The sequence below is a fragment of the Burkholderia mayonis genome (assembly GCF_001523745.2).
Lineage (GTDB): Bacteria > Pseudomonadota > Gammaproteobacteria > Burkholderiales > Burkholderiaceae > Burkholderia > Burkholderia mayonis.
Genome location: NZ_CP013386.1, coordinates 1,372,258 through 1,429,118, shown reverse-complemented (window position 1 = coordinate 1,429,118; position 56,861 = coordinate 1,372,258). Strand labels below are relative to the sequence as shown.

Here is a 56,861-nt window from a genome sequence, read left to right as displayed (position 1 = left end):
GCGCGATCGACCACTGCACACCGTTCAGCGCATCGGCGAGCGTCGGTACCACGTGTGCGGACGCGAGCACGTCGTCGGCGCCGCTCGCCATCGCGAGCGCTTCCGGATCGCTCTGCACGTGGGGCACGCGCGGCGCGACGAGCACGAGACGTGAAAAGCCCATCGTTTTCAGCGCGCGCGCCGCTGCGCCGACGTTGCCGGGGTGACTCGGCTCGACGAGCACGAAGCGCGTCGACGTAAACCCGCCGCGCGTGGTCCGCGCCGGACGGGACGGGGCCGCGCCGGCGGACGGCGCGAACGGTTTCTGCTGAGATTCCAAGACGTTCATTCGACTAATCGGGATGCCGGTATGGTATCGCCAACTCGCGGACAAACCCACTCGTCCGAATGGCCAATCGAACAGTACACGCTACCGTTTCGCAAAAAAGCGCCGCGAGTCGGGTAAAATTGCACTCTCGATGCGGCGCCCACGCTGCCTGTTCGGCCCGCACCCCGCTCTTTGCCAATTCGTCTTCCGTCGGCGAAACGCCCGCCGGCCGCCTCATACGCGCCCGGTGTCGTTTCGCTGGTTCGATCACCATTCGTGGCGGCCTAGCGTCGCCAGCTTCAGGATTCAGGCCCATGCATCCCATGCTCAACATCGCTGTCAAGGCCGCTCGCCGCGCCGGACAGATCATCAATCGCGCATCGCTCGATCTCGATCTGATCGAGATCCGCAAGAAGCAGCAGAACGATTTCGTGACGGAAGTCGACAAGGCAGCGGAAGATGCGATCATCGAAACGCTGAAAACCGCCTACTCGGACCACGCAATCCTCGCCGAGGAATCCGGCGAGTCGGGCAACGAATCCGAATTCCAGTGGATCATCGATCCGCTCGACGGCACGACGAACTTCATCCACGGCTTTCCGTATTACTGCGTGTCGATTGCGCTCGCGCACAAGGGCGTCGTCACGCAAGCGGTGGTCTACGATCCGAACCACAACGACCTTTTCACCGCGACGCGTGGCCGCGGCGCGTACCTGAACGACCGCCGCATCCGCGTGGGACGGCGCGACCGCCTCGCCGACGCGCTGGTCGGCACGGGCTTTCCGTTCCGCGAGAAGGACGGCCTCGACGCATACGCGCGCCTCTTCGCCGACATGACGCAAGCATGCACCGGGCTGCGCCGCCCGGGCGCGGCCGCACTCGACCTCGCCAACGTCGCGGCGGGCCGTCTCGACGGCTTCTTCGAGCAAGGCATCAACGTGTGGGACGTGGCAGCGGGCAGCCTGCTCATCACCGAGGCGGGTGGCCTCGTCGGCAATTACACGGGCGATTCCGACTTCCTGCATCAGCGCGAGATCGTCGCCGCGAACCCGAAGATCTACGCGCAGATGATCCCGATCCTGAACCGCTACACGCACACGCGGCCGGCGAAGGAATGAGCGGCGTGGTCGCCGCCGCGTAACGCAGGTCGCGGCGGTGACGAGATCCGGCGGCCCGCGGCGCTTCGAGCGCCGCGGGCCATTTCATTTCCAGGCATTCGCGAGTTAGCCGGCTTGCGCCGCCGACGCCCTCCATCTACTCTGCCTCGCCGGGAACGCTCACGAGCGCGCCGCATCGCCACAAAGTGACCGACCGGCCAGTGCCCACCGGCCGGCATGCGACATCGCGACGCGAACTGCATCGCGCTCGAGCGATCTGCTTCATCGGCCTGCGTTACCGAACGGCAAAACCTCCCATCGACGTGCCCGGCTGGCAAGTGCTCGCGTAAATGTAGAACTGCTTACCCATCAGGAATGCCGAATTGATGAGCGGATACGCATCCTTGTTTCCGTTCAAGTAAGACAGGTTGCCGACGGTGACCTCCATGACCCCGTTCTTGTCGATGAAGAGCTTGTTAATCGTGCCCGACGTGCACAACGTATCCGCGTGCGCATAGGACGAAGCCAGAAGCAAGGTTGAAGCGATAACAGCGATAATCTTTTTCATTTCAATATCCTTAATTAAAAGATGACATTGCGATTGAAATGCTGACTACATGCACACTTGCACCACTCAATCAACTCCACCAACACCTAGACACTTGAATATTCGTCGCCGGTCGATCGGCGGCCGGATTCGACCTCCACGGATCGCGTGCGTCCGGCTGCGGCACGGCGCCGCCGTTGCCGACGTCGAAAGCACACTCGCATTCCGGCTCACACGCGTAGCGCTCGAAGTTTGCGGACGAGACAAAACGGCCCACCCGACTCCATGGACGTGCGGTGCATTGCGATGGATTCCGAATGCCGCGACTCATGGCAACGCCGCATTCACGATCGGCGCAACCTGTATCGGCAATAGAAAAATTACGATTCCGTCATCGTCGTGAGATCGATTGCAAAGCGAACCACCCGGCGCATTCGCATCGACCGCGACCGCGACAAACAGAAACGATTCGATGAGACATCATGAATCCCCTTTTTCACGGGAGACTACTCATATGCGCGACAACGTCACATCGTTCGATTAATCTATTTTCCCGCTACTTCCCCGACTGCATCCGAACTCATGTCATCTCGACATGATCACCCATGTCGAATGGTGAATATCGGCACCTGAACAATTTCGTTTCTGAATAAATACCCGACAACACCGCATTCCAATTTTTCATCGGCCAACGCCGCACGAACATCATTCAATCAATACACCGACCAGACAATTTCACCATTTCGCCTCATATTTTTGGCGGCCACGCATCTCGCGGCGCACCCGATTTCGGCGCTCGATGGAGACTATTATCTCCACACCAGCAAGACCAATAATATTATCTTATTCATCATATATATCGATAGCATTCGACATCAATCGATCAGAAAACAGACAATATAAACATGATCATGCAAATATTCATCGCGCATGAAAAATAAAACAATGAATAATGCGATCCCGAATTAATGCGAGATGCATCAATCGCGCATTTGAATTCGCACCCGGAAATTGGCGGGCAGTCGCACCCGAACACATGCATCGCACGTTCATGAGAGCAATGCACGGTTGGAAAGCGTTCGCACGTACATAGTCGGCCCTGAACAATTCGATCAGGGCGTAAAAAAGCCGCAGGTTGCGCAGGATCATCCGCAGGTTGTGGCCAGCGCCGCACAGCACCGCATGAATCGCATCGCCCAACGAACCCTTGAGCCAATTTCGATCGAGCTTGCCGTCGGCCTTCATGTGCCCGATGGCCGGTTCGATTGCGCTGCGACGCCGGATCATTGCTCGCAGGCCGCGTGTGATACCGCGTCGCAAACCTGGGTGATAGACCTTCACACCATCGACGGCGACGCCCTTGTAGCCGCGGTCGACGACGGCGATCTCCGGCTGCACATCGCTCAGGATCGCCGCTTGTTCTAACGCTTCGGCCAACGTGTGCCCGTCGTATGGATTGCCCGGCATTGAACGAGCTCCGACTACCAGACCTTCCTTGTGCGTCGTGGTGATCGACACCTTCACGCCAAATTCGTACGGCTTGCGCGCTTTGCCTTTCGCCAGGCACTCCACTTCCGGCGCGTGCAGCGCATACAGCTTGTTTTTGTCCTTCTGCTTCTGCGTGAGAATCCGCTTCGTGCGGCTGATCAAGTCTTCCAACTCCGCGCGACTTTGCTGAACAACGCCTTCCAGTTGCCGCTCCACGTCACGCATCACGCGCCCCACTCGTGAACGCAAAGTGCGCAGCGCCTTCTTCATCCGCTTGTACTGCTTCGCATGCGCATAGCGCCCGATCTGGCCCGCCAGACGCGGCGCTTCGCGGTTGTAGTTCTGCCGCAGCTTCAGCCCGTGCTGGGCGGCGGCCTTCACCAGATGTTCCCGGCAACGTTCGAGCAGGCGCGAATCGGTGGGATGCGCAATCGCCTTTTCCATCACCGTCGTATCGACAATCACCCGCTTCAGGCTCGTCGTCTTGATGACCTTTGCGCGTTTGGCCGCTTCGATCGTCTCAGCCAACAGTTCTTCAACGCCGGCTTCGCCCAGGCGCTTACGCCAGCGCGTCAGGCTCGACGGATCGATCGGCGGTTTCGTCTGCAAGTACGTCTCGCCGGTGAACACTTGCCAGTACGGGTTCTCCAGCCATTGCCAGACGACCTCTTCATCCGACAGGTCGAACGCGTGCTGCAAGTACAGCAGCCCTGCGATCAAACGCGGCGACGTTGCCGGTCGGCCACGAGACGATGCGAAACTCGCACTCATCGTCGTGCTCAACCGAGCCCAGTCGATCAGATCGGCCAGGCGAATCAACGGATGCTTCAGATTGATCTGCTCGCGCAGCGGTTGGCGGAAGAAATCTCCCTCTGTCACCGGCAACTTCGGACCCATCCACACCTCGTCAGGATTTGCAGGATTCACGCGTCAATATGCCTGCTTCCTGCAAATCCAACAACACCGTTTCGGCCTCACCGCCTTTCCGTATAAGCCGTCCAGGATTGTTCAGGTTCGACTAAAAAAGGGGCGCTGAGCGCCCCTTTGATTAAAAATTTGATTGATTTTCTGCAAAATGAAAACCACCTACCTGGCTCGCTTCCGTCGTTCAAGCCAGCTCGATCTGGGCACCAACCTTTAGCGAGCGCATAGGTCACTCATTCTTAGACAGAGATCGATAAATGCGGGACACGACCCCATTGACACAAATGAAGACGTTGCAGCGCCCCATCGATGCTTGGAAATAAAATTCCATCAGGTTTTTCCCTAACCTCCGGTTATAAATTCTTTATTTTCTTCAATAAATTCCATCGCCGGGCAAGACATATTCCATAAATGATCAAATAAATCCATAGTAGGTTTCACGTTTTTTGATTTTTGAAATGCCTCCAGACTGAGCTTTGTAATATCCGTTGGCGACGCACGAAATACAACCGCCCCACCTTGCCGATGAACGAATATACCAAAATAAAGATTTTTAACCGCATCAGCATTTGGAAGATTACAACCATTCGTAATTTCACGATCTACCAAGGCTGCCTCTTTGACCCTCAAAACTCGCGCTTGAAATTTACCAGAAGAAAACAAAGACATCTGATCTCCAATCATTTTACATACAGTAGTCCAGCTCAGCATTGGCGAACTATCCACCTCAAGTTCGCACAAATTAAAAAGCCGCCTTACAGAAACACCGTTTTGGAGCGCATCCTTGATCGCATCAATAAACATTTTCGCATCGCCCCCCTCATAGAGACACAAATTTGTAAGAGAGTGATATTCATCCCCACACTTCATACTTTTCATCTGCGCCGCGAATATACGTTGCGCGAGCGATTTCCGATCAGGCGGCGCATAGCTCGCATGAAAATCCATTTCCTCCGGATTCAACGCCCTCATAAGGTGCGCCAAATCCTTCGCACCAGATAGCACATACTCATCCAGCATCCAATCCACGAGTGCAACATACTCCACCCCCTCTAATCCAGGACAGGATTCTTTGTCATGCGACCGTATTTCTGCCATCACCTTTATCGTCTCATTAATGTTCTCTTTTATTTCTCGATATTTGGCATCCGAGAGAATTGCATCTAAGTGATTAGATACGGCCACCAGTGGATTGGCGAAGTGCTTCATCTTCTCCGCAACATCTATGAGAGCGTCTATCTTCTGTTGAACCTCAAGCTCCTTTGCCGCCCCCCTACTGATTGGTGTAAACCCTCAAAGCCGATTCCAGCAGCAGCGGCGACGAAGAACCCCACCCCCAAATCCCTCAAAATATCCAAAAGGATCCGAGCTATAAAAGGGTAATTTTCCGTTGTCAGATTTTCGAAATTCAATTGAGCTAGAGTTATCCCTATGTTGTAAGCAAAAAGCAAACACACTCCAGCCAGAATTTCGTATAACGCGAAACGCCAAACCTCCTTCCTTATTCGGCGAAGCGCATCAAAGAATCTCCCTACTTGACTTTTTGCACAAAGACTTTGACTCCTTCCCCGATTATTGAGCATGTCATCAGACGGCCTCATGGTATCCCCCGTTCATATATCACCATCCATCAGGACAGTTGTAATGATGCGACCAACAACGGTTAAATATAGGATAGAACGATCGGCATCACTAACAAGGGCATGTCAAAAACCATCTTTGGATTGCCGTGCTAGAGAGTTAGATTCAAAGTGCTCCATACTAATGCCCCACTTAATTAAATGTAAATTAGACATTGGGAGGGGGCACGAATACCAATCACTTCGCGGTCCTGGCGTGCGTGATCCTGTAATGACTCTCGCGAGAGAATTTAGACGATCTGTAAGGTGATTCGCAACCTTCCCCAATAGTCCTCAATGAACATTAAAAAGTAGCTTTGACCCGCGCTGCATCACATGCCGAGATCGCGCCGCACCTGCGCGAGCTGATCGACGCCGTCGATCATGCGCACGAAGCCGAACACGTCGATCTCGTGGATCGCCGATCCGCGTCGCCGCGCTGACTTCCTTCGCGGTCTGGCTCTTGATCCATGCGCCCGTCTTGCGCAGCGTGCGCCGCCACGCGCCTTGCATCGCGGATGGCGACATGCCCTGCAAGACGGCCGTGACCGCGCCGATATCGATTTCGACTTTCAGTTGGTTCATGTCATTGCAGCACCAAGATCGTCCAGCCCGTGCCGTCCGGCTGCGCCTCGACGACGCGATAGCGTCCGCTGCGCGCGACGACGATGCTGCCGGGCCGGATGCCGACGGCATTTTCGTCGATCACGTGCAGCATGGGCGCAACGAGGTTCGTGCGTTGCGAGCCGAGATCGGGGCCGAGCCAAGGCGTGTTGAACATGCCGCGCACGGGACGGCCGTCGACGACCACGTCGTCGTCGCCCAGATCCCGCAGCACGGCGGCGTCGACGTCCGCTATCAGGTCGCGAAACGCCATGTCACGCCTTCAGGCGGATGCACGCACGCGGGCGCGTGCACAGGTGGATCGGGTTCGACTGCGCCTCGATCTCGACACCCTTGTTGAACGGCATGACTTCTTGCCGCGCGTAGTACGGCAGGCCGATCGTGTTCACCGCGTCGACATAGTCGCCGGGCGCGAAGCGCGAGATGAACAGATCCGGCACGCCTTCCGGCACCGCATACGCTTCGTCGTCGCCGACGAACGGGATGCCGCCGACCTTGCCCCGATAGCGCTCGAACACGATCCCGTCCAGCTCGATCGCCCCGCGCGGATCGCCGCGCAGCGCCGCAGCCGCCGCCGTGTTCAGGAACGTCTCTTTGACGGTCGGCAGCGTCAGGAACTTGCGCCAGAAGTTACGCCCGCAGAACGCGCGCACGCTCGAAAATGGCACATTGCCGAGCGCATCCTCGATCGCTTCGAGCGTATCCTCGTTCTTCGTCCGGATCTCGGTCTTCGCGTTCGACAGCTCGTATTCGATGACCTGCTGCTCGATGCCGAAGCTGTCGAGCAGGTTCGCGACGACCCGCTTGCCGTCCGCGTCGAGGATCACGCCGCGCACCGCGCCGAGGCGGTGATACTCGTGCGTCGCGTCGATCTGGCGACGCATCTTCGCGAGCCGCCGGTCGACGTAGCGCTGCACCGTCTCCAACTCCGAATCGTCGCCGAACGCGCGCAGGTTCTGGATCTCGTCCACCTTGATGACCGCACGCTGCGGAAGGTGGACGGTGGCCTCGCCGATCTCGTACGGACAGCCGAGCGCAGCCAACATCGTGCGAGCCGTTCGACGCAGATCGTGAGGGGCCCAATGCGTGACCGGAAGACGCGGCCGGGCTTGTTCCGGCCGCGTCTCGCTATAGGGCATATGGAAATGAACGGCCTGACCGAACACCTTCTGCTGCATGTGCCCGCCTCGCTCCGCCGGGAACACCCTCCCCTTGCCGTAACGTTCGAGGCGTCGGCGCACAACAGCATCCGCACGTCCGATTAACGGCACCCGAAGATCCGTCGCTTTCTCGTGCCTGGCGTTCTTCGTCTTGGCCTTGGGAATCGTCCACCACAGGCCGTCCTGTTCGTCGGTAATCTCTGCCCCTTCCATTGCGCCGATCTCGGCACCGCGCGTCCCGGTCCAAAGGTACAGCGTCAACGCATCCTCGACATTGCGACTGAAATTCGGCAACCAGTTGATCAATGCACCCGCCTCGACGTCGCTCAGGAACCGTTTTGCGGTACCGACCGGCTGCCCTGGATCCGTCTGCCGTTGCTGCGTAGTCGACCGCGCATGATTTGTCGCCACCAGTTCGACGCAGACTCGGGCAGCCGGCCAGTATCCAGAGCGTAGCCCCAAGCGGCCCCGAGTTCGAGTCGAAGCTTCGACGCCTGCACCGGAGTTTGCCGATACGAGTCGATCTTGCTGAACGCGCGCTCGCGCGTCAGCTCGGCGGCCGGCAGCGCTGCAATATCTCCCAACATCGTCCGGAACATCCGGGCCACTTCGGCCGCCCCTTCGGCTGGCGATTGCGCTCGACGTGCCCCTTCAGGTAGGCCATACAGATATCGCGCACTGTCGGCGAATCCCCTTGCTGTACCATAACGCCGACAGAATCGTTTGCTTGCCGCTTGGCGAGCGCCGGGTCGTTGCCTGAGTTGCGCTCTTGTTTCAGACGCTCCCACTCAACGGCGGCCGCCGCGATGGAAGGCGCTGGCCCCCCCGCCGATTTTGATTTGTCGCATACGCCCGTCGACGAGTAACTTGTAACGGTAATGCCGTCGCCTCGAGCCTGAGCCCCGGACAGCCATCGATTTTCAGGTGTGCACCGGGCAAAAGTTGCTTTGCCGATCGGGCGTCAAACCGCATTCAGACCTCAGCGTAGGTTTCCGCCACGCGCATAACATCAGCGGCGTAGGCGTAGATTCTGGAAGAGCCGAAAAGCTACGCTGACGATGGAAATTTAGCAAGATGTCGATAGGCGGGGAAATTCGACAGCGAACACCCCGAAATGGACGGAAAGCCTTGATGGATAAGGACGTGCAAGAAATTACGGATTCAAAACAGCAGCTTACAGAAGGGGCGTTCAGCAACCACACGCCGATGATGCAACAATACCTTCGCATCAAGGCCGAACATCCCGACACGCTCGTGTTCTACCGGATGGGCGACTTCTACGAGCTCTTCTTCGAAGATGCAGAAAAAGCCTCGCGCCTGCTCGACCTGACGCTCACGCAACGCGGCGCGTCCGCTGGCACCCCGATCAAGATGGCGGGCGTGCCGCATCACGCGATCGAGCAATACCTCGCGAAGCTCGTGAAATTCGGCGAATCCGCGGCGATCTGCGAACAGATCGGCGATCCGGCGACGTCGAAGGGCCCCGTCGAGCGCAAGGTCGTGCGCGTCGTCACGCCTGGCACGCTGACGGATGCCGCGCTGCTGTCCGACAAGAGCGACGTGTTCCTGCTCGCGCTTTGCCTCGGGCACAACAAGCGCGGCGTCGCATCGAACATCGGCCTCGCCTGGCTCAATCTCGCGAGCGGCGCACTGCGGCTCGCCGAGATCGCGCCGGACCAGCTCGGCGCGGCGCTCGAGCGCATCCGGCCCGCCGAGATCCTCGCAGCGGACGGCGCGATCGAATCGGTGCCCGCCGGCATGGGCGCGATCACGCGCGTGCCTGCGTGGCACTTCGACGTCGCGTCGGGTACGCAGCGCCTGTGCGACCAGCTCGAAGTCGCGAGCCTCGACGGCTTCGGCGCGCAGGCGCTCACGAGCGCTTGCGGCGCGACAGGCGCGCTGCTGATCTACGCGGCGGCCACGCAAGGCCAGCAGTTGCGCCACGTGCGCAGCCTCAAAGTGGAAAACGAATCCGAATACATCGGGCTCGATCCGTCGACGCGCCGCAATCTCGAACTCACCGAAACGCTGCGCGGCACCGAATCGCCGACGCTCTATTCGCTGCTCGACAGCTGCTGCACCGCGATGGGCAGCCGCCTGCTGCGCCATTGGCTGCATCATCCGCCGCGCGCGTCGGTCGCGGCGCAAGGACGTCACCAGGCGATCGGCGCGCTGCTCGACGCGCCCGCGAACGCGAGCCTCGACAGCCTGCGCTCAGCGCTGCGGCAGATCGCCGATGTCGAGCGGATCACCGGCCGTCTCGCGCTCCTGTCAGCGCGGCCACGCGATCTGTCGAGCCTGCGCGACACGTTCGCGGCCCTTCCCGCACTGCGCGAGCGCGTCGCCGAAATCGCATCGAACGCATCGGCGCTCGGCCGCCTCGAAGCCGCGCTCGAGCCGCCCGCCGGCTGTCTCGATCTGCTTGCGCGCGCGATCGCGGCCGAGCCGGCTGCGATGGTTCGCGACGGCGGCGTGATCGCCCGCGGCTACGACGCGGAACTCGACGAACTGCGCGACATCTCCGAGAACTGCGGCCAGTTCCTGATCGACCTCGAAACGCGCGAGCGTGCACGCACGGGCATCTCGAACCTGCGCGTCGAGTACAACAAGGTGCATGGCTTCTATATCGAAGTCACACGCGGCCAAACCGACAAGGTGCCCGACGACTATCGCCGTCGCCAGACCCTCAAGAACGCGGAGCGCTACATCACGCCCGAGCTGAAGACGTTCGAGGACAAGGCGCTGTCCGCACAGGAGCGCGCGCTCGCTCGCGAACGCGCGCTTTATGACGGCGTGCTGCAAGCGCTGTTGCCGCACATCGAAGGCTGCCAGCGCGTCGCAAGCGGCCTCGCGGAACTCGATTTGCTCTCGGCGTTCGCCGAACGGGCCCGCACGCTCGACTGGGTCGCACCGGAGTTCACCGACGAGATCGGCATCGAGATCGATCAGGGCCGCCATCCTGTCGTCGAAGCGCAGGTCGAGCAGTTCATCGCGAACGATTGCACGCTGAACACGGATCGCAAGCTGCTTCTCATCACCGGCCCGAACATGGGCGGTAAATCGACGTTCATGCGACAGACGGCGCTCATCGCGCTGATGGCGTACGTGGGCAGCTACGTACCGGCGAAAGCGGCCCGCTTCGGTCCGATCGACCGCATCTTCACGCGAATCGGCGCGGCGGATGATCTCGCGGGCGGCCGTTCGACGTTCATGGTCGAAATGACGGAGGCCGCGGCAATCCTGAACGACGCGACGCCGCAAAGCCTCGTGCTGATGGATGAAATCGGCCGCGGCACGTCGACGTTCGACGGCCTGGCGCTCGCGTGGGCGATCGCGCGCCATCTGCTGTCGCACAACCGCTGCTACACGTTGTTCGCAACGCACTACTTCGAGCTCACGCAGTTGCCGGCCGAATTTCCGCAAGCGGCAAACGTGCATCTGTCGGCGGTCGAGCACGGCCATGGCATCGTGTTCCTGCATGCGGTCGAAGAAGGTCCGGCGAACCAGAGCTACGGGCTACAGGTCGCTCAGCTCGCGGGCGTTCCGGCACCGGTGATTCGCGCCGCTCGCAAGCATCTCGCGCACCTCGAGCAGCAGTCCGCGGCACAAGCGACGCCGCAGCTCGACCTCTTCGCCGCACAACCGTCCGTCGACGAACCCGAATACGACGAGCCGCCGGCGGCCACGCCGCACCCGGCGCTCGAGCGCCTGCTCGAGCTCGATCCGGACGACTTGAAGCCGCGTGATGCACTCGAGCTGCTCTACGAGCTGCGTGCGCTCGCTCGCTCAGGCGCGACGGATGCGCAGCGCTGACGACACCGCGCGACGCGCGGCGCTTCGCGCGCGTCTCGCCGCGGCCGCGCTCGCCTGCACACTTGCCGGCGGCGCACCGGCGGCCGCGCCCGCGTCGCGGGCTGGCGGCGAGCCGTACACGTTCGCGGTACTATCCGGCGTAATCGCATCCGCAGACGACGAGCCGCATGCTCGGCGTCTGCTCGATGCGATCGCGCGCGACCGCTCGGTGTCGTTCATCGTCTACGAAGGCAATCTGAAGGGACCGAAGGAAGCCTGCCGCGATCAGCTGTACGAGCAGCGCAACGTGCTGCTCATGACGTCCCGCGTCCCGCTCGTGCTGCTGCCCGGCCAGTTCGACTGGGCTGCATGCGGCACGCGCGGCGCCGGCGCGTACGACCCTGTCGAGCGGCTCGACTTCCTGCGTCAGAACGTCTTCTCCGAGCCCGCATCTCCCGGCGCGAATCCGTTGCCGCTGTCGCGCGAAAGCGAAGTGGCGCGCTTTCATCCGTATCGGGAGAACGTCCGCTGGGTCCGCGACGACACGGTGTTCATCGGCCTGAACGCGCCGAGCCCGAACAATCGCTATCTGACGGCGGGCGGCCGCAACGGCGAGTTCGAAGATCGCGTCATCGCGAACGCGTTCTGGATCGATCATGCGGCCGAGTACGCGAAGCGCCGCAGCGCGCGCGCACTCGTGATCTTTCTCGAAGGCGATCCGCAGTTCGAACGCCACCAACGTTCGGAGCGCTTCGGATGGCTGCGCTTCAACCGCCCTCGCGTACGCGACGGCTTTCGTGAATTCAAACGTGCATTGGTGAAAGCCGCGGCGGTCTTTCGCGGCTCGATCGTCGTCGTGCACCCGAGCGGCGAGCCGCTCGCGAACGGCTTCAGGATCGACCGTCCGCTACGCGACGACAAAGGGGATCTTGTCGCCAATCTGACGCGCATCGCGATCGCGCCGCGCGCGCGTCTGAGTCAATGGGTGCGAATCGGCGTCGATCCGGCGAAGCAGCCGATGTTCAACGTGAGCGTGCAGACCGTGCCGAAGCATCTGCCTCAACCGCCCGCACTGCCCGTCGTGCCGCATGACGACACGCCGCTGCCCGAGATGCCGGAAATCCCGGCACCGCCGACGTTACCGGATTCGAGTGCGAGCGGCGTGGAGCCGCCCGGCTATGGCTATGACGAATGGCATGGCATGTACGACGATCATTTCGATCACCGTGCGTCAGGCGCGACACCCAGCCAGTCGCCGAGCGTCGCCCCGCCCGGCTCAATGCAAAGTGCGCACTGAACCGTTGCCGTCGTTGTCGCTTTCGTCGTCATCGTCCTCGTCGACGATTTCGAGTCCCTCCGCGCCGTGCGCGTGCTCATGCTCGATTTCGTCTTCCGTCGCTTCGCGCACGTCCTTGACGGTCAACGAGAAACGCAGCGCCATCCCGGCGAGCGGGTGATTGCCGTCGAGGACGACCTTGTCTTCCGCGACATCGGTCACGGTGTAGATCAGCGAATCGATTTCCTCGTCACCGTCTTCCGGCGTGCCTTCGAACTGCATACCGACTTCGAGCGGCTCGGGGAAACGGTCGCGCGGCTCGATCTTCACGAGTTCAGGATCGTAATCGCCGAACGCATCCTGCGGCTCCAACTGGATTTGCGCTTGATAGCCAGGTTCCTGGCCATCGAGTTGTTCCTCGATCTTGGGGAACGTGCCATCATAGCCGCCGTGCAGATAGACCATCGGCTCATCGCTCTCCTCGATCAGATTGCCTTGCGCATCCGACAGCTTGTAAGCGACCGATACGACAGTGTTTTTTGCGATTTTCATCCAATTCTCCCAAGTACAACAGTCATTATACGATGCCCAAACGGCCATCACCCGAACCGTCCGGCCGTGTGCGCGAACGCACCCGCGCGCCGCTGCCCGGGGTGCCGACTCAGCTTCTCGGCAACCTCACGCCTGCGCAATTCATGCGCCGACATTGGCAGAAAAAGCCGCTTCTCATTCGCCAGGCCATTCCCGACATCGCACCGCCGCTGTCGCGCGACGCGCTGTTCGAGCTCGCGAGCGACTTTGACGTCGAGTCGCGGCTCATCACCCATTTTCGTAACAGATGGCAACTAGAGCATGGCCCGTTCGAGCCGGAGAATCTGCCGTCCGTGAAGCGCCGCGAATGGACGCTGCTCGTGCAGGGGCTCGATCTGCACGACGACCGCGCACGCTCGCTGCTCGAGCGTTTTCGCTTCATTCCGGATGCACGCCTCGACGACCTGATGATCTCGTACGCGACGGACGGCGGCGGCGTCGGCCCGCATTTCGACTCGTACGACGTGTTCCTGCTTCAGGTGCACGGCAAGCGCCGCTGGCGGATCGGCGCGCAGCAGGATCTGTCGCTGAAGGAAGGATTGCCGCTCAAGGTCCTCGAACATTTCGAGCCGACTGACGAATGGGTGCTCGAACCCGGCGACATGCTGTATCTGCCGCCGCACGTCGCGCACGACGGCGTCGCGCTCGGCGAGTGCATGACGTGCTCGATCGGCTTCAGAGCCCCGTCCGCAGGCGAACTGCGCACACAGTTTCTCTATCACCTGGCCGAGCGCGGCGGTTTGCGCACGGGCGCGCGCGACGACGCGCCATACCGCGATCCGGCGCAGCCCGCGGTCGACGCCCCGGCGATGCTGCCCTCGGCAATGGTCGAGCGTGTCGCCGCAATGCTCGCCGGAATCAAATGGGACGAGCGCGATATTGGCGATTTTCTTGGCTGTTACTTGAGCGAGCCAAAATCGAACGTCGTTTTCGAGCCCCCTGCCCGGCAACTGGGCGAAGCCGCGTTCGCGGCCCAGGCCGCCCGCCGCGGCCTCCGACTCGACAGGAAAGCGGCGTTGTTGTATAACGCGCGCTCGTACTTCATCAACGGTGACGCGTATCCGCTCGCAACCGCGGCAAAATGGCTGCCGGAACTGGCCGATACGCGCCAGATGGAGGCGAAACGGTTTGTAACACTCTCCCGGGGCCCCTCCATGACAGCCTTGCTGCACGAATGGTATCGTGCGGGCTGGATACGGGTGGGCAACATGGAGTAAAGTTGCCCGGCCGTACGCCCATGCAGATGCGTGTTTTTGTATGGGAAAGACAACGTATTGACCCCGCATTTGTCGACGGTCGATAGGAAAGTGCATATAATTTCCGCCCAAGCCGTAGGGAAGATTCACGCTCTAGAAGTGCATCTCCACCAGCGGCCCAGGTCGGTGTTGGAGCACATTACCGGTATTGTTTCGCGCTGTTGCTTACCTTTAACCATAAAAGGACGTGATCATGAAGAAATCCCTCCTCGTAGCTTCCCTGTTGGCTGCCGTTGCACTGGCTGCGTGCAACAAGAGCTCCGAGCAAGCTGCTTCGTCGGCTGCTAGCGACGCTACCGCCGCCGCCGCTTCGGCTGCTTCGGGCGTTGCCGCTGCTGCTTCGGAAGCGGCTTCGGGCGTTGCTGCCGCTGCGAGCGATGCAGCTGCTGCTGTGGCGTCGGCTGCTTCGGCAGCGACGGCTGCTCCGGCTTCGGGCGCAAGCCAGTAAGTCGCGTCAGCATCAGCTGAAAAAAAAACCGGCCCGCGGGCCGGTTTTTTTACGTCTTCAGCACCGCACGACTTTCCTACGGCGTCACGGTCCCTTGTTCACGGCCGGTACGCCGCAGCGGGCGCGCGCGCCCGCCGGCGTCACATCAGCGCAGGCTGAGCCAACCGAAGCCGTCGTCCTGCGACGCGACGATCACGTCGCCCACTCCTCCCCCCAATGCCGCCGACAGCGCCGCTTGCGCGAGCGCCGGCGAATTGTTTTGCTGGCTCAGATGCGCGGCCACCAGATGGCGCAGCCGGCTACGATCGAGCTCGGCGAGGATGGCCGCCGCCGCATCGTTGCTCAGATGGCCGTGGGGGCCGCCGATACGCGCCTTCAGCGACGCCGGGTAGCGGCTTGCCGCGAGCATCGCGACATCGTGGTTCGCTTCGAGCACGAGGCCGTCACAGCCGCTCAGGACGGTGCCGATATGCGACGTCGACATGCCGACGTCGGTCAGCACGCCGAGGCGCGCCGCGCCGTCGCTGAAGACGAACTGGAGCGGCTCGCGCGCGTCGTGCGGAACCGTATAGGGCAGCACGCACAGATCACCGAGCGCCGCCTCGTCGCCGCTCCAGAGGACGTGGAGGTCGACATCGGCGTCGTCTGCGCCGACCGCGCGCGCAGTGCCCCAGCTCATGTACAGCGGCAGCGATGCGCGGCGGGCGAGCGTCAACGCGCAGCCGACGTGGTCGCCGTGTTCGTGGGTAACGAGAATCGCGTCGAGCTCGTCGACGCGCAAATCGAGGCGCGCGAGCCGGCGTTCGAGTTCTTTCGCCGAGAAGCCGCAGTCGAGCAGGACGCGCGTCGTCGTCGCGCCATTCGACGCTTCGACGACGAGCGCATTTCCTTCGCTGCCGCTTCCGAGGCTCGCGAATCGCACGCGCTTAGTTCAACTGCGCGTGCAGCAGCGAGATGAGCCGCTGAGCATCGGACGAGTTGTCGATCTGGCCGTTCGCGTCGACGACGGCCACTTGCGTCTTCGCGTCGCCTTGCGGGCGCACGTTGACGAGGAACTCCTTGCCCGGCTTCGCGGCCGTCGAACCGCCGTAGAACAGCTTGCCGAACAGGCCGTCGCGCTTCAGCTCTTCCATCGAATTCGCATAGCGCACGTAGTAGATGCCCTTCGTGCGATCGCGGTTGTCGACCGTGAAGTTCGTCCGGTCGAGCGCGATGCCGACGCGCAGCCACGCGCGGTCGAACGATTCGGCCAGATCGAGCGTCGACGCGCCGGCATTGGTGTCGACGACGGTCGCGGGCGCCGTCGCCGGGCGCGCATCGGCGAGCAATTGCTTCGCCTGCGCATCGGTCAGACCGAATTTCTCCATCAGCTTCGCGAGGAACACCGCTTCGAGCACCGGGTTGCGGGGACGCTCCTCCCAGCGCGACGACGTGCCGCCCTGCGCGCCCGTCAGCTTCTCTTCCATCGCGCTATGCGTGATCGAGATGTCGGTATTGCCGCCCGAGGTGCGCGTGACGAGCGTGCGGAAGCGATCGCGGGTGCCCGACGAATAGGCGAAATCGATCACACGGCCGATCGTGCGGCGAAACCAGTCATCCGGAATGTTCGCGCGGTTTTCCGCCCAGTCGGTCGCCATGATGCCGGTCGAGGGCGCGTCCGTCTTCAGCGCGAAGCCGTTGTCCTGCCAGAACTCCTTCAACTGCGGCCAGAGCTGCTCGGGCGTGCGGCCGTCGACGACGAGCCAGCGGCGGTCGCCGTCGCGCTCGACGTGCATCCCGAACGGATCCTGCGCGGTCGGCTGCCCTTCCGTCGTGTTGCCCGCGGCCGTCACGGCGCGCGTCGGCGCGGAGCCCAGGCCCGAGTTCGTCGGCGGCGCGATGAACGACGGGCTGAGCGGCACGGCCGTCAGATCCTGCGGCACCTGCAGCGGCGGCGCCGAGCCGGTCGCCTTGTAGTTGACCCGGTCGGGCGCGAGATAGTCGTTCAGCGTGTCGCAGCCGGCGAGTGCGCCCAGCGCGAGCGCCAGCACCGAAATCTGGATCGCGCGAGAGGAAAAGGCGGAATGTTTCATGAAGTCCTTCGTCTTGCTAGAACGCGTGTCACGCACGACGCCGGGGACGGCCGGGTCGGTGTCGGATCGATCGGGATGCGGCGCGGCCGCGCGGGCGGCCGCGTCCGGCCTCACAGGAGGCCGGCCTCGCGAAGCGCGCTGCGCACGGCTTCGTGGCAGCGCTCGTCGAGGGGCGTGAGCGGCAGGCGGATACCGCCCGCGATCTTGCCCATCTGTTGCAGCGCCCACTTCACGGGAATCGGGTTCGCTTCGATGAACAGATTCTTGTGCAGCGCCAGGAGCTTCATGTGAATCTCGCGCGCCGTCCTCGCGTCGGCGGCGAGCGCCGCGCGGCACAGTTCGCTCATCGCGCGCGGCGCGACGTTCGCCGTCACCGAGATGTTGCCGTGGCCGCCGAGGAGCATCAGCGCGATCGCGGTCGGATCGTCGCCGCTGTAGATCAAAAAGCGCTCGGGCGCCGCCTTGATCAGTTGCGCGGCGCGGTCGATGTTGCCCGTCGCGTCCTTCACGCCGACGATGCCCGGTACCTGCGCGAGGCGCAGGATCGTCTCGTTCGACATGTCGGCGACGGTGCGGCCGGGCACGTTGTACAGGATCACCGGCAGGTCGACCGCTTCGGCGATCGCCTTGAAGTGGCGGTACATCCCTTCCTGCGTCGGCTTGTTGTAATACGGCACCACTTGCAGCGTCGCGTCGGCGCCCACCGCCTTCGCGTGCTTCGACAGCTCGATTGCCTCGGCCGTCGAGTTGCCGCCCGCGCCGGCGACGATCGGAATCCGCTTCGCCGCGTGCTTGACCGCGGTTTCGATCATGAGGACGTGCTCGTCGACCGAAAGCGTCGCCGATTCGCCGCTCGTGCCGACCACGACGAGGGCATCCGTCCCCTCTTCGATGTGCCAGTCGATCAGCTTGCGGAAGGCCGCCAGATCGAGGCCGCCGTCCTCGAGCATCGGGGTGACGATCGCGGGGACGCTGCCGCGGATTTGAATGCCGTCTTGAGTGCCGTTAGCCATGAAACAAACACGATGAAAAATCGGTAAAGGTCGATTGTAACGGATTAGCCTGCCAGTCCGTAACGCGGAAATCCCGCCCCTGCTTCCGGCGCGGCGCGCTCACGCACCGCGCAGATTCGTTGGACGAATGCGTCGCGCGGCGCGGCCAGGAATCCGTCCTCGAACGCGACGACGCGCAACTGCCCGCGCACCGCATCGAGCAACTCGCCCGGCGCGAGCAGGAACGCGAGGTTGGACGGCTTGCCGACCGTTTGGTTGCCTTGCGCGAACGTCTCGTACAGCAGCACGCCGCCCGGCGCGACTGCGGCAACGAGACGCGGCAGCAGCGGACGATGCAGATAATGTGTCACGACGACCGCGGCGAAGCGCGCGTCGTCGGCGAGCGGCCACGGCGCGCCTTCGAGATCGGCCGCCTGCGCAGCGACGCCCGGCAGCGCGCCGAGCGACGCGAGCCCAGCCGGGTCGCGCTCGAGCGCGCGCACCGGATGGCCGCTCTCGGCGAACCAGCGCGCGTGCCGGCCGTGGCCCGCGGCGACGTCGAGCACCGCACCGCCCGCCGGCACCAGATGCGACCACTTGCGCACCCACGCCGACGGCTCGGTCGTCGCGCCGTGCGAGCCCGCGTGCGGCGGGCCGTCGACTGCAATCGTCAGCGTTTTCAACTGTACGACAGCCCCATCGCCTCGCGCACGTCGCGCATCGTCTCGGTCGCGTGCTTGCGCGCCTTGTCGCAACCGTCCGCGACGATCGCGCGCAGCAACGACGGATCGTCCATGTACTTCTGCGCGCGCTCGAGCATCGGCTGCTGCTCGCGCAGGATGCCCTCGATCACCGGCTGCTTGCAGTCGAGACAGCCGATGCCCGCCGAACGGCAGCCCTGCTGCACCCACTCGTGGGTCGCCTCGTCCGTGTAGACCTGGTGAAGCTGCCATACCGGGCACTTGTCCGGATCGCCCGGATCGCTGCGGCGCACGCGCGCGGGATCGGTCGGCATCGTGCGGACCTTCTTCGAGATCGTCTCGGCGTCCTCGCGCAGGCCGATCGTGTTGCCGTACGACTTCGACATTTTCTGGCCGTCGAGGCCGGGCATGCGCGACGCCTCGGTCAGAAGCGCCTGCGGCTCGACGAGGATGATCTTGCGCGCGCCTTCGAGATATCCGAACAGCCGCTCGCGGTCGCTCATCGACAGGCTCTGCGACTCCTGCAACATCGCGCGCGCCTGTTCGAGCGCCTCGTCGTCGCCCTCCTGCTGATACGCGTTGCGCAGCTCGCGATAGAGCTTCGCGCGCTTGCCGCCCAGCTTCTTCGCCGCTTCGAGCGCCTTCTCCTCGAAGCCCGGCTCGCGGCCGTACAGGTAGTTGAAACGGCGCGCGATCTCGCGCGTCATCTCGACGTGCGGCACCTGGTCCTCGCCGACCGGCACGAGCGAACCGCGGTACAGCAGGATGTCGGCCGCCATCAGCACCGGGTAGCCGAGGAAGCCGTACGTCGACAGATCCTTGTCCTTCAGCTTCTCGATCTGCTCCTTGTAGGTCGGCACGCGCTCGAGCCAGCCGAGCGGTGTGCTCATGCCGAGCAGCAACGCGAGCTCGGCGTGCTCGGGCACCTTGCTCTGGATGAAGAGCGTCGCCTGCGCCGGGTCGATGCCCGACGCGAGCCAGTCGATCAGCACGTCCCACACGTTCTTCTCGATTACCTCGGGCGTTTCGTAGTGCGTCGTCAGCGCGTGCCAGTCGACGACGCAGAAGAAGCACGGGTACTCGGACTGCAGCTTGACCCAGTTCTTCAGCACGCCGTGATAGTGGCCGAGGTGGAGCGACCCCGTGGGTCGCATGCCGGAAAAGATACGGTCTGGGAACATGATTATCGTTAGAAAAGCGAGGCGAAAGGAGTCAGGATGGCCGTCACGACGGCGTAGCCGGCGCCCACCAGCGGCCGCAGCCAGAATTTCGTCAAAAGCCCCGTTGCGACGAGCGCGAGCACGATGAAGAAGCCGTACGGCTCGATCCGCGACAGCGCGATCGATTGCTTCGGCGGCAGCAGCGCCGCGAGCACGCGCCCGCCGTCGAGCGGCGGCAGCGGAAAGAGGTTCAGCACCGCGAGCACGAGATTCACGCCGACGCCCGCGCCCGCCATCCGCGTGAAGAACGGCTCGTCGACCGCGAGCGCGGCGAGGCCGATGCTCACGAACCCCCACAGAAGTGCCTGGACGAAGTTGCAGCCCGGCCCCGCGAGCGCGACCCACAGGCTGCCCCAGCGCGGATCGCGCAGATTGCGGAACGTGACGGGCACGGGCTTCGCATAGCCGAACAGGAACGCGCCGCTCGTCAGGAAGTACAGCACGAGTGGAATCACGATCGTGCCGAATGGATCGATGTGGCGCATCGGGTTGAACGACACGCGGCCCATCATGTACGCGGTGTTGTCGCCGAGCAGGCGAGCGACGTAGCCGTGGGCAGCCTCGTGCAGCGTGATCGCGAAGACCACGGGAAGCGCATAGACGGCAATCGTCTGTATCAGGGAAGAAGCATTCATAGCGCGCTATTGTAACAAGCGGGAAACGCGCGAACGGCGCGCATGCATGCGGACCGAAACGGCGGCCGCTCCGAAGCGCCTGGACGGCGCGGCGCCGCTCACGCGGCGAGACCGAACGGATCGAGCCGACCGCGCCCCGCCCGCACGAGCTGCGGCTCGTCGCCCGTCAAGTCGATCACGGTCGACGGCTCGCGCGGGCACGCGCCGCCGTCGACCACGAGATCGACCTGCTTTTCGAGACGCGCACGGATTTCGTCCGGGTCGTTGAGCGGCTCGACGTCGGGCGGCAGGATCAGCGTCGTGCCAAGGAGCGGCTGGCCGAGCGCCTCGAGCAACGCGAGCGTGATCGCGTGCGCGGGCACGCGCAGCCCGATCGTCTTGCGCGACGGGTGCGACAGCCGCCGCGGCACCTCCTTCGTCGCCTGCAGGATGAACACGTACGGCCCCGGCGTCACCGATTTGATGAGCCGATATTGTCGATTGTCGACCATCGCGAACGTCGCGAGTTCGGACAGATCGCGCACGAGCAGCGACAGGTGCTGCTTCTCGTCGAGCCCGCGGATGCGACGCACGCGCTCGACCGCGTCCTTGTCGTCGAGATGGCATGCGAGCGCGTAGCTCGAATCGGTCGGCAGCGCGATCACGCCGCCGCTACGCACGATTTCGGCCGCCTGCTTGACGAGGCGCGGCTGCGGATTATCCGGATGAATCCTGAAGAATTGGGACATGAGGACAGAGGGAATGGATCGGCGCGCGCGCCAGCCTGCGGCCGGACGCGCTGCCGGCAAACGCCGCTACAGCCAGCGTTCCCAGACGGGTTTGAGATCGGACGGCAGCGGCGGCAGGCTGCCGAGTTCGGTGCGCCCTTCGCCCGGCGCGTGGAAATCGGAGCCGCACGACGCCTCGAAGCCGAAGCGCCGCGCGACGTCCGCGTATTCGCGGTACTGGTCGGGCGTGTGGCTGCCCGTCACGACTTCGATCGCGACGCCGCCCAGATCGATGAACTCGCCGAAGAACGCGTCGAATTCGACGGGCGTGTACGCATAGCGGCCCGGATGCGCGACGACCGCCTCGCCGCCCGACTGCCGGATCCACGCGACCGCGTCGGACAGCTTGGCCCAGCGGTGCGCGACGTAGCCCGGCTTGCCGTCGCCGAGGTAGCGGTCGAACACGTCGGCCGTCGACGCCGCATAACCCTTGTCGACGAGAAAGCGCGCGAAGTGCGTGCGCGAGATCAGGTCGGGATTCGACACGTATTCGAGCGCGCCTTCGTAAGCCCCTTCGATGCCGACCGAGGCGAGCGCGTCGCCGATCGCGACCGCGCGCGCAGTGCGGCCGTTGCGCGTCCGGTAGAGGCCATCGGCGAGCACGCGGTTCTCCGGGTCGATGTGCAGACCGACGATGTGTACGGTGCGCGACGCCCATGTCACCGAAATCTCGACGCCGTGCAGATAGCGCATGCCGAGCGCCTCGGCAGCTTCACGCGCGGCGCGCTGACCGCTGACCTCGTCGTGATCGGTCAGCGCCCACAGCATGACGCCGCCCGCGTGCGCGCGACGCGCGACGTCGGCAGGAGAAAGCTGACCGTCGGAGACGTTCGAATGGCAGTGGAGATCGGCGTTCATGGGGGCATCGGGGGCTAAGCGTTCATTCTACTGCAATGCGCAAATTCGCCGCAGCCGCCCCGGTGGTGAGGGAACGGCCGGGGCGGCAATTTTCGACGCGTCGCCTCTTGCCTCTTGCCTCTTGCCTCTTGCCTCTTGCCTCTTGCCTCTTTTGCCGCCTGCCACCTTGCCGATTTGCCGCCTTGCCGCCTTGCCGATTTGCCGATCCGCCCGATCGCGCCGAACCCGCAGTCAGTTCACGCGCAGAACGCTTCGATCAGCGCGGCGATCTGCTCCGGCTGGTCGTGATGGACCATGTGCCCCGCATCCTCGACGAGCTTCTCGCGCCAATCCGCGAACGCCGCAAAGCGCGCCTTGAATTCGGGAATCGGGATCTCGCCCGCGAGGAACGCGAGCGTCGGCGAATCGACGGCCTCCACGTGCAGCACCTTCGCGCACACCTTCGACCAGATCGCCGTCACCTCGTCGAGCCGGTACAACAGCGGGCCGCGCAGCTTGTGCGCGGGATCGGCGAGGAGCCGGTACTGGCCGTCCGCATCGCGCGTCGACCAGTGCGCGGCGAGAAATGCCGCGCGGCGGGCGTCGAGGCGCGGATTCGTCTTGCTGAGGCGCGCGGCGACGTCTTCGAGCGATGCGTAGCGCTTGAGCGTCGGCGGCGTGCGCAGCTCGTCGAGCCACTGCGCGAGGCGCCGCGGCGCCTGCTCGGCGCGCGCGGGCGCAAGCCCGAAGCCCTCCAGGTCGACGACCCGCCGCACCCGCTGCGGCCGCGCGCCCGCGTACAGGCACACGACGTTCGCGCCCATGCTGTGGCCGATCAGGTTCACTTCGCCGTCGGGCGTGTAGTGGTCGATCAGCGCGTCGAGATCCGCGAGGTACTCGTGGAACCAGTAATGGCCGCCGCCGTGCGCGGCGACCGGCCAGTCGGACAGCCCGAATCCGCGCGCGTCGGGTGCGATCACCTGCCAGTCGCCCGCGAGCGCGTCGACAACGAACTGGAACGACGCCGCGACGTCCATCCAGCCGTGCAGCATATAGAGCGTCGGCGCGTCGGGCCGCCCCCAGCGGCGCACGTGCAGCTTCACGCCGCGGATCGTGAGGAAATCGGAGACAGATTGAGTGGAGTGCATCGCAACCGCCAAAAAAGAATGACCGTTCGATTATATCGATCCGGCCCGTCTGGCGTGGGCAGCGCATCGAGCCTGTGTGCGTGTCGAGGCACTTCTCTAGTGTAGGGTTTCGCTCTCGATGGAACTTAAAATCGCCATGAAAACCTTGTGCGCATTGGGCTTCGTACGTTTCAAATAGCGTAGGACGCTACACTGATATGTATGGACCGTGTCAAGTGCCAAAGTGCGCGATTCCCCGAAGTTTGGCGGGTCAAGGGCGGAAGCGGCAAATGCTTGATGGGGTCGAATCCGATGCCACGGATCAGGCCCACTGAAATCGCCGAACGCGTCGCGAACGGTTCGGACGTCCGCCATCTTTGATCGCACTCCGATGCCGATCAAATCAAACGCGAATCCGGCAATCGACGCGCCCCGCTTGCGGGCGTCTTCGATTAGTCAACCAGTCATCCACGGCCTCGCGCGGCCGACTTCATCGCCCCGCGCGCCCGTCGGCCCCGACGATCCGCTCTCGCCCTCGATTTACACCGCAGCCAAGCCGCCCCCGCACACGCGATGCGCCCCGCCCTGTCAAGCCTTCGGCTCGACGTCCTGCGCGACGAGCGCGTTCAATTCGTCGTCGTTGAAACCCGCCGCGCGGCGCGCATCGAAATTGAACGGACCGCGCAGCCGCGGCGCGTGATACTGCGCGGCGAGCCGTTCGTAGGTCGCGTGCGGCTCGAGCCCCGCCTCGTCGCACAGATGGCGAAACCAGCAATTGCCGATCCGCACATGACCGATCTCGTCGCGCAGGATCACGTCGAGAATCGCCGCCGACGCGTGATCACCGGCCTGCTGAAGCCGCGCGCGGATCGGTGGCGACGCATCGAGCCCGCGCGCCTCGAGCGTGCGCGGCACGAGCGCCATCCGCGCGAGCACATCGGCCGCCGTCCGCTCGCACATCTCCCAGAGGCCGTCGTGCGCGGGAAAATCGCCGTACGCGTGCCCGAACTCCGCGAGGCGCGCGGCAAGCAGCGAATAATGGTGCGCCTCCTCCGCCGCGACTGTCAGCCAGTCGGCATAGAACGCAGCCGGCATCCGCGCAAAGCGCCACACTGCGTCGAGCGCGAGATTGATCGCGTTGAACTCGATATGCGCGAGCGCGTGCAGCAGCACCGCGCGCCCTTCCGGCGAGCGCATGCTTCGCCGCTCGAGCCGGCGCGGCTCGACGAGCTCCGGCCGCGCGGGCCGCCCGGGCAAGCCGTGCTCGGGCGCGCACAGCTCGCGCTCCGGCAGCGCCGTCGCGCGTCCGTCGAGCAGTGCGGCGCGCAGCTCGCCGACGAGCACGGCCTTGCGCGCAGGATCAGGCTCGCAAAGCGCTGCGAGCGCGTCGCTGCGCGCGCAGCGCGGGGGTTCCAACGACGAAATCGGGACGAATGACATGAGAAGGCGACATGCCCGAGCGCGTCGAGCGCGCGCGAACGACCAGGACAACCGTTTACAATAAAGGATTCGATCGCGCCGCATCCAAGCGCGACGCAACCGCGCGCCATTGTACCGGCCGCCCAGACAAGCCCCAAGGGAGACACCGTGACCATCTACAAGCTCGGCGACAACGCCCCGTCCATCCACGAAAGCGTGTTCGTCGCGGACAGCGCGGCGATCGTCGGCAAAGTCGTGCTCGAAGAGAACGCGAGCGTCTGGTTCGGCGCGACGATCCGCGGCGACAACGAGCCGATCATGGTCGGCGCGGGCAGCAACGTGCAGGAAGGCGCGGTGCTGCACACCGATCCGGGCTGTCCGCTCTCGATCGCGCCGAACGTGACGGTCGGCCATCAGGCGATGCTGCACGGCTGCACGATCGGCGAAGGCTCGCTGATCGGCATCCAGGCAGTGATCTTGAATCGCGCGGTGATCGGCCGCAACTGTCTCGTCGGCGCAGGCGCGGTGATCACCGAAGGCAAGACGTTCCCCGACAATTCGCTGATTCTCGGGGCGCCGGCGAAGGTCGTGCGAACGCTGTCCGACGAGGACATCGCGCGGATGCACATGAACACGAAGAGCTACGCAATGCGGCGCGCGTATTTCAAGGAGCAGCTCGTGCGGATCGGCTGAAACGCCGCGCGCGAGCCGTTTGATTGTCGAGGGAAAAAAGTGAGCGACCAGTTACAGAAATTCATGTTCAACGCGGCTCCGGTGCGTGGCGAGATCGTCTCGCTGCGCAACACGTGGCAAGAGGTGCTCACGCGCCGCGACTATCCAACGCCCGTGCGCAACGTGCTCGGCGAGATGATGGCGGCCTGCGCGCTGCTGTCGGCGAACCTGAAGTTCGACGGCACGCTCATCATGCAGATCTTCGGCGACGGCCCGATGAAGATGCTCGTCGTCCAGTGCAGTTCGGACCTCGCGATGCGCGCGACCGCGAAGTTCTCGGGCGACGCCGCGCAAACGCTCGGCGAGGACGCTTCGTTCGCCGACCTGATCAACGCGAGCGGCCACGGCCGCTGCGTGATCACGCTCGATCCGACCGACAAGCGGCCCGGCCAGCAACCGTATCAGGGAATCGTGCCGCTGAACGGCGAGAACGGCCCGCTCGCGTCGATTGCCGACGTGCTCGAGCATTACATGCGGCACTCCGAGCAGCTCGACACGCGCCTCTGGCTCGCGGCCGATCACAATCGCGCGGTCGGCGTGCTGCTGCAGAAACTGCCGGGCGACGGCGGCATCGTCCCGCGCGTCGAGGAAACCGACACGGACACGTGGGAGCGCGTCTGCACGCTCGGCGGCACGCTCTCGTCGAAAGAACTGCTCGAAGTGGAACCCGAGACCGTGTTCCGGCGTCTGTTCTGGCAGGAGAATGTGCAGCACTTCGAACCAACGAGCACGCGCTTCCATTGCACGTGCTCGCGCGAGAAAGTCGGCGGGATGCTGCGCATGCTCGGACAGGTCGAGATCGACGGCGTGATCGAGGAGCGCGGCCACGTCGAGATCCACTGCGAATTCTGCAATCAGCGCTACGAATTCGATCCGGTCGATGTCGCCCAGTTGTTCTCGACGCCGGAACTCGGCGCGAGCGTAGCGCCCGCCGCCGAGCGACGGCACTGATTCGCGCGCGTGCGCGCGTGCGCGCGGGCGACGCGCCCGCACGCGCCGTCCGGCGTGCAAGTCGCCGGCACAAGCCAGGAGGCAGCAGCATGAAACCGATTCTTGTTCGCGCCGCACCGATCGCGGCGCTCGTTGCGGCCGCGTCGCTGAGCGGATGCGTCGCGCCGCCGCCGACGACGGTCCTGAGCCGCCTGCCCGAGCAGGCAGGCACGACGCCGCGCACGCTCACGCCCGACGAACGCAAGCGCTACGACGAGATCGACCGGCAGGTGCTGCGTGAGCAGAACGCGGCGATCGCGGCCGACGAAGCCGCGCGCGCGTGGTCGTACTACTATCCGCCGCCCGTCACCTATTACGGCGGCTATTACGGCGGAGGCTGGGGGCGTGGCTGGGGCACGGGCTTCAGCTACGGCTACCCGGGCTGGTGGTGGTGAAAAACACCGGATTCCGAACGATTGAAAATCGGCAGGAAACAAAAAAGCGCGGCCGAAAGACCGCGCTTTTTTGTTAGGCGCTCCGAAGCTTCATCACCGCGCGAAGCTTGCGATGCTCGGCCGGTCGAAGCCGGCAACACGAGCGATGCGCGTCCGGCCAAGCACCTGCGCCACGCACCGCGCTCGACGACGCGTCAGCCGTGCGCCGGCTTGTGCGCCTTGTCGCCGCCGTGCCGCTTTTCTGGCTTCGCGCGCGACACCGGATTCGGCACGACGCGCACCGGCGCGGCCGACACCTCGCCGCGCGTCGACATCGCCGGCTGCGCATTGCTCTGCGCCGCAGGCGCCGGCGAATTCGGCGACACGAACTGCACGAACACTTCGCCGTCCTTCACCATGCCCATCTCGTAGCGCGCACGCTCCTCGATCGCCGAGGTGCCGCTCTGCAGATCCTGCACTTCGCCCGCGATCCGCTCGTTGCGCAGCTTCGCGTCGGCGTTCTTCTGCAATTGGTCGTTCAACTGCTGCCGAAGCTCGTGCACTCGCAGCCAGCCGCCATGCCCCCACCACAATGGGTACTGAATCACGACCAGCAAAGCGATCAGGACGACGGTAACGAGCCGCATGAATAAGCCGCAGATATAAGAAGCGCCGCTTCACGAGATCGCGAAGCGGCGTCATCGATGAACAAGACCGATATTAACGCGTTAGCGCGTGTCAGCGCAGGTTATAGAACGCCGACTTGCCCGGGTAGCTCGCGATGTCGCCGAGATCTTCCTCGATGCGCAGCAGCTGGTTGTACTTCGAGATGCGGTCGCTGCGCGACAGCGAGCCCGTCTTGATCTGGCCGGCGTTCAGGCCGACGGCGATGTCGGCAATCGTCGAGTCTTCCGTTTCGCCCGAGCGGTGCGAAATCACGGCCGTGTAGCCGGCACGCTTCGCCATCTCGATCGCCGCGAACGTTTCGGTCAACGTACCGATCTGGTTGATCTTGATGAGGATCGAGTTCGCGACGCCCTTCTCGATGCCTTCCTTCAGGATGCGCGTGTTCGTGACGAACAGGTCGTCGCCGACGAGCTGAACCTTCTTGCCGAGGCGCTCGGTCAGCAGTTTCCAGCCTTCCCAGTCGCTTTCGTGCATGCCGTCCTCGATCGACACGATCGGGAACTTGTCCGCAAGCGTCGCGAGATAGTCAGTGAACTCGGCCGACGACAGCTGCAGGCCTTCGCCCGCGAGCTGGTACTTGCCGTCGTGGTAGAACTCCGACGCCGCGCAGTCGAGCGCGAGCAGCACGTCTTCACCCGCGCGGTAGCCGGCCTTCTCGATCGCCTGCAGGATCGTCGACAGGCATTCGTCGTTGCTGCCGAAGTTCGGCGCGAAGCCGCCTTCGTCGCCGACCGCCGTGCTCATGCCGCGGTCCGACAGGATCTTCTTCAGCGCGTGGAACACTTCCGCGCCGCAGCGCAGCGCTTCGCGGAACGTCGGCTGGCTCACCGGCACGATCATGAATTCCTGGATGTCCAGGCTGTTGTTCGCGTGCGCGCCGCCGTTCACGATGTTCATCATCGGCACCGGCAGTTGCATCGCGCCCGAGCCGCCGAAGTAGCGGTACAGCGGCAGGCCGGCTTCTTCAGCCGCGGCCTTCGCGACCGCCATCGACACGGCGAGCATCGCGTTCGCGCCGAGGCGCGACTTGTTGTCGGTGCCGTCGAGTTCGAGCAGCGTCTTGTCGAGAAACGCCTGCTCGGACGCGTCGAGGCCCATGATCGCTTCGGAGATCTCGGTGTTGATGTGCTCGACCGCCTTCAGCACGCCCTTGCCGTTGTAGCGGCCGGCTTCGCCGTCACGCAGCTCGATCGCCTCGCGCGAGCCGGTCGACGCGCCCGACGGCACCGCCGCGCGGCCCATCGTGCCCGACTCGAGCAGCACGTCGCACTCGACGGTGGGGTTGCCGCGCGAATCCAGAATTTCGCGGCCGATGATATCTACGATTGCACTCATGGTTTCCTCTGAAAATGACGATGGATTCTGTCTTCAGCGATGGCGGCCGGCGCGCACGCGAAAGCCGCTTTCGCTACTGACGCGCGCGAGGGCCGCCGAGTTCATCTCAATTGAAATCGTTTTCCAGGAACGGCGCGCACTTCACCGCCCGATCGAGCGTGGCGAGCGTCTCCAGCAACGCGGCCATCTTGCCGAGCGGCACCGCGTTCGGTCCGTCCGACCGGGCCTCGGCCGGGTTCGGGTGGGTCTCCATGAAGAGCCCCGCGACGCCCGTCGCCACCGCCGCGCGTGCGAGCACCGGCACGAATTCGCGCTGGCCGCCCGAGCTCGTGCCCTGCCCGCCCGGCAACTGCACCGAATGGGTTGCGTCGAACACGACGGGCGCGCCCGTCTCGCGCATGATCGCGAGCGAGCGCATGTCCGACACGAGGTTGTTGTAGCCGAACGACACGCCGCGCTCGCATGCGAGGAAGCGGTCTTCCGACAGCCCCGCGTCGCGCGCGGCGTCGCGCGCCTTGTCGATCACGTTCTTCATGTCGTGCGGCGCGAGGAACTGGCCCTTCTTGATGTTGACGGGCTTGCCCGACTGCGCGCACGCGCGGATGAAGTCGGTCTGACGGCACAGAAACGCGGGCGTCTGCAGCACGTCGACGACGGCCGCGACAGGCGCGATCTCGTCGATCTCGTGCACGTCGGTCAGCACCGGCACGTTCAGCTGGCGCTTCACCTCGGCGAGGATCCGCAGGCCCTCGTCCATCCCGAGCCCGCGAAACGACTTGCCCGAGCTGCGATTGGCCTTGTCGTACGACGACTTGTAGATGAACGGCACGCCGAGCTTCGCGCAGATCTCCTTCAGCCGGCCCGCCGTGTCGATCGTCATCTGCTCCGATTCGACGACGCAGGTGCCCGCGATCAGGAAGAACGGCTGGTCGAGCCCGACTTCGAATCCGGCGAGATTCATGCTTTCACTCCGGCGCGCGACTGCTGATACGCGAGCGCGGCCTGGACGAACGACTTGAAGAGCGGATGGCCGTCGCGCGGCGTCGACGTGAATTCCGGGTGGAACTGGACGCCGACGAACCACGGGTGCATCGCGCGCGGCAGCTCCATCATTTCCGGCAGATCCTCGCTCGGCGTGCGCGCGCTGATCACGAGGCCGCCTGCTTCGAGCTGCGGCACCAAGCGGTTGTTGACTTCGTAGCGGTGACGGTGACGCTCGTTCACGTCCTTGCCGTAGATCTCTTCGGCGAGCGTGCCCGCCTTGATCGGGCAGCGCTGCGAACCGAGCCGCATCGTGCCGCCGAGGTCCGATTCCTCGGTCCGCTTCTCGACCTTGCCGTCGCGGTCGAACCACTCGGTGATCAGCGCGACGACGCGCTCCGGCGTGTTCGGATCGAACTCGGTGCTGTTCGCCTGCGCCAGGCCGACGACGTCGCGCGCGAATTCGATGACGGCGAGCTGCATCCCGAGGCAGATGCCGAGATACGGGACCTTCGACTCGCGCGCATGGCGGATCGCCGCGATCTTGCCTTCGGTGCCGCGCCGGCCGAAGCCGCCCGGCACGAGAACCGCGTCGAGATGCGCGAGACTCGCGGTGCCGTTCGCCTCGAGCTCTTCCGAATCGATGTACTCGATGTTGACCTTCGTCGACGTGTGGATCGACGCATGGCGCAGCGCTTCGATCAGCGACTTGTACGATTCCGTCAGGTCGACGTACTTGCCGACCATCCCGATCGTCACCTCGTGCTTCGGATGCTGAAGCTTCTCGACGAGATCCGACCACATGCGGAGATCGGCCGGCTTCGGATCGAGCTTGAGCTCCTCGCAGATGATCTTGTCGAGGCCCTGGTCGTGCAGCATCTGCGGGATCTTGTAGATGCTGTCGACATCCCACACCGAGATCACCGCGTCTTCCGGCACGTTCGAGAAGAGCGAGATCTTCTTCGATTCGTCGTCGGGGATCGGGCGGTCGGCGCGGCAGAGCAGCACGTGCGGCGAAATGCCGATCTCGCGCAGCTTCTGCACGCTGTGCTGGGTCGGCTTCGTCTTCAGCTCGCCCGCCGTCGCGATGAACGGCACGAGCGTCAGGTGAACGAAGCATGCGCTGTTGCGGCCGAGGCGCAGGCTCATCTGGCGCGCCGCCTCGAGGAACGGCAGCGACTCGATGTCGCCCACCGTGCCGCCGATCTCGACGATCGCGACATCCGGCTCGCCGCAGGTGGCCGATGCCGCGCCGCGCTCGACGAATGCCTGGATCTCGTTCGTGATGTGCGGGATCACCTGGACGGTCTTGCCGAGGTAATCGCCGCGACGCTCCTTGCGGATCACCGATTCGTAGATCTGACCGGTCGTGAAATTGTTGGCCTTGCGCATCTTCGTGCTGATGAAGCGCTCATAGTGGCCGAGGTCGAGATCGGTTTCCGCGCCGTCTTCCGTCACGAACACTTCGCCGTGCTGAAACGGGCTCATCGTGCCGGGATCGACGTTGATGTACGGATCGAGTTTGAGGAGGGTGACTTTGAGACCGCGCGATTCGAGGATCGCGGCGAGAGAAGCGGCGGCAATGCCCTTGCCGAGGGAAGAAACTACGCCGCCGGTGACGAAAACATATTTGGTCATCGCTGGATGCTCGCGGGAAAAACGGATTATACCGTAAAGGCCGCGCGTCACTCAGCAATCGACGCTCGATCGCACCCTTTCCTTCTCCTTTCCGGGCTCATGTGCGCCCCCTCCCCGGCCGTCCCGCGCGGCCCCCCGCACGTCGCGCAAACCTGTCGAGCGGACCTTGCTTCGCGCGCGTTGCGTCCGCCCCTCTTGCGCACCGCGGCACGCTCGAAGCGGACGCCGACACGATCACGCGCGCCGAGCTTCGGCGCCGCCGCTCTCGGCGGCGCGCAGCGCGTTGATCATGCGCTGCAGCGCCCGCGCGGTCTCGAGCGGCCGCTCCATCGGGAAGAGATGACTGCCCTCAAGCCACTCGATCCGGCCGCGCGCCGCCCGGCGCGTCGCCGCGAGCCCGATCTGGCGGATCTCGCGCGAACGCGTGCCGGCGAGAAAGCCGATCGGCACGGGCGCGCCGTGCGCAAGCCGCGGACCGAGCGTATGCGGCAGCGTCCGGTAGATCATGTATTCGATCTGCCGGTCGAACGCGAGCGCGCGCTCGCCCGCCGCACTCGCCTGCGGAATGCCGTAGTCGATGTAATCGGACAGCATCCGTTCGTCCCAGCGCGCGAACGACTGCTTCGCGCGGAAGTGCCGCCAGACGTCATCGCGGCTCGCCCAATGGACGCGACGGTTGCGCGTCGCGGCGGCGGGCGACAGGCGCTCGTCGAGCCCCGTCCATTGGCTCACGCGCAGCGCGCTGCTGCGCCAGCCCGCGATCACGGGCGAATCGAGCATCACGACGCCGCGCACCCATTGCGGGCGCTTGAGCGCCGCCATCAGCGACAGGTAGCCGCCGAGCGAATGGCCGACGAGCCAGACGGGCCGCTCGTACGTGCGGCCGATGTCGTCGAGCAGCTGCTCAACGAGGTGCGGCCAGTCGCGCGTTACCGGAAAGCGGCGGTCATGTCCGATTCTCTCGATGAAGCGCAACTCGTAATCGTCCGCGAGCTCGGCGAAGATCGTCCGGTAGGTAGATGCCGGAAAGCCGTTCGCATGCGAAAAATGGATGATGTCCTTCAAATGCCGCTGTCTCCCTGTCGTAGCCTCCGCGTCGCATCACCAGCCCATCCAGTAGCGCCGGCGCGCGTCCCGGTATCGGATCGGCACTGGGGCCGCGCCGTTCGACGTCACGTCGATGCGCACTGCGCCGTCGCGGTCGGTGCGAGGCAGCTCGATACCGCGCCCGACATAGCGCGCCCAGACGGTCGGATGCGGATGCTGGAACCTATTCGCGTAGCCTACCTGAAATATGGCAATGCGCGGCTCGACCGAATCGAGGAAAGGTTCGGTCGACGACGTGCGGCTGCCGTGATGCGGGACGACGAGCACCTGCGCGGCGAGCGCCTCGCGCGATCCGGCGACGAGCGTGCGCTCGGAGCGTGCGTCGACGTCGCCCGTCAGGAGCGCCGCGCGCTCGCCCGCCGACACGCGCAGCACGCATGACTGCGCGTTCGTCGCACCGCCCGCCCGTGGGCCGCCGTCGGGCCAGAGCGTCGTGAATTCGACGCCGTCCCAGCGCCAGCGCTGCCCCGCGGCGCACGGCAGCGCGTCCGTCACGCCCGCCGCGCGCGCGACGCGCCAGAGGCGATTCGAAGGCGGCAGGCCGCCCGTCATCTGCGCGACCGTGACCGATTCGAGCACGGCGGGCGCGCCGCCCGCGTGGTCCGAGTCCGCGTGGCTCACAACGAGCGCGTCGAGCGCGCGCACGCCCTGCGCGCGCAGGAACGGCACGACGATCCGCTCGCCCGCGTTCGACGCCTCGGGCCCCGGGCCCGCATCGAACAGCAGCGCGTGCCGCGCGGTCTCGATCAGCACGGCGGAGCCCTGCCCGACGTCGAGCGCCGTCAGCCGGAACGCGCCTTCGGGCGGCGCATGCGACGCCGGCGCGAGGAGCGGCAGCCAGGCAAGCGGCGCCGCGTGGCGCAGCGGCCAGCCGCGCGGCGTCAGCGCCCAGACGACGCCCGCCGCCGCCGTCGCGAGCGCGAGGCTGCCAGGCACCGGCAACATCCAGACCGTGCGCCCCGCGCCGGCCGTCGCTTCGAGGAGCCGCATCATGGTCGCGACGAGCGCATGTGCGAACGCGAAGGCGAAAGCGTCGAGCGGCGCGGGCAGCACGACGCCGGCGAGCACCGTCGGCGTGACGAGCGAGCCGACCCAGGGGATCGCGAACGCGTTCGCGAGCGGCCCCGCGAGCGGAATCTGCGCGAACCACAGCACGGTGAGCGGTGCAAGCGCGATCGTCACCGCGTACTGCGCGCGCGCAGCATCGCGCACACGCCGGGCGAGCCGCCTCGTCGCCCGCGCGAAAACCGTGCGCAACCGCGCGGCGTGCGACGGCGGCACGCCGTCGCTGCCGTCGATTGCGCCGCGCCCCGCGCGTCCATCGTCCGCCTCACGCGCATCGCGCGCGGCACTTCGCCCCGACGACACGAACAGGATCGCCGCGACCGCGCCGAACGACAGCCAGAATCCCGGCGCCGTCACTGCCCACGGATCGACGAGCAGCACGCAGCCGAGCGCCGCCGCCAGCACCGACGATGGCGCGAGCGAACGCCCGCTCAGATACGCGACGCCCGCGGCGGCGAGCATCCACCACGCACGCTGCGCGGGCACGTTGAAGCCGGCGAGCGCCGCGTAGCCGGCGCTGCCAATGATCGCACCGATCGCCGCGATCTTCTGCGCGGGCAAGACGAGCGGCCAGTTCCGCCCGACGTAGCCCGAGCGCCGCCAGAATCTGCCCGCGAGCCACGCGCACAAGCCGCCGACCATCCCGACGTGCAGCCCGGAGATCGCGACCAGGTGGCTCGTGCCGGTGTCGCGCAGGATGCGCCAGTCGTCGTCGCCGATGTCGCCCTGCGCGCCGATCGCGAGCGCGACGACGATCCCGCGATGCGCAGCGTCGCCGAGCACGTCGACGATCCGGCCGCGCAGCCGCGCACGCAGCCGGTCGATCGCGGCGGCGATGCCGGGCGCCCCGCCCGTCAGCCGCTGCGCATCGTGCGGCGCGGACACGTAGCCGAGCGCCCGGATGCCGCGCGCGAGCCATGCCGCCTCCGCGTCGCGCACGCCGAAGTTCGCGTTGCCGTGCGGGCGTTTCAGACGCACGCGCAGCCGCCATCGGTCGCCCGGCACGAGCTCGGGCGGCGGCGCCGTGCGCCTGAATGCGTACCAGGCGAGCGACAGCGTCGCGGGAAACCGGACGATGCCCGCATCGTTGTCGTCGACGTCGAACAGGAAGCGCACGCCGTTCGCGTCGCGCGACGGCAGCCCGCGCACCGCGCCCGTCACGACGATGTCACGCCCTTGCCACGGCTCGGGCAGCGCATCGCTCAGGCGCCACTGCGCATGCGCCGCCGCGTAGCCGAAGCCCGCGAGCGCCGCGGCGCAACAGCACGCGCAGAAACCGGCCCGCTGCATGCGCGCACGCGCGTCGCCGCGCAGCGCGGCCGCAAGCCATACGCACAAGCCGAACGCGAGCCCGCCGCCCGCCCATGCCGCCGCACCCGGCAGCGCCGCCTGCTGCTGCAGCGCGACGACGCCGAGCGCGAACGCGCCGCACATCGCCCGCATCGCGCCTCCGTGTTTCGCGCCGCCTGGGCGCGCGCCTGGTCACGGGTCGATTATGCGGACGAAAGCGCGAGACGCGGCAGCGCGGCGAGCGCGTTAGCCGAAGTGGATAGCGAGAGTCGGGCGACGTCGATGCCGCGCAGCGCGGCGATCGCCGCGCCGATGAGCGGCACCTGGTCGGGCGTGTTGCGCTGCCTGTAGCGCCATTCGGGCGGAATGTCCGGGGCGTCGGTCTCGACCACGAGCGCGTCGAGCGGCAATTGCCCGGCGAGCCGCCTGATCTGCAGCGCGCGGCCGAACGTCACGTTGCCGCCGAAGCCGAGCTTGAGCCCTTGCGCGAGATACGCATCGGCCTGCTGGAAGCTGCCGTTGAACGCGTGCGCGATGCCGCGCCGCACGCCCGCGCGCCGCAGCCCGGCCAGCACGCGATCCTGCGACTTGCGCACGTGGCACACGACCGGCAGATCGAAATCGCGCGCGAGCCGCAGCTGCGCATCATAGAAGCCTTGCTGCCGGTTCTCGTCGAGCCCCGGCACGAAGTAGTCGAGGCCGATCTCGCCGATGCCGACGAAACGCGGATCGTCGAGGCTCGCCTCGACCTCCATCCGCAGCCGGTCGAGATCCTCGTCGCGCGCATGCGGCGTGTACATCGGATGAATGCCGAGCGCGTACACCGCACCCTCCGTCGCGTGCGCGAGCTCGCGCACCGTCGCGAAATTCACGCGCCCGACACTCGGGATCACGATCCGCGACACGCCCGCCGCCCGCGCCGCATCGGCAACGGCCCCGCGATCGGCGTCGAACTCGGCCGCGTCGAGATGGCAGTGCGTGTCGATCCACATCGCGTCACACCGGCACGGCCGGCTCCTCGTGCAGCACGCCGTCGCGCAGCCGCAGGATGCGGTCGCAGCGCGCGGCGAGATCGGGATCGTGCGTGACGATCACGAAGCTCGTGTCGAGCGTCCTCGACAATTCGAGCATCAGGTGGAACACGTGATCCGCAGTCGAGCCGTCGAGGTTGCCGGTCGGCTCGTCGGCGAGCACGCACGCCGGCTTCGTGACGAGCGCGCGCGCGATCGCGACGCGCTGCCGCTCGCCGCCCGACAGCTCGCCCGGCCGGTGCTTCGCGCGTGCGCCGAGCCCCACCTCCTCGAGCATCGCGCGCGCGCGATGGCGCGCGTCCTCGGTCGACATCCGGCGGATCCGCAGCGGCATCGCGACGTTGTCGAGCGCCGTGAACTCGGGCAGCAGATGGTGAAACTGATAGACGAAGCCGAGCGCGCGGTTGCGCAGGTCGTTGCGCTCGCGCTCGGCGAGTTGCGTAAACGGCTTGCCGAGCAGCGACACCTGTCCGGCGCTCGGCTCGTCGAGGCCGCCCAGCACGTGCAGGAGCGTGCTCTTGCCCGAGCCCGACGCGCCGACGATCGCAAGCTTCTCGCCGCGCCGCACCGACACCTCAGCGTTGTCGAGCACCTGCACGTTGAAGCCGCCCTGCACGAACGTCTTCGTGATTCCGTGCGCCTCGAGCACGCACTCGCGCGCGGCGCCATCCTGATAGTTCTGATTCATCGTCTGTTCGAAGACCCGGTCATTCATAGCGCAGCGCCTCCGCGGGGCGCACCTTCGCGCCGCGCCAACTCGGATAGAGCGTCGCGAGCGCGGACAGCGCGAACGCGATCACGCCAATCTTGATCACATCGCCCGGCACGAGCTCGGACGGCAGCTCGCTGATGAAGTACACCGACGGCGGCAGGAACTGCACGCCGAACGCATGCTCGATCATCGGGATGAGCCACGGGATGCTCCACGCGATCAGGCAGCCGAGCGCGACGCCCGTCGCGGTGCCGGCGAAGCCGATCGTCACGCCCTGCACGACGAAGATCTTCATGATCGAGCCCGGCTGCGCGCCGAGCGTGCGCAGGATCGCGATGTCCGCCTGCTTGTTCGTCACGGTCATCACGAGCGACGACACGAGATTGAACGCCGCGACCGCGATGATGAGCGTCAGGATGATGAACATCATCCGCTTCTCGATCTGCACCGCGGAGAACCACGTCTTGTTCTGCTGCGTCCAATCGCGGATGTACAAGTCGCCCGACAGCGTGTGCGCGAGCTCGCGCGCAACCTGCGGCGCCTTCTGCATGTCCGTGAGGCGCAGCCGCACGCCCGTCGGCGCGGGCAGCCGGAAGAGCGCCTGCGCGTCCTGGATGTCGATCATCGCGAGCGAGCTGTCGTATTCGTAATGGCCGGATTCGAAGAGGCCGACGACCGTGAACTGCTTGAGGCGCGGCATCATCCCGGCCGGCGTGATCGTGCCTTCCGGCGCGACGAGCGTGACCTTGTCGCCGACGCCCACGCCGAGATTGCCCGCGAGCGCGTCGCCGAGCACGATCCCGAACTGGCCGGGCGCGAGCGCCGTGAGCGCGCCCGCCTTCATGTCCTTGCCGATGTCGGACACCTGCGGCTCGAGCGACGGCTCGACGCCGCGCAGCATCACGCCGCTCACCGCGTCCTGGCGCGTGAGTAGCGCCTGCGCGTCGACGTAGGGCGCCGCGCCGATCACGGACGGATTCAGGCGCGCCTCCTTCGCGGTCAGTTGCCAGTCGGGCATCGAGCCCGTCGGCGAAAAGACCTCGACGTGCGCGAGCACCGACAGCATCCGGTCGCGCACTTCTTTCTGGAAGCCGTTCATCACGGACAGCACGACGATGAGCGCCGCGACGCCGAGCGCGATCCCGAGCATCGACACGAGCGCGATGAAGGAGATGAAGCCGTTGCCGGTCGTGCGTTTGCCGGCGCGCGTGTAGCGCCAGCCGATCTGCCATTCGTACGGAAGTTTCAAGCGTATCCTTTCTGCTGGTTGGGACGCCGCGCGCCGCGCGAATCCGCGCGCAGGAACCGGGCCTGCCCGGTCACGCGCGCAGTGTGCCACACAATGCTTAACCGACCCTGAAAACGCTCCGGATCAGGCCGGCCGGCGGCGACGTGGCGGATTCGATCGAATCCGCCACGTCAGGCGCGATCGATGCGGCGTCGACCGATACTCGCGGGTGCGCCTTCGCCGCGGGCAGCGTGCGCCGACAAGCGACGCGTGCGCTGCGCCGATCCGCAATTTTACCAACGGAGTTACGCGCGCCGCGCACGCGACGTACGGCGCGGCATCGGCGACCGGCCTTGCCGTTTGGCCTACAATGCGCACCATCATGCGTGCCCAACGTCTTCACTTCCTCGTGCCTTTCGCGCTGCCGTCGGTCGCCGACGCCGCGTCCTCCCTCCACACGCTCGACAGCCCCGCGCTCGACAAGCTTCTCGCTCGCGCGCGCCTCGTCGAACGCACGGTCGGCGAAGATTTCCAGCGCACGCTGCCAAACGAACGCTGGCTCGCGCGCCAGTTCGGCGCGATTCCCGCCGACGCCGACGACGCGCCGCTCGCGCCGTACATGCTCATCGCCGACGGCGGCACGCCGGGCGACGACACATGGGCGTGCGTCGAGCCCGTGCACGTGCGGATCGCGACTGATCACCTCGTGCTGATCGATCCCGCGTCGCTCGAGATCGGCGACGACGAAGCCGCCGCGCTCCTCGACACGGCGCGCCCGCTGATCGAGGAGCTCGGCGTGAAGCTGCAGGCGCCGCGGGCATCGCGCTGGTATCTGTCGAGCCCGCAGCTCGCCGGACTCGCGGGCGCCGCGCCGCTGCGCGCGAGCGGACGCAACATCGAGATCTGGCTGCCGCACGAGACGCAGACGGGCGAACGCTCGCGCGCCTGGATGAAGCTGCAGAACGAAGTGCAGATGGCGTGGTTCCAGCACCCCGTCAACGAGGCGCGCGAAGCGCGCGGCTATCCTGCCGTCAATTCGATCTGGTTCCACGCGCAAGGCGCGATGAAGCCGGTGACGAGCCCGTTCGCGCGCGTGTTGTCGCGCTCGCCCGGCGCACGCGGGCTCGCGCTTGCGGCGGGTTCGGCCGCGGGAGAGCCACCCGCCGCATTCGATGCGCTCGCCGCCGGCGCCGCGGCGCAATCGAGCGACACGACGCTCGTCGAGCTCGACGCGCTGACGACGCCGTTCATCGAGCAGGACTGGGCGCGCTGGCACGACGCGCTCGCCGCGCTCGAGCGCGACTGGTTCGCACCCGCGCTCGACGCGCTCGCGCGAGGCCGCGTCGGCGAGCTCGCGCTCACGCTCTGCGGCGATACGAGCACCGCGACGCTCGCCGCGACGCGCGGCGATCTGCGCAAATTCTGGCGCCGCCGCACGCTCGCCTCCCTGCTCGAATAACGCAACCGCTTCGCATGACCCACATCGTCACCCGCTCGCCCGCCCCCGCCGCGCTCGACGCGCTCGCCCGCCACGGACTGCATCCCGTGCTCGCCCGCCTCTATGCGGCGCGCGGGATCACGTCGCCCGCCGACGTCGAAACCGCGCTGTCGCGCCTCGTGCCGCCCGCGCAGCTCAAAGGCTGCGCGGACGCCGCCGCGCTGCTCGCGGACGCGCTCGAGGCCGGCCGCAAGATGCTCGTCGTCGCCGACTACGACTGCGACGGCGCGACCGCATGCGCGGTCGCCGTGCGCGGCCTGAGCATGTTCGGCGCGAAGATCGACTACCTGGTGCCGAACCGCTTCGAGTACGGCTATGGCTTGACGCCCGAGATCGTCGAGCTCGCCGCCGCGCGCAAGCCCGATCTGCTGATCACCGTCGACAACGGGATCGCGAGCGTCGACGGCGTCGCGGCCGCGAATGCCCGCGGCATCGACGTGCTCGTCACCGATCATCACCTGCCCGGCGACACGCTGCCCGCCGCGCGCGCGATCGTCAATCCGAACCAGCCGGGCTGCGCGTTTCCGAGCAAGCACATCGCGGGCGTCGGCGTGATGTTCTACGTGCTGCTCGCGCTGCGCGCCGAGCTGCGCGCGCGCGGCGCGTTCGGCGACGCGCGTCCCGAGCCGCGGCTCGACGGCCTCCTCGACCTCGTCGCGCTCGGCACGGTCGCCGACGTCGTGCGCCTCGACGGCAACAACCGCGTGCTCGTCGCGCAGGGCCTGCAGCGGATCCGCAACGGCCGGATGCAGCCCGGCATCGCGGCGCTCTTTCGCGCGGCGGCGCGCGAAGCGCGCAGCGCATCCGGCTTCGATCTGGGCTTCGGCCTCGGCCCGCGCCTGAACGCGGCAGGCCGCCTGTCCGACATGTCGCTCGGGATCGAATGCCTGACGACCGACGACGTCGGCCGCGCGTGGGAGCTCGCCCAGCAGCTCGACGCGATGAACCGCGAGCGGCGCGAGATCGAGGCGGGCATGCAGCAGCAGGCGCTCGCCGATCTCGCGTCGGTCGACCCGGCCGAAGCGGCGACGATCACGCTCTTCAACCCCGAATGGCACCAGGGCGTGATCGGCATCGTCGCGGGGCGGCTGAAGGAGCGCTTTCACCGGCCGGCGTTCACGTTCGCGCACGCGGACGACAGCGGCGCGCGCGTGAAGGGCTCGGGCCGCTCGATCCCCGGGTTCCATTTGCGCGACGCGATCGACCTGATCTCGAAACGCGAACCCGATCTGATCGTCACGTTCGGCGGCCACGCGATGGCGGCGGGCGTCACGCTCGATACCAAGAACGTGCCGCGCTTCGCCGCCGCGTTCGAGGCGGTCGCGCGCGAACGGCTGTCCGACGATGTGCTCGCGCGCGTGATCGAGACAGACGGCGATCTCGAGGACGCGTATTTCACGCCGCAGGTCGTCGAGCTGCTCGATTCGGCCGTCTGGGGCCAGGGCTTTCCGGCGCCGCTCTTCTCGGGCGAATTCGATGTAGCGTCGCAGGCGCTCGTCAAGGACAAGCACCTGAAACTGCAACTGATGCGCGGCCGCCAGCGCTTCAACGCGATCTGGTTCAACCACGCCGAGCCGCTGCCCGCGCGCGCGACGGTCGCGTTCCGGCTCGCGAGCGACACGTGGAACGGCATGACGCGCGTGCAGCTGATCGTCGAGCACGCGGCGTAGGGCGCGCCGCCGATCGTCGGAACGCGCCGAACCGAACCGAGCGACATCGATTCGCGCGATCGCTCGTACGGGACGAGCGCGGCGATCCGCGGGACGGGCGCGTTGCAGCGCGGCGTCGCGCCCGGCTTCGCCTCGAATACGGACGCGCCGTGCGATCAAGACGCCCGCCCCGCTCGCCTCCAGTCGTGCATCGTCCCCGATGCCGCCACGCGCGCCCGCATCCGCACGCAGATCCGTCACCGATTCCTGACGAGTCGGATCGGCACGATCGGCGCGCAGCCGTCCCGCGCCGCATGCGCATGGCCTCGAATGCCGCTACTCCGATCGCCGTCCCGCCCGCCGCGCACCGAATCGGCGGCCCCCGCGCGCCGCGCCGCGCACCGCCGCCTGCGCCGCGCCGTACCGGCCGAGGCCGTCGATCGGCTATAATTTCTCTTTTTCACGAAGCGTCAAAAGCGAACAAGATCATGGAAGCGGAACGTCTGAACGCGATCGAAAGCTCCCTCGCGGACCTGCGCCGGCGCGCGGGCGAGCTACGGGGGTATCTTTGACTACGACGTCAAGTCTGCACGTCTAGCCGAAGTCAACAAGCAACTCGAAGACCCGAACGTCTGGAACGACTCGAAGAACGCCCAGGCGCTCGGCCGCGAGAAGAAGTCGCTCGAGGGCGTCGTCATGACGCTCACGGCGCTCGATAACGACCTGCGCGACGCGCAGGACCTGTTCGACCTCGCCCACGAGGAAGGCGACGAAGACACGCTTCTCGCGACCGAAGAGGACGCGGCGAAACTCGAGGCGCGCGTCGCCGACATCGAATTCCGCCGGATGTTCTCGAACCCGGCCGATCCGAACAACTGCTTCATCGACATCCAGGCCGGCGCCGGCGGCACCGAGGCGTGCGACTGGGCGTCGATGCTGCTGCGCCAGTACCTGCGCTACTGCGAACGCAAGGGCTTCAAGGCGGAAGTGCTCGAAGAATCCGACGGCGACGTCGCCGGCATCAAGAACGCGACGATCAAGGTCTCGGGCGAATACGCGTACGGCTATCTGCGCACCGAAACCGGCATTCACCGCCTCGTGCGCAAGTCGCCGTTCGATTCGTCGGGCGGCCGTCACACGTCGTTCTCGTCGGTGTTCGTCTATCCGGAAATCGACGATTCGATCGAAGTCGAGGTCAACCCGGCCGATCTGCGCATCGACACGTACCGCGCATCGGGCGCGGGCGGCCAGCACATCAACAAGACCGACTCGGCCGTGCGGATCACGCACATGCCGACGGGCATCGTCGTCCAGTGCCAGAACGACCGCTCGCAGCACCGCAACCGTGCGGAAGCGATGGCGATGCTGAAGTCGCGCCTGTACGAAGCCGAGCTGCGCAAGCGCCAGGCCGAGCAGGACAAGCTCGAATCGAGCAAGACCGACGTGGGCTGGGGCCACCAGATCCGCTCGTACGTGCTCGACCAGAGCCGCGTGAAGGATCTGCGCACGAACGTCGAAATGAGCAATACGAAGGCCGTCCTCGACGGCGACCTCGACGACTTCATCGGCGCGAGCCTCAAACAGGGCGTGTAAGCGCCCCCGCGCGGGCGCGGCCGACCCGCGCGCCGGCCGCATCGGCGCCGCGCCCCGCTGCCGCATTACCCTCGAACCCGACCATCATGACCGAACCGACCCAACCGCAGGCCGCTGTCGCAGCGGACGAAAACCAGATCGTCGCGGAACGCCGCGACAAGCTGCGCGCGCTGCGCGACCAAGGCATCGCCTATCCGAACGACTTCCAGCCGACCCGCCATGCGGCCGATCTGCAGAACGAATACGCGGACGCCGACAAGGAAGCGCTCGAAGCGAAGCACCTCGAAGTCGCGATCGCCGGCCGGATGATGCTCAAGCGCGTGATGGGCAAGGCGAGCTTCGCGACGGTGCAGGACGGCTCGGGCCAAATCCAGTTCTTCGTGACGCCGGCCGACGTCGGCGCCGAGACCTACGACGCGTTCAAGAAGTGGGACCTGGGCGACATCATCGCCGCGCGCGGCGTGCTGTTCCGCACGAACAAGGGCGAGCTGTCGGTGAAGTGCACGGCGCTGCGGCTGCTGTCGAAGGCGCTGCGCCCGCTGCCCGACAAATTCCACGGCCTCGCGGATCAGGAGACGCGCTATCGCCAGCGCTACGTCGACCTGATCGTCACGCCGGAGACGCGCTCGACGTTCCGCGCGCGCACGAAGGCGATCGCGTCGATCCGCAAGTTCATGGGCGACGCCGACTTCATGGAAGTCGAGACGCCGATGCTGCACCCGATCCCGGGCGGTGCGGCGGCGAAGCCGTTCGTCACGCATCACAACGCGCTCGACATGCAGATGTTCCTGCGCATCGCGCCCGAGCTGTACCTGAAGCGCCTCATCGTCGGCGGCTTCGAGCGCGTGTTCGAGATCAACCGGAATTTCCGCAACGAGGGCGTGTCGCCGCGCCACAACCCGGAATTCACGATGATGGAGTTCTACGCCGCGTATACCGACTACCGCTGGCTGATGGACTTCACCGAGCAGTTGATCCGTCAGGCGGCCGTCGACGCGCTCGGCACCGCGACGATCCAGTACCAGGGCCGCGAGCTCGATCTCGCGAAGCCGTTCCATCGGCTCACGATCACGCAGGCGATCCAGAAGTTCGCGCCGAACTACACGCACGGCCAGTTGTCGGACGACGCTTACTTGCGCAGCGAACTGAAGCGCCTCGGTGTCGACGTCACGCAGCCGGCGTTCCTGAACGCAGGCATCGGCGCGCTGCAGCTCGCGCTCTTCGAGGAAACCGCAGAACCGCAGCTGTGGGAGCCGACCTTCATCATCGACTACCCGATCGAAGTGTCGCCGCTCGCGCGCGAATCGGACACGGTGCCGGGCATCACCGAGCGCTTCGAGCTCTTCATCACCGGCCGCGAGATCGCGAACGGCTTCTCGGAGCTGAACGATCCCGAAGACCAGGCTGCGCGCTTCAAGAAGCAGGTCGAGCAGAAGGACGCGGGCGACGAGGAAGCGATGTTCTTCGACGCCGACTACATCCGCGCGCTCGAATACGGGATGCCTCCGACAGGCGGCTGCGGGATCGGCATCGACCGTCTCGTAATGCTGCTCACCGACAGCCCGACGATCCGCGACGTGCTGCTGTTCCCGCACCTGCGCCGCGAGGACTGATCCCCGCGCGGGCCGTCTTCCGCCCGTTTTTCGCCCGCTTCCCCGAGGCGGAAAACGGTGGCGGACAGCGGCAAACCCGCCCGCTTTGTAACCGCCCGTAAATCCCGGCCGCCGCGCCGCCTCCCTCTTCCGTCCCCGTCTCTTCGCTTCCTTTGCGCCGCTTGCGCGAGCGGGCATTTGACAGTGTTTCACACGCAAGTTTCCGCAGCGAATCGTTACAACTTGAAACGGCGTGCCCACGGCGTTTGATCGACACTTAGCTCCAGAAAATAACGCACGATCGTGTGCGGCACGCTTTGCATGGGATCGGAGCAACGGATAAAGCGCTCGCTCCGATCGACACCGGAGAGTCGAAAATGGACAACCAGAACCAGAACACCACCACGCAACAACGTCAGCGCATCCATCCGCTCGTCGCGACGGCCGCAGGCGCCGTCATCATCGCGAGCCTCGCCGCGACGGCCGCCGTCACGGGCCTGTTCCCGAAGGCGAGCAGCACCGATGCGCAGAACCCGCAGACGCAGGCCGCACTGATCGCGTCGCAGCCGGCCGTCGACACGGCCGCCGCGGCGAGCACCGCGCTCGCCGCGCAAGCCGCGCAGCAGCAGGCCGCGGAACGCCAGGCGGTCGCACAAGCGGCGCCGAAGCCCGCGCCGCGCCCGGTTCATCATCGCCGCGCGTCGACCGCGCCGCAGCCGCCGCAATATGCGCAGCAGCCGTATCCGCAACAGCAGCAGCAATCGACGTACTGCGCGACCTGCGGCACCGTCGCCGCGATCGTGCCGGTGCGCACGGCGGGCACGAGCTCGGGGATCGGCGCGATCGGCGGCGCGGCCGCAGGCGGCCTCGTTGGCAATCAGTTCGGTCACGGCAACGGCCGCACCGCGATGACGATCATCGGCGCGTTGGGCGGTGGCCTCGCCGGCAATGCAGTCGAAAAACAGGTCCGCAGCGAAACCGACTATCAAGTCCAGGTGCAGATGCAGGACGGCTCGACGCGTACGTTCACATACCACAACCCGCCGCCGTTCGGCCAAGGCCAGCGCGTGCGCGTCGAGAACGGTTCGCTCGTCGGCACGTGACGCGAACGCGCGGCGTCGAGGCCGCGCGTCGCACGCCCGCTGGTCGGCCGCCTCGACAGTATCGGCCGACCATGAAAAAAACGGCTCGTGATCGCTTCACGAGCCGTTTTTCTTGACGCGATCGCCGCAGATTTCGCCGAAGCGGCGCCGTCGCGATCCGGTTGGTTGCGCCGTTGCGCTGTCAGGCGACCGATTGCGGGGCGACACCATCGATTGCGGCGCACATCGGTCCCACGCACGGCTATCGAACACTCGCCATCCCCGCACGGCGCGCGACCGCGCCACGTCGCTCCGCCAAGCGGCCGCGCCCGTCGATCGACGACAATCGACACCGATCGGCGCGGCCCCGGTCCATCAGTCTTCGTCGTCGAAGTCCGATTCGTCGATCCAGTGCGCCTGGATCGCCTCGAGGATCTTCTCGCCCGAATGCTTCGGATCATCGTCGAAACCATCCAGCGCCAGCACCCACTGGCGCAGATCGACAAAATTGATCCGCTGCGGATCGACGTCCGGATGCTTGTCCGCGAGCGCGATCGCGATCTCGCGGGAATCGGTCCATTTCATCGTCGAACCTCCTCGCCGTCAGTGATTTTCTTTCGCGTGGTTGATCGAGTACTTCGGAATCTCGACCACCAGATCCACGTCTTCCTTCACGATCGCCTGGCACGACAGGCGCGACGTCGGCTCGAGGCCCCACGCCTTGTCGAGCAGGTCGTCCTCGTCTTCCTCGGACGGTTCCAGGTCGTTGAAGCCTTCGCGAATGATCACGTGGCACGTCGTGCACGCGCACGACTTCTCGCACGCGTGCTCGATCTCGACGCCGTTGTCGAGCAGGTTGTCGCAGATGCTCTTGCCGGGCACGGCATCGATCACCGCGCCGTCCGGGCACAATTCGACGTGCGGCAGTACTACGAGTTGAGGCATGTTCGTTCCGTTCGTTCAGCCAGTGCGCTGCGCCGGCGGCCGTTCGGCCGCGCGGCGCAGTTCGTTTTCAGATCTCGTCGAGCTTGCGGCCGGCAAGCGCCCGCTTGATGCTCTTGTCCATCCGGCGCGCCGCGAAGTCGTCGGTGCCCTCGGCGAGCGCCTTCGTCGCCGCATCGATTGCGTTCGTGTCGTCGCTCGTCGCGAGCGCGCGCAGCGACGAGACGAGGCCGTCGACCGTCGTGCGCTCGTTCGCGTCGAGCAGATCGCCGTCGGCGGCGAGCGCCACCTCCGTCGCCTCGACGAGGCGCTGCGCCTCGACCTGCGCCTCGCGCAGCGCGCGCGCGCGCATGTCGACCTCGGCCGTCTTGAAGCTGTCCTCGAGCATCCGCGCGATGTCGTCGTCGCCGAGGCCGTACGACGGCTTCACGACGACCGACGCCTCGACGCCCGAGTGCTGCTCGCGCGCGAACACCGACAGGAGACCGTCCGCATCGACCTGATAGGTCACGCGAATCCGCGCGGCGCCCGCCGCCATCGGCGGAATGCCGCGCAGCTCGAAGCGAGCGAGCGAGCGACAGTCGGATACGAGCTCGCGCTCGCCCTGCACGACGTGGATCGCCATTGCGGTCTGGCCGTCCTTGAACGTCGTGAATTCCTGCGCGCGCGCGACGGGGATCGTCGAGTTGCGCGGGATGATCTTCTCGACGAGACCGCCCATCGTCTCGACGCCGAGCGACAGCGGGATCACGTCGAGCAGCAGCCAGTCGTCGCCGCCGCTGCGGTTGCCGGCGAGCAGATCCGCCTGGATCGCCGCGCCGAGCGCGACCACCTGATCCGGATCGAGATTGACGAGCGGCGGCTGGCCGAAGAATTTCGCGACCGCGTCGCGGATCACCGGCATGCGCGTCGCGCCGCCGACGAGCACGACGCCCTTGATGTCGGCGGGCGTCACCTGCGCGTCGCGCAGCGCCTTGCGGGTCGGCGTCAGCGTGCGCTGCACGAGCGGCTCGACGAGCGCGGCGAATGCATCGCGCGTGACCGTCTGCACGAGCTTCGTGCCCGTCGACAGCTTCACGTCGAGGTGCGTCTCCTGCATTGCAGACAGCGCTTCCTTCGCGCTGCGCACGCGATCGAGCAGCAGGCGCACGTCTTCGGGCGCGAGCGTCTCCGCGTCGATGCCGGCCTGCGCGAGCACGTGCGCGAACAGCGCGTGATCGAAATCGTCGCCGCCGAGCGCGGAATCGCCGCCCGCCGCGAGCACTTCGAACACGCCCTTCGTGAGCTTCAGGATCGACAGGTCGAACGTGCCGCCGCCGAGGTCGTAGACCGCGTAGAGGCCTTCCGAACCATTGTCGAGCCCGTACGCGATCGCGGCCGCGGTCGGCTCGTTCAGCAGGCGCAGCACGTTCAGGCCCGCGAGCCGCGCGGCATCCTTCGTCGCCTGGCGCTGCGCATCGTCGAAGTACGCGGGCACCGTGATCACCGCGCCGACGAGCTCGTCGCCGAGCGTGTCCTCGGCACGTTGGCGCAGCGTCGCGAGAATCTCCGCCGACACCTCGACCGGGCTCTTCACGCCGTCGACCGTGCGGATCTGCACCATGCCGGGCGCATCGACGAATTCGTACGGCGCGTTCGCCGCGCCTTCGACTTCCACCTTGCCGCGCCCCATGAAGCGCTTGACCGACACAATCGTGTTGCGCGGATCGAGCGCCGCCTCTTCCTTCGCGGTGTGACCGATCCGCCGGCCGCCCTTCTCGAGGTAGCGGACGACGGACGGCAGCAGCACGCGGCCCGCGTCGTCGGGCAGCGCTTCCGGGATGCTGTTGCGCACCGCGGCGACGAGCGAATTCGTCGTGCCGAGGTCGATGCCGACGGCGAGGCGCCGCTGATGCGGCGCGGGCGCCATGCCGGGTTCGGAAATTTGCAGTAAAGCCATCTGTGTGTTCGATGAGGGCCGAAGCCCCGCTTGCATCGCGTGCGTCACGCGCGCGGTTAGTGTTCGAGGCGCTCGATCTGAGCGCCGATCTCGGTCGACACGCGCTCGACGAACATCAGCTGCCGCACGGCTTCCGCCGCGCCCTGGTCCGAGCCGCTGTCGAGCAGCGCCCCCAGCTTCGCGAGGCGCGCGCGACGCTCGTCGCGCATTTCGGCGAGGAGCGCGTCGAGCTCGACGACGTTCTTCGCGGCCGCCGCATCCTCGATGCGCTCGCGCCACTCCATCTGCTGCATCAGGAACGCCGGCTCCATCGCCGTATTGTTCTCGGCGCCGACGTCGACGCCGCGCAGCGTCAGCAAGTACGTCGCCCGCTTGAGCGGATCGCGCAGCGTCTGATACGCCTCGTTCGCGCGCGTCGCCCATTGCATCGCGATGCGCTTTTGCGCGTCGCCCGCCGCGGCGAAGCGATCCGGGTGCACCTGCGACTGCACGGTGCGGTACGCGGCGTCGAGCGCATGCTCGTCGAGCGCGAATTGCACCGGCAGGCGAAAGAGATCGAAGTGGCTGTCTTTCAGCGAAACCATCGCGTAGTAGCTGTAGCGCTCAACTCGTTGTCGACTGCGGCACGACGTGGACCGATATGCCGCCCATTAAAAAGGCGGCCCGCGCCGCCCCTTGCCCGCCTCACGCGGATCAGCCGTCACACGCGGAACGATTCGCCGCAGCCGCACTCGTCCTTCACGTTCGGGTTGTTGAACCTGAATCCCTCGTTCAATCCCTCGCGCGCGAAGTCGAGCTCGGTGCCGTCGATGTACGCGAGGCTCTTCGGGTCGACGAAAACCTTCACGCCATGGCTTTCGAACACCTGATCCTCGACGGCGAAATCGTCGACGTACTCGAGCTTGTACGCGAGGCCCGAGCAGCCGGTCGTGCGCACGCCGAGCCGCAGGCCCAGCCCCTTGCCGCGCCGCGTCAGATACTTCTGCACGTGTTGCGCAGCCTTTTCGGTCAGTGTGATAGCCATAATGTCCCTGGTCGCACGGAGCGAGCCCCGTGCGTCATGCGTCTAAACCAAAACCATCGACGTCCGTCGAACCCGCGGCACCGCTTACGCGGCGACCTTGCCGTCTTCAGCGCCGTCGTGACGCTTCTTGTAGTCGGCCACGGCCGCCTTGATCGCGTCCTCGGCGAGGATCGAGCAGTGGATCTTCACGGGCGGCAGCGCGAGCTCTTCGGCGATCTGCGTGTTCTTGATCGAGAGCGCTTCGTCGAGCGTCTTGCCCTTCACCCATTCGGTCACGAGCGAGCTCGACGCGATCGCCGAGCCGCAGCCGTAGGTCTTGAACTTCGCGTCCTCGATCACGCCGTTTTCGCCGACGCGAATCTGCAGCTTCATCACGTCGCCGCACGCGGGCGCGCCGACCATGCCGGTGCCGACCGCGTCGTCGTCCTTCGAGAACGAACCGACGTTACGCGGGTTTTCGTAGTGATCCAGAACCTTGTTGCTGTAAGACATGATCAAACTCCTTGCTTCGTTTCGTCTGCGCGGCGCTCGGGCGCCCGCGAATAAAGTCGCTGCGCTCAGTGCGCCGCCCATTCGATCGTCGACAGATCGATGCCGTCCTGATGCATTTCCCAAAGCGGCGACAAATCGCGCAGCTTCGCGATCTTGCCCTTCAGCAGATCGATCACGTAGTCGACTTCCTGCTCCGTCGTGAAGCGGCCGACCGTGAAGCGGATCGAGCTGTGCGCGAGCTCGTCGTTGCGGCCGAGCGCACGCAGCACGTACGACGGCTCGAGCGACGCCGACGTGCACGCGGAGCCCGACGACACCGCGACGTCCTTGATCGCCATGATCAGCGACTCGCCTTCGACGAAATTGAAGCTGATGTTCAGGTTGTGCGGGATGCGGTGGTCGAGGTCGCCGTTCACGTAGGTTTCCTCGATTTCCGACAGGCCGCGCAGCAGCTTGTCGCGCAGCATCCGGATGCGCTCGTTCTCGGTCGCCATCTCTTCGCGCGCGATGCGGAACGCTTCGCCCATGCCGACGATCTGGTGCGTCGGCAGCGTGCCCGAGCGCATGCCGCGCTCGTGGCCGCCGCCGTGCATCTGCGCCTCGATGCGCACGCGCGGCTTGCGGCGCACGTAGAGGGCGCCGATGCCCTTCGGGCCGTAGGTCTTGTGCGCGGAGAACGACATCAGGTCGACCTTCAGCTTCGCGAGATCGATCTCGACCTTGCCCGTCGCCTGCGCGCCGTCAACGTGGAAAATGATGCCCTTCTCGCGGCAGATCTCGCCGATCGTCGCGATGTCCTGGATCACGCCGATCTCGTTGTTCACATGCATCACCGACACGAGGATCGTGTCCGGGCGCAGCGCGGCCTTGAACACGTCGAGGTCGACGAGGCCATCGTCCTTCACGTCCAGATAGGTCACTTCGAAGCCTTCGCGCTCGAGCTCGCGGCACGTGTCGAGCACCGCCTTGTGCTCGGTCTTCACCGTGACGATGTGCTTGCCCTTGCCTTGGTAGAAGTGCGCGGCGCCCTTGATCGCGAGGTTGTCGGATTCGGTCGCGCCGGACGTCCAGATGATTTCGCGCGGGTCGGCATTGACGAGTGCCGCCACCTGCTCGCGCGCCTCTTCGACCGCGCGCTCCGCGTCCCAGCCGTATGCGTGGCTGCGGGACGCCGGGTTGCCGAACTGCTCGCGCAGATACGGCACCATCTTGTCTACGACGCGCGGATCGACGGGCGTCGTCGCGCTGTAGTCCATGTAGATGGGCAGGTGGGGGATCTCGTTGTTCATCTATCGCTCCGGATATGCGTTCAGTGCGGGGACTATTCGTTGTGCTGGCCGCGTTCAGTGCGCGGCAATCATGAGCTTGCGATGTTGAAAACCGAATTCGGACCGAGCGGGACCGTGCGGACCGGCTCGACGCTCGCCGCGACGGACTCCGGCTTGCGCTTGTCGCGCAGCACGGCGGGCGTTCCTTCGCGGGCGCGCTGCTGATCGACGAGATCCTGCAGCGACACCGAATCGAGGTATTCGACCATTTTCTGGTTCAGCGTCGACCAGAGCTCGTGCGTCATGCAATGGCCGTCGGGCTGCTTCGTGCCTTCGCACGCGCCCTTGCCGCCGCATTGGGTCGCATCGAGCGGCTCGTCGACCGCGATGATGATGTCGGCGACCGTCACGTCCTGCGCGCGGCGCGCGAGGTTGTAGCCGCCGCCCGGCCCGCGGACCGATTCGACGATTTCGTGCCGGCGCAGCTTGCCGAACAATTGCTCGAGGTAGGAGAGCGAAATCCGCTGGCGCTGGCTGATGCCTGCAAGCGTCACCGGGCCTTGCTCCTGGCGCAGCGCCAAGTCGATCATCGCCGTGACGGCGAAACGGCCTTTTGTGGTGAGTCTCATGGTATTGAATGGGCAGCAATCTTGACGATTTTGGTCAAGTATAAATATTTGACCAATTTAGTCAAGTATCCCTGCTCCTAAAAGGGGTTGTATGCGGCGCTTCAGCGCGCCGTTTCACGCAAGCTTTCGAGGAGGCCGCGGCACGCGTCCTCGCACTGATCGAGCACCTGCTCGAAGCCGCGCGCGCCGCCGAAATACGGATCGGCGATTTCGCGCGCCGACGCGTCGCTCGCATATTCCATCAGCAGCCGGATCTTGCCCTGATATTGCGGCGGGCAACGCTTGTGCAATTCGGCGAGATTGGCGGAATCCATCGCGAGCACGAGATCGAAGCGCTCGAAATCCGCCCGACCGATCTGCCGCGCGCGTAGCGCCGACAGGTCGTAGCCCCGTGCCTGTGCGGCCTGCTGCGCGCGTACGTCGGGCGCGTCGCCGACGTGCCAGTCGCCGGTGCCGGCCGAATCGACCACGATTGCTTCGTCGAGCCCCGCGGCCGCCACCTGATGACGCATCACACCTTCAGCGGTAGGCGAGCGGCAGATGTTGCCGAGGCAGACGAAACAGATCGCGACGCTTTTCATCACGCGGCCAGAAAATCGCGGCGAACCGCTCGGATGAGTAACGTGCCATTATACAAAAGCACACCGATTCCCGCTTGCGGCAGATCCGGCTTCACAACGCCTTCGCGCTGGCGAGCGGCGCGCCGTGCGACGCGACCGGCAGCGCCTGCGACGCGTCGTCGACGAGCCCGTACGACACCGCGCGCGCGAGTTCGGCCGACGCATCGCGCGCGACCGCGGGCACGCGCTGCGGCGCGGCTTCGGACAGGCACAGGTAAGCGGCGGCGAGCGGCACGACGATCGCAAGCGGCCAGTACATCGATATTGTCTTTCTCATGATGCGACCTCTCTCGGCTGGTGCACTGGGCGTCGCCCAATGCTGACATGTCGAGATTCTATAGATCGCACCTATCGAGATAAATCCACGAATAGCGAACGCAGTGTTGCCCCTCGATGAACAGTCACGACGCGCGGCGTTCCCGGCCCGCGCGCGACGTGCTTGCGCACGGTCAAATCAAGACGTCGACGAATGGTCGAGATGCGTGCGCGACGCCGCGTACAGTTCGCGGAACGTCCTGCCGGCGGGCGCCGGGATGTCGCGCGTATCGGTCCAGCCACGCGCGAACGGGAACCGCCTGAGCACACCTGTCGCGCCGCCCGCGCGCTCGAGCACGCGGACCGCGAGCTTCGTCGCGAGCGCGTAAAGCGTCGGTCGCCGCGCGAAGAAGCCCCACGCGGCGAGCCCCGCCCGCTCGTGCAACGGCCGCAGGCGCCGCTCGACCTGCTTCTCGCGCAGCTTGCGCAGCAGGCCAGAAATCGGGATGCCGACCGGACAGACGCTGTCGCACTCGCCGCAGAGCGTCGCCGCCTGCGGCAGGTCGAGCGCCTGGTCGAGCCCGACGTAGCTCGGCGTCAGCACCGAGCCCATCGGCCCCGGATACACCCAGCCGTAAGTGTGTCCGCCCACCTTCTGATACACCGGGCAATGGTTCATGCACGCGCCGCAGCGTATGCAGCGCAGCATCTCCTGGAACTCGCCGCCGATGAGCCCGCTGCGGCCGCCGTCGACGAGCACGACGTACGAATGCTCGGGCCCGTCCTCGTCGCCGTCGGCGCGCACGCCCGTCAGCAGCGAGAAGTAGTTCGACGTCTTCTGCCCGGTTGCGGAGCGCGGCAAGAGACGCATCGCAGTCGCCAGATCCTCGAGCGTCGGCAGAACCTTCTCGATCCCCGTTACTGCGACGTGCACGCGCGGCAGCACCGTGCACATCCCTTCGTTGCCCTCGTTCGTCACGAGCACGACGGAGCCCGTCTCCGCGATCACGAAGTTGCCGCCTGTCACGCCCATGTCCGCCGACAGGAAATGGGGGCGCAGCACCTCGCGCGCCTCGCGGGTCATCTCCGGGATTTCGGTCAGGCGCGGCCGCCCGTGCGTCTTCGCAAACAACTCGGCGACCTCCTCCTTGTCCCGATGCAACACTGGCGCGATGATGTGGCTCGGCGGCTCGTTGTCGTTGATCTGCAGGATGTATTCGCCGAGATCGGTCTCGATCGATTGCACGCCGAGCTGGCCGAGCACCGCGTTGAGGTTCGCCTCCTCGGTCACCATCGATTTCGTCTTGATGACCTTCTTCACGCCGTGCCGGCGCGCGATGTCCGCGACGAGCTTCGCCGCGTCGGCCGTCGTCTCCGCGTACAACACGGTCGTTCCGCGCCGCGCCGCCTCGCGCTCGAACATCTCGAGCCATATGTCGAGCTGATCAAGCGCGCGATTGCGGCGCGCCTTCAGCTCTGCGCGCGTCGCGACGAAGTCGATCTGCGTGACCGCTTCCGCGCGCCCCGATACGAATTTTGTCGACAGCCTCTTGAGGTTTTCCTGCAGGCGCGGATCGGCGAGCTTTTCGCCCGCGCGCGCCTTGAAGTGCATCGATTGAACTTGCATGGCGGCTCGTGGGGTTCGTGGTTCTCGTCGTGGTTCTCGATCGTGCGTCCAACGGCGCGGCGGATCGCCGGTGGCGTCAGACGTCTCCCGCGAGCACCTGCGCGACGTGCAGCACGCGCGTGTCGCGATCGCCCGTGCGGCGCAGGCGGCCCTCGATGTTCAGCATGCAGCCGAGATCGCCGAGCACGACGGCCGGAGCGCCCGTCGCGCGCACGTTCGCGCATTTCTCGTCGACGATCGCGGTCGAGATGTTGCCGTACTTCACCGCGAATGTGCCGCCGAAGCCGCAGCAGTGCTCGCAGTCCTTCATCTCGTCGACGGCGACGCCGCGCTGCGCGAGAAGCGCGCGCGGCTGCGCCTTCACGCCGAGCTCGCGCAGGCCCGAGCAGGAATCGTGGTACGTGACGGGCCCCTTGAACTCGCCCGGCTCGAGCTTCACCTGCGCGACGTTGACGAGGAAATCGGTCAGTTCGTAGACCTTCGTGCGCAGGCGCCCGTAGCGCGCCATCAGCTCGGGATCGTCGCGAAAGAGATCGCCGTAATGGACGCGAATCATCCCGCCGCACGAGCCCGACGGCACGACGACGTAGTCGAACTGCTCGAACTCGCGCAGCGTCTTCTCGGCGAGATCGCGCGCAAGCGCGCGTTCGCCCGAGTTGTACGCGGGCTGGCCGCAGCAAGTCTGCGCGGGCGGCACGACGACCTCGCAGCCCGCCTGCTTCAGCAGCTTGAGTGCCGAAAAACCGATTTCGGGCCGCATCAGGTCGACGAGGCACGTGACGAACAAACCGACTCGCATAGCCAATCCTTCGAGAAAACGGCGCTCATTATCCGCCGTTTGCGCGGCGAGACTAACGCCGCGCCGCAAAGAGACTCCGCCACGGCCCCGAGCGAGGACTTCCTCGAACACCGTTCGCTTTTTTCACTATACGAGATACAATCGCCGCATTGGTATTTGATGCGGCAATCGATTTCTGACGATGAGCAACCCGAACCCGGATTCCAAGACATCGATCCAAGTGATCGAACGGATGATGCGGCTCCTGGATGCGCTCGCCGCGCACAGCGATCCGGTCAGCCTGAAGGAACTCGCGCAGCGCACCGAACTGCACCCGTCCACCGCGCACCGGATCCTGAACGACATGGTGACCTGCCGTCTCGTCGACCGGTCCGACCCCGGCACGTACCGGCTCGGCATGCGCCTCCTCGAGCTCGGCAACCTCGTGAAAGCGCGCCTGTCGGTGCGCGACGCCGCGCTGATGCCGATGCGCGAGCTGCACAGGCTGACGGGCCAGACCGTAAACCTGTCGGTGCGCCAGGGCGACGAGATCGTCTACATCGAGCGCGCGTATTCGGAGCGCTCGGGGATGCAGGTCGTCCGCGCGATCGGCGGCCGCGCGCCGCTGCACCTGACGTCGGTCGGCAAGCTGTTCCTCGCGGCCGACGAGACATCCCGGGTGCGCGCGTACGCGACGCGCACGGGTCTCGCAGGCCACACACAGAACAGCATCACCGATCTGCCGAAGCTCGAGCGTGAACTCACGCTCGTGCGCCAGCAGGCGTGCGCACGCGACAACGAAGAGCTGGAGCTCGGCGTGCGCTGCATCGCGGCCGGCATCTACGACGATTCCGGCAAGCTCGTCGCGGGGCTGTCGCTGTCTGCGCCCGCCGACCGGCTGCAGGACGCGTGGCTCGGCCAGTTGAGCCGCACGGCGCTCACGATCTCCGAATCGCTCGGCTATCACACGGCGGCCACGAAGGAAATGGATGCGCCGGCGCAAAAGCAGGCTTAGGCGCATAACGCGCGCGAGCCTGCGTCAACCGCTCGCTTCAATCGGCACATCCAACAAAAAGCCCCGCGTTTGCGGTAATGCCGTTCAGTTGAGATCAAAAAGGCCGCTCCGATCGATACCGGAGCGGCCTTTTCCCTTGGTTCTGCAAAGCCAAGCCACGGCAAACCACGCTTAACTGAACTGCATTACCGCGTTTGCGGGGCTTCTTGTTGGGCGACGCGGCGATCGGCCGCGCCTGCGATCAGGTCCCGCCTGTCGACGTGTTCGCCGCCGTCAGACGCTCGCCGCCGCCGTTGTCGAGCCAATTGCGCACGCGCGACGCATCCGCGAAGCGCGAATACTTGCCGAACGAATCGAGCAGCACCATCACGATCGGACGTCCGTGGATCGTCGTCTGCATCACGAGGCACTCGCCCGCTTCGTTGATGAAGCCGGTCTTCTGCAGGCCGATGTCCCACGACGGATTGCGCACGAGCGCGTTCGTACTGTTGTACGCGAGCGTCCGCTTGCCAGTGTTCACCTCGTAGCTGCGGTCGGTCGAGAACTTGCGGATGAGCGGGTACTGGTACGCCGCGTTCACCATCTTGACGAGATCGCGCGCGCTCGACACGTTCTGGCTCGACAGGCCCGTCGAGTTCTCGAAATGCGTGTCGGTCATGCCGAGCGTCTTCGCCTTCGCGTTCATCGCCGCGATGAACGCCGGACGGCCGCCCGGGTAGTAGCGCGACAATGCGGCCGCCGCGCGGTTCTCCGACGCCATCAGCGCGATGTGCAGCATGTCCTCGCGCG

Annotated in this window: 53 protein-coding genes and 4 pseudogenes (2 of these 57 only partly in view); 15 read left to right on the top strand and 42 right to left on the bottom strand. The window is 65.8% G+C overall.

Translation table 11 applies throughout. From position 1 onward, the window contains the following. Positions 1-319: the 5' end (the start) of an RNA methyltransferase gene (locus WS70_RS07130; protein WP_059471175.1), read on the bottom strand. 548 nt of this gene lie to the left of the window's left edge; only the first 319 of its 867 coding nucleotides appear in the window; it begins with the start codon at positions 317-319; its stop codon lies off the left edge, out of view. Between the two features lie 302 nt (positions 320-621). On the opposite strand from WS70_RS07130, the gene WS70_RS07120 reads away from it, so the two are divergent. Further along, the gene (locus WS70_RS07120) at positions 622-1,425 is read left to right on the top strand and encodes an inositol monophosphatase family protein (RefSeq protein ID WP_059471165.1); all 804 of its coding nucleotides are present in this window, start codon (positions 622-624) and stop codon (positions 1,423-1,425) included. A 274-nt stretch (positions 1,426-1,699) separates the two neighbouring features. Here WS70_RS07120 and WS70_RS07115 read toward each other — a convergent pair whose 3' ends face one another. The 8 genes and pseudogenes from WS70_RS07115 to WS70_RS32735 form a co-directional block, all read right to left on the bottom strand. Beyond that, positions 1,700-1,972 carry a hypothetical protein gene (locus WS70_RS07115; protein WP_059471164.1) on the bottom strand — a complete coding sequence of 91 codons (273 nt, stop codon included), beginning with the start codon at positions 1,970-1,972 and terminating at the stop codon, positions 1,700-1,702. A gap of 1,089 nt (positions 1,973-3,061) precedes the next feature. Then, positions 3,062-4,336, bottom strand: a pseudogene (locus WS70_RS07110) (IS5 family transposase); the annotation flags it as partial. Between the two features lie 369 nt (positions 4,337-4,705). Further along, positions 4,706-5,572, bottom strand: coding sequence for a hypothetical protein (locus tag WS70_RS31385; RefSeq protein ID WP_159082865.1), 867 nt, complete (start codon positions 5,570-5,572; stop codon positions 4,706-4,708). Positions 5,573-6,314: 742 nt separating this feature from the next. Continuing rightward, positions 6,315-6,410, bottom strand: a pseudogene (locus WS70_RS07105) (phage major tail tube protein); the annotation flags it as partial. Then, positions 6,385-6,567 (bottom strand): annotated as a pseudogene (locus WS70_RS07100) (phage tail protein); the annotation flags it as partial. The pseudogenes WS70_RS07100 and WS70_RS07105, both read right to left, overlap by 26 nt. A 1-nt stretch (position 6,568) precedes the next feature. After that, the gene (locus WS70_RS07095) at positions 6,569-6,859 is read right to left on the bottom strand and encodes a head-tail joining protein (protein ID WP_059596587.1); all 291 of its coding nucleotides are present in this window, start codon (positions 6,857-6,859) and stop codon (positions 6,569-6,571) included. Between the two features lies 1 nt (position 6,860). Further along, a pseudogene (locus WS70_RS07090) lies at positions 6,861-7,610 on the bottom strand (major capsid protein); the annotation flags it as partial. A 482-nt stretch (positions 7,611-8,092) separates the two neighbouring features. Next, positions 8,093-8,353 carry a hypothetical protein gene (locus WS70_RS32735; protein WP_159082864.1) on the bottom strand — a complete coding sequence of 87 codons (261 nt, stop codon included), beginning with the start codon at positions 8,351-8,353 and terminating at the stop codon, positions 8,093-8,095. 544 nt (positions 8,354-8,897) lie between these two features. Between WS70_RS32735 and mutS the strand changes: the two genes are divergently transcribed. Then, positions 8,898-11,579, top strand: coding sequence for a DNA mismatch repair protein MutS (gene mutS / locus WS70_RS07075; protein ID WP_059596588.1), 2,682 nt, complete (start codon positions 8,898-8,900; stop codon positions 11,577-11,579). Further along, positions 11,566-12,855, top strand: coding sequence for a hypothetical protein (locus WS70_RS07070; RefSeq protein ID WP_059596612.1), 1,290 nt, complete (start codon positions 11,566-11,568; stop codon positions 12,853-12,855). The genes mutS and WS70_RS07070 overlap by 14 nt, the downstream gene beginning before the upstream one ends. Here the strand turns inward: WS70_RS07070 and WS70_RS07065 are convergent. Next, the gene (locus WS70_RS07065; protein WP_059473700.1) at positions 12,835-13,386 is read right to left on the bottom strand and encodes an FKBP-type peptidyl-prolyl cis-trans isomerase; all 552 of its coding nucleotides are present in this window, start codon (positions 13,384-13,386) and stop codon (positions 12,835-12,837) included. The two genes, WS70_RS07070 and WS70_RS07065, sit on opposite strands and share 21 nt — an antisense overlap. Before the next feature lie 68 nt (positions 13,387-13,454). On the opposite strand from WS70_RS07065, the gene WS70_RS07060 reads away from it, so the two are divergent. The 3 genes from WS70_RS07060 to WS70_RS32310 are packed head-to-tail and all read left to right on the top strand — an operon-like array spanning position 13,455 to position 15,129. Beyond that, on the top strand, positions 13,455-14,642 hold the full coding sequence (locus WS70_RS07060) for a cupin domain-containing protein (protein ID WP_162498959.1): 1,188 nt from the start codon (positions 13,455-13,457) through the stop codon (positions 14,640-14,642). Between the two features lie 57 nt (positions 14,643-14,699). Then, a complete protein-coding gene (locus tag WS70_RS33570; protein WP_009904701.1) occupies positions 14,700-14,969 on the top strand; it encodes a hypothetical protein in 270 nt (89 codons plus the stop codon). Beyond that, entirely contained in the window at positions 14,875-15,129 is a 255-nt protein-coding gene (locus tag WS70_RS32310) for a hypothetical protein (protein WP_081464068.1), read from the top strand. The genes WS70_RS33570 and WS70_RS32310 overlap by 95 nt, the downstream gene beginning before the upstream one ends. A gap of 145 nt (positions 15,130-15,274) precedes the next feature. Here the strand turns inward: WS70_RS32310 and WS70_RS07045 are convergent, their stop codons facing one another. The 10 genes from WS70_RS07045 to WS70_RS06995 form a co-directional block, all read right to left on the bottom strand. Beyond that, a complete protein-coding gene (locus WS70_RS07045) occupies positions 15,275-16,051 on the bottom strand; it encodes an MBL fold metallo-hydrolase (protein ID WP_059596590.1) in 777 nt (258 codons plus the stop codon). Between the two features lie 4 nt (positions 16,052-16,055). After that, positions 16,056-17,201 carry an outer membrane protein assembly factor BamC gene (gene bamC, locus WS70_RS07040; protein WP_059473771.1) on the bottom strand — a complete coding sequence of 382 codons (1,146 nt, stop codon included), beginning with the start codon at positions 17,199-17,201 and terminating at the stop codon, positions 16,056-16,058. A 110-nt stretch (positions 17,202-17,311) separates the two neighbouring features. After that, a complete protein-coding gene (gene dapA, locus WS70_RS07035; RefSeq protein WP_059473703.1) occupies positions 17,312-18,214 on the bottom strand; it encodes a 4-hydroxy-tetrahydrodipicolinate synthase in 903 nt (300 codons plus the stop codon). A gap of 44 nt (positions 18,215-18,258) precedes the next feature. Then, on the bottom strand, positions 18,259-18,867 hold the full coding sequence (locus tag WS70_RS07030) for a class I SAM-dependent methyltransferase (RefSeq protein ID WP_418230150.1): 609 nt from the start codon (positions 18,865-18,867) through the stop codon (positions 18,259-18,261). Between the two features lie 5 nt (positions 18,868-18,872). Beyond that, the gene (locus WS70_RS07025) at positions 18,873-20,075 is read right to left on the bottom strand and encodes a tryptophan--tRNA ligase (RefSeq protein ID WP_059473705.1); all 1,203 of its coding nucleotides are present in this window, start codon (positions 20,073-20,075) and stop codon (positions 18,873-18,875) included. 8 nt (positions 20,076-20,083) lie between these two features. Next, positions 20,084-20,749, bottom strand: a complete 666-nt coding sequence (locus WS70_RS07020) for a site-2 protease family protein (protein WP_059473706.1) — start codon at positions 20,747-20,749, stop codon at positions 20,084-20,086. Positions 20,750-20,847: 98 nt separating this feature from the next. Further along, positions 20,848-21,477: an L-threonylcarbamoyladenylate synthase gene (locus WS70_RS07015; protein WP_059596591.1), complete on the bottom strand. Its 630-nt coding sequence runs from the start codon at positions 21,475-21,477 to the stop codon at positions 20,848-20,850. A gap of 66 nt (positions 21,478-21,543) precedes the next feature. Further along, entirely contained in the window at positions 21,544-22,374 is an 831-nt protein-coding gene (locus tag WS70_RS07010) for a 3',5'-nucleoside bisphosphate phosphatase (RefSeq protein WP_059473708.1), read from the bottom strand. 236 nt (positions 22,375-22,610) lie between these two features. Continuing rightward, positions 22,611-23,501, bottom strand: a complete 891-nt coding sequence (locus tag WS70_RS07005) for an alpha/beta fold hydrolase (RefSeq protein WP_059473772.1) — start codon at positions 23,499-23,501, stop codon at positions 22,611-22,613. Between the two features lie 567 nt (positions 23,502-24,068). Further along, positions 24,069-24,920: a ferritin-like domain-containing protein gene (locus WS70_RS06995; RefSeq protein ID WP_059596592.1), complete on the bottom strand. Its 852-nt coding sequence runs from the start codon at positions 24,918-24,920 to the stop codon at positions 24,069-24,071. A gap of 147 nt (positions 24,921-25,067) precedes the next feature. Here WS70_RS06995 and WS70_RS06990 point away from each other — a divergent pair, with 147 nt between their 5' ends. From WS70_RS06990 to WS70_RS06980, 3 genes are all read left to right on the top strand, one after another. Further along, a complete protein-coding gene (locus WS70_RS06990) occupies positions 25,068-25,592 on the top strand; it encodes a gamma carbonic anhydrase family protein (RefSeq protein WP_059473710.1) in 525 nt (174 codons plus the stop codon). Between the two features lie 39 nt (positions 25,593-25,631). Further along, positions 25,632-26,582, top strand: a complete 951-nt coding sequence (hslO, locus tag WS70_RS06985; RefSeq protein WP_059473711.1) for an Hsp33 family molecular chaperone HslO — start codon at positions 25,632-25,634, stop codon at positions 26,580-26,582. An 89-nt stretch (positions 26,583-26,671) separates the two neighbouring features. Then, entirely contained in the window at positions 26,672-27,016 is a 345-nt protein-coding gene (locus tag WS70_RS06980) for a hypothetical protein (RefSeq protein ID WP_059596593.1), read from the top strand. 194 nt (positions 27,017-27,210) lie between these two features. On the opposite strand, the gene ftsB is transcribed toward WS70_RS06980, so the two are convergent. The 9 genes from ftsB to WS70_RS06935 all read right to left on the bottom strand — a co-directional run bounded on the left by ftsB (position 27,211) and on the right by WS70_RS06935 (position 38,090). After that, on the bottom strand, positions 27,211-27,642 hold the full coding sequence (gene ftsB / locus WS70_RS06975) for a cell division protein FtsB (protein ID WP_059596594.1): 432 nt from the start codon (positions 27,640-27,642) through the stop codon (positions 27,211-27,213). Between the two features lie 91 nt (positions 27,643-27,733). Beyond that, positions 27,734-29,017 carry a phosphopyruvate hydratase gene (eno, locus tag WS70_RS06970; RefSeq protein ID WP_059473714.1) on the bottom strand — a complete coding sequence of 428 codons (1,284 nt, stop codon included), beginning with the start codon at positions 29,015-29,017 and terminating at the stop codon, positions 27,734-27,736. Positions 29,018-29,123: 106 nt separating this feature from the next. Next, entirely contained in the window at positions 29,124-29,978 is an 855-nt protein-coding gene (gene kdsA / locus WS70_RS06965; RefSeq protein WP_059596595.1) for a 3-deoxy-8-phosphooctulonate synthase, read from the bottom strand. Further along, entirely contained in the window at positions 29,975-31,636 is a 1,662-nt protein-coding gene (locus WS70_RS06960; RefSeq protein ID WP_059473716.1) for a CTP synthase, read from the bottom strand. Before WS70_RS06960 ends, kdsA begins: the two co-directional genes overlap by 4 nt. Before the next feature lie 234 nt (positions 31,637-31,870). Then, positions 31,871-32,701 carry an alpha/beta fold hydrolase gene (locus WS70_RS06955; RefSeq protein WP_059473717.1) on the bottom strand — a complete coding sequence of 277 codons (831 nt, stop codon included), beginning with the start codon at positions 32,699-32,701 and terminating at the stop codon, positions 31,871-31,873. A gap of 36 nt (positions 32,702-32,737) precedes the next feature. Next, positions 32,738-35,251, bottom strand: a complete 2,514-nt coding sequence (locus WS70_RS06950; protein ID WP_059473718.1) for a DNA internalization-related competence protein ComEC/Rec2 — start codon at positions 35,249-35,251, stop codon at positions 32,738-32,740. Between the two features lie 50 nt (positions 35,252-35,301). Then, positions 35,302-36,090: a TatD family hydrolase gene (locus WS70_RS06945; protein ID WP_059473719.1), complete on the bottom strand. Its 789-nt coding sequence runs from the start codon at positions 36,088-36,090 to the stop codon at positions 35,302-35,304. 4 nt (positions 36,091-36,094) lie between these two features. Beyond that, positions 36,095-36,844, bottom strand: a complete 750-nt coding sequence (gene lolD / locus WS70_RS06940) for a lipoprotein-releasing ABC transporter ATP-binding protein LolD (protein WP_059596596.1) — start codon at positions 36,842-36,844, stop codon at positions 36,095-36,097. Next, positions 36,837-38,090: a lipoprotein-releasing ABC transporter permease subunit gene (locus WS70_RS06935; protein WP_059473721.1), complete on the bottom strand. Its 1,254-nt coding sequence runs from the start codon at positions 38,088-38,090 to the stop codon at positions 36,837-36,839. Before WS70_RS06935 ends, lolD begins: the two co-directional genes overlap by 8 nt. 361 nt (positions 38,091-38,451) lie before the next feature. Between WS70_RS06935 and WS70_RS06930 the strand changes: the two genes are divergently transcribed. The 5 genes from WS70_RS06930 (at position 38,452) to WS70_RS06895 (ending at position 45,504) form a co-directional block, all read left to right on the top strand. Beyond that, entirely contained in the window at positions 38,452-39,528 is a 1,077-nt protein-coding gene (locus WS70_RS06930; protein WP_082722155.1) for a regulator, read from the top strand. 14 nt (positions 39,529-39,542) lie between these two features. Beyond that, on the top strand, positions 39,543-41,237 hold the full coding sequence (recJ, locus tag WS70_RS06925; RefSeq protein WP_059596597.1) for a single-stranded-DNA-specific exonuclease RecJ: 1,695 nt from the start codon (positions 39,543-39,545) through the stop codon (positions 41,235-41,237). Positions 41,238-41,780: 543 nt separating this feature from the next. Continuing rightward, a complete protein-coding gene (gene prfB, locus WS70_RS06910) occupies positions 41,781-42,809 on the top strand; it encodes a peptide chain release factor 2 (RefSeq protein WP_108033910.1) in 1,029 nt (342 codons plus the stop codon). Between the two features lie 86 nt (positions 42,810-42,895). Next, a complete protein-coding gene (lysS, locus tag WS70_RS06905; protein ID WP_059473725.1) occupies positions 42,896-44,422 on the top strand; it encodes a lysine--tRNA ligase in 1,527 nt (508 codons plus the stop codon). 356 nt (positions 44,423-44,778) lie between these two features. Next, positions 44,779-45,504, top strand: a complete 726-nt coding sequence (locus WS70_RS06895) for a glycine zipper 2TM domain-containing protein (protein ID WP_059596599.1) — start codon at positions 44,779-44,781, stop codon at positions 45,502-45,504. A 354-nt stretch (positions 45,505-45,858) separates the two neighbouring features. Here WS70_RS06895 and iscX read toward each other — a convergent pair whose 3' ends face one another. From iscX to WS70_RS06830, 12 genes are all read right to left on the bottom strand, one after another. Further along, positions 45,859-46,068: a Fe-S cluster assembly protein IscX gene (iscX, locus tag WS70_RS06885; protein ID WP_059473727.1), complete on the bottom strand. Its 210-nt coding sequence runs from the start codon at positions 46,066-46,068 to the stop codon at positions 45,859-45,861. 18 nt (positions 46,069-46,086) lie between these two features. Continuing rightward, positions 46,087-46,428, bottom strand: a complete 342-nt coding sequence (gene fdx, locus WS70_RS06880) for an ISC system 2Fe-2S type ferredoxin (RefSeq protein ID WP_010104990.1) — start codon at positions 46,426-46,428, stop codon at positions 46,087-46,089. Between the two features lie 67 nt (positions 46,429-46,495). Then, positions 46,496-48,364, bottom strand: a complete 1,869-nt coding sequence (gene hscA / locus WS70_RS06875) for a Fe-S protein assembly chaperone HscA (RefSeq protein WP_059473728.1) — start codon at positions 48,362-48,364, stop codon at positions 46,496-46,498. Positions 48,365-48,420: 56 nt separating this feature from the next. Continuing rightward, positions 48,421-48,948 (bottom strand): Fe-S protein assembly co-chaperone HscB, encoded by a 528-nt coding sequence (gene hscB, locus WS70_RS06870; RefSeq protein ID WP_059596600.1) that lies wholly within the window; start codon positions 48,946-48,948, stop codon positions 48,421-48,423. Positions 48,949-49,064: 116 nt separating this feature from the next. Next, on the bottom strand, positions 49,065-49,388 hold the full coding sequence (gene iscA / locus WS70_RS06865; protein ID WP_059473730.1) for an iron-sulfur cluster assembly protein IscA: 324 nt from the start codon (positions 49,386-49,388) through the stop codon (positions 49,065-49,067). A gap of 84 nt (positions 49,389-49,472) precedes the next feature. Continuing rightward, positions 49,473-49,880: a Fe-S cluster assembly scaffold IscU gene (gene iscU / locus WS70_RS06860; protein WP_059473731.1), complete on the bottom strand. Its 408-nt coding sequence runs from the start codon at positions 49,878-49,880 to the stop codon at positions 49,473-49,475. A gap of 65 nt (positions 49,881-49,945) precedes the next feature. Beyond that, positions 49,946-51,169, bottom strand: a complete 1,224-nt coding sequence (locus tag WS70_RS06855; protein ID WP_059473732.1) for an IscS subfamily cysteine desulfurase — start codon at positions 51,167-51,169, stop codon at positions 49,946-49,948. A gap of 68 nt (positions 51,170-51,237) precedes the next feature. Then, the gene (gene iscR, locus WS70_RS06850; protein WP_059473733.1) at positions 51,238-51,777 is read right to left on the bottom strand and encodes a Fe-S cluster assembly transcriptional regulator IscR; all 540 of its coding nucleotides are present in this window, start codon (positions 51,775-51,777) and stop codon (positions 51,238-51,240) included. A 101-nt stretch (positions 51,778-51,878) separates the two neighbouring features. Beyond that, positions 51,879-52,358 carry a low molecular weight protein-tyrosine-phosphatase gene (locus WS70_RS06845; protein ID WP_059473734.1) on the bottom strand — a complete coding sequence of 160 codons (480 nt, stop codon included), beginning with the start codon at positions 52,356-52,358 and terminating at the stop codon, positions 51,879-51,881. Between the two features lie 91 nt (positions 52,359-52,449). Continuing rightward, positions 52,450-52,656, bottom strand: coding sequence for a hypothetical protein (locus WS70_RS06840; RefSeq protein WP_162498976.1), 207 nt, complete (start codon positions 52,654-52,656; stop codon positions 52,450-52,452). Between the two features lie 195 nt (positions 52,657-52,851). Next, positions 52,852-54,279, bottom strand: coding sequence for a lactate utilization protein B (locus WS70_RS06835; protein ID WP_059473736.1), 1,428 nt, complete (start codon positions 54,277-54,279; stop codon positions 52,852-52,854). 76 nt (positions 54,280-54,355) lie between these two features. Then, positions 54,356-55,078, bottom strand: a complete 723-nt coding sequence (locus tag WS70_RS06830; protein ID WP_059473737.1) for a (Fe-S)-binding protein — start codon at positions 55,076-55,078, stop codon at positions 54,356-54,358. A 181-nt stretch (positions 55,079-55,259) separates the two neighbouring features. Between WS70_RS06830 and WS70_RS06820 the strand changes: the two genes are divergently transcribed. Next, on the top strand, positions 55,260-56,072 hold the full coding sequence (locus tag WS70_RS06820; protein WP_059473738.1) for an IclR family transcriptional regulator: 813 nt from the start codon (positions 55,260-55,262) through the stop codon (positions 56,070-56,072). Positions 56,073-56,313: 241 nt separating this feature from the next. On the opposite strand, the gene pbpG is transcribed toward WS70_RS06820, so the two are convergent. After that, positions 56,314-56,861, bottom strand: the final stretch of a protein-coding gene (pbpG, locus tag WS70_RS06815; RefSeq protein WP_156438427.1) for a D-alanyl-D-alanine endopeptidase. The gene runs 574 nt beyond the window's last position; only the last 548 of its 1,122 coding nucleotides appear in the window; the start codon falls outside the window, past its right edge; it ends in the stop codon at positions 56,314-56,316.

What these genes read in the sequence shown, in the direction of transcription:
- WS70_RS07120 (WP_059471165.1), top strand. Translation starts at nt 622, where the DNA reads ATGCATCCCATGCTCAACATCGCTGTCAAGGCCGCTCGCCGCGCCGGA.
- WS70_RS07115 (WP_059471164.1), bottom strand. Translation starts at nt 1,972, where the DNA reads ATGAAAAAGATTATCGCTGTTATCGCTTCAACCTTGCTTCTGGCTTCG.
- WS70_RS31385 (WP_159082865.1), bottom strand. Translation starts at nt 5,572, where the DNA reads ATGAAGCACTTCGCCAATCCACTGGTGGCCGTATCTAATCACTTAGAT.
- WS70_RS07095 (WP_059596587.1), bottom strand. Translation starts at nt 6,859, where the DNA reads ATGGCGTTTCGCGACCTGATAGCGGACGTCGACGCCGCCGTGCTGCGG.
- WS70_RS32735 (WP_159082864.1), bottom strand. Translation starts at nt 8,353, where the DNA reads ATGTTGGGAGATATTGCAGCGCTGCCGGCCGCCGAGCTGACGCGCGAG.
- mutS (WP_059596588.1), top strand. Translation starts at nt 8,898, where the DNA reads ATGGATAAGGACGTGCAAGAAATTACGGATTCAAAACAGCAGCTTACA.
- WS70_RS07070 (WP_059596612.1), top strand. Translation starts at nt 11,566, where the DNA reads ATGCGCAGCGCTGACGACACCGCGCGACGCGCGGCGCTTCGCGCGCGT.
- WS70_RS07065 (WP_059473700.1), bottom strand. Translation starts at nt 13,386, where the DNA reads ATGAAAATCGCAAAAAACACTGTCGTATCGGTCGCTTACAAGCTGTCG.
- WS70_RS32310 (WP_081464068.1), top strand. Translation starts at nt 14,875, where the DNA reads ATGAAGAAATCCCTCCTCGTAGCTTCCCTGTTGGCTGCCGTTGCACTG.
- bamC (WP_059473771.1), bottom strand. Translation starts at nt 17,201, where the DNA reads ATGAAACATTCCGCCTTTTCCTCTCGCGCGATCCAGATTTCGGTGCTG.
- dapA (WP_059473703.1), bottom strand. Translation starts at nt 18,214, where the DNA reads ATGGCTAACGGCACTCAAGACGGCATTCAAATCCGCGGCAGCGTCCCC.
- WS70_RS07025 (WP_059473705.1), bottom strand. Translation starts at nt 20,075, where the DNA reads ATGTTCCCAGACCGTATCTTTTCCGGCATGCGACCCACGGGGTCGCTC.
- WS70_RS07020 (WP_059473706.1), bottom strand. Translation starts at nt 20,749, where the DNA reads ATGAATGCTTCTTCCCTGATACAGACGATTGCCGTCTATGCGCTTCCC.
- WS70_RS07015 (WP_059596591.1), bottom strand. Translation starts at nt 21,477, where the DNA reads ATGTCCCAATTCTTCAGGATTCATCCGGATAATCCGCAGCCGCGCCTC.
- WS70_RS07010 (WP_059473708.1), bottom strand. Translation starts at nt 22,374, where the DNA reads ATGAACGCCGATCTCCACTGCCATTCGAACGTCTCCGACGGTCAGCTT.
- WS70_RS07005 (WP_059473772.1), bottom strand. Translation starts at nt 23,501, where the DNA reads ATGCACTCCACTCAATCTGTCTCCGATTTCCTCACGATCCGCGGCGTG.
- WS70_RS06995 (WP_059596592.1), bottom strand. Translation starts at nt 24,920, where the DNA reads ATGTCATTCGTCCCGATTTCGTCGTTGGAACCCCCGCGCTGCGCGCGC.
- WS70_RS06980 (WP_059596593.1), top strand. Translation starts at nt 26,672, where the DNA reads ATGAAACCGATTCTTGTTCGCGCCGCACCGATCGCGGCGCTCGTTGCG.
- ftsB (WP_059596594.1), bottom strand. Translation starts at nt 27,642, where the DNA reads ATGCGGCTCGTTACCGTCGTCCTGATCGCTTTGCTGGTCGTGATTCAG.
- eno (WP_059473714.1), bottom strand. Translation starts at nt 29,017, where the DNA reads ATGAGTGCAATCGTAGATATCATCGGCCGCGAAATTCTGGATTCGCGC.
- kdsA (WP_059596595.1), bottom strand. Translation starts at nt 29,978, where the DNA reads ATGAATCTCGCCGGATTCGAAGTCGGGCTCGACCAGCCGTTCTTCCTG.
- WS70_RS06960 (WP_059473716.1), bottom strand. Translation starts at nt 31,636, where the DNA reads ATGACCAAATATGTTTTCGTCACCGGCGGCGTAGTTTCTTCCCTCGGC.
- WS70_RS06950 (WP_059473718.1), bottom strand. Translation starts at nt 35,251, where the DNA reads ATGCGGGCGATGTGCGGCGCGTTCGCGCTCGGCGTCGTCGCGCTGCAG.
- WS70_RS06945 (WP_059473719.1), bottom strand. Translation starts at nt 36,090, where the DNA reads ATGTGGATCGACACGCACTGCCATCTCGACGCGGCCGAGTTCGACGCC.
- lolD (WP_059596596.1), bottom strand. Translation starts at nt 36,844, where the DNA reads ATGAATGACCGGGTCTTCGAACAGACGATGAATCAGAACTATCAGGAT.
- WS70_RS06930 (WP_082722155.1), top strand. Translation starts at nt 38,452, where the DNA reads ATGCGTGCCCAACGTCTTCACTTCCTCGTGCCTTTCGCGCTGCCGTCG.
- recJ (WP_059596597.1), top strand. Translation starts at nt 39,543, where the DNA reads ATGACCCACATCGTCACCCGCTCGCCCGCCCCCGCCGCGCTCGACGCG.
- lysS (WP_059473725.1), top strand. Translation starts at nt 42,896, where the DNA reads ATGACCGAACCGACCCAACCGCAGGCCGCTGTCGCAGCGGACGAAAAC.
- WS70_RS06895 (WP_059596599.1), top strand. Translation starts at nt 44,779, where the DNA reads ATGGACAACCAGAACCAGAACACCACCACGCAACAACGTCAGCGCATC.
- iscX (WP_059473727.1), bottom strand. Translation starts at nt 46,068, where the DNA reads ATGAAATGGACCGATTCCCGCGAGATCGCGATCGCGCTCGCGGACAAG.
- fdx (WP_010104990.1), bottom strand. Translation starts at nt 46,428, where the DNA reads ATGCCTCAACTCGTAGTACTGCCGCACGTCGAATTGTGCCCGGACGGC.
- hscA (WP_059473728.1), bottom strand. Translation starts at nt 48,364, where the DNA reads ATGGCTTTACTGCAAATTTCCGAACCCGGCATGGCGCCCGCGCCGCAT.
- hscB (WP_059596600.1), bottom strand. Translation starts at nt 48,948, where the DNA reads ATGGTTTCGCTGAAAGACAGCCACTTCGATCTCTTTCGCCTGCCGGTG.
- iscA (WP_059473730.1), bottom strand. Translation starts at nt 49,388, where the DNA reads ATGGCTATCACACTGACCGAAAAGGCTGCGCAACACGTGCAGAAGTAT.
- iscU (WP_059473731.1), bottom strand. Translation starts at nt 49,880, where the DNA reads ATGTCTTACAGCAACAAGGTTCTGGATCACTACGAAAACCCGCGTAAC.
- WS70_RS06855 (WP_059473732.1), bottom strand. Translation starts at nt 51,169, where the DNA reads ATGAACAACGAGATCCCCCACCTGCCCATCTACATGGACTACAGCGCG.
- iscR (WP_059473733.1), bottom strand. Translation starts at nt 51,777, where the DNA reads ATGAGACTCACCACAAAAGGCCGTTTCGCCGTCACGGCGATGATCGAC.
- WS70_RS06845 (WP_059473734.1), bottom strand. Translation starts at nt 52,358, where the DNA reads ATGAAAAGCGTCGCGATCTGTTTCGTCTGCCTCGGCAACATCTGCCGC.
- WS70_RS06840 (WP_162498976.1), bottom strand. Translation starts at nt 52,656, where the DNA reads ATGTACTGGCCGCTTGCGATCGTCGTGCCGCTCGCCGCCGCTTACCTG.
- WS70_RS06835 (WP_059473736.1), bottom strand. Translation starts at nt 54,279, where the DNA reads ATGCAAGTTCAATCGATGCACTTCAAGGCGCGCGCGGGCGAAAAGCTC.
- WS70_RS06830 (WP_059473737.1), bottom strand. Translation starts at nt 55,078, where the DNA reads ATGCGAGTCGGTTTGTTCGTCACGTGCCTCGTCGACCTGATGCGGCCC.
- WS70_RS06820 (WP_059473738.1), top strand. Translation starts at nt 55,260, where the DNA reads ATGAGCAACCCGAACCCGGATTCCAAGACATCGATCCAAGTGATCGAA.